The sequence below is a fragment of the Acinetobacter junii genome (genome assembly GCF_018336855.1).
In the GTDB taxonomy this organism is placed as follows: Bacteria; Pseudomonadota; Gammaproteobacteria; order Pseudomonadales; family Moraxellaceae; genus Acinetobacter; species Acinetobacter junii.
In genome coordinates, this window is sequence record NZ_CP059559.1 from 1 (window position 1) to 45,911 (window position 45,911).

Genomic DNA, 45,911 nt, shown 5'->3' on the forward strand with positions numbered 1-45,911 from the left:
ATGAATATTCAGGATTTCAAATTTACCGAAGATCAAAAGAAGTTTGTTAGTGAAGAAATTGATCGACTAAAAAAATTAGATACTAAAAATCAAACTGAAGAACTTATCTTAAATTTAGTTTCTAATATTGAATCAGGTACACCAACAAAACAGCAAATTAGTTCTTTTGAGCGCATTATGAAAAATGAGTTCAAAAAATATAAAGCTCGTTTAGAGTTAGAAAAAATCAAAGAGGATGAAAAAAAACTTCTTGCAGGTTTGAAAAAAGAAGCCCAAGTTGCACAAGCCAAAGATCGAAAAAAACGTGAACACAAGCTTATTACAATTGGCGCTCTTTTTGAAATGGTAGACTTCCCATCTGAAGATAAAGGCATTATCACTGGGATGCTTTTAAGTGCTATTGAAAATGCAAAAAATAACTCAAGTTATTTTGATAGTTTGAAAGCTTCAGGTGACAAATTTATTAATGATCGTGAACAAGCAAAAAAATCAAAAAGCACTTTAGTTGATAATTCAGGAAGTGTTACTACTGGATAACTAAAATTGAAATATATTATCTTTTGTCGCAACCCTGCGGGATTGCTTTGTAAGTCCCGCTTAGGGGCAAAGGGGAGTAGTTGCGGTTCTGCGGTCAGCTCGACAAAATCACAGATTTTGTCGGCTTCGCTTGAACCTTGCAACGGTAATCAGGGAGGGAAGAATTTTTATATTTCTTCAGTTCGCAAAGTAGACACTTTGCTCTATTTCTTATCTTTGAGTTCATCTTTATATATATATACAATACCCAATCCAAACAGTAATGATAATGAAAATTGAGATAGCGAAATAAAGTTTTTGTACTGTTCATAGGCTTCAAAATCTGTAATAAATAAGCTTAATATAAACCCTCCAATTTTATAGCCCGCCAACATTGATATTAGTGCTAATCCTAAAATTTTAACCCATACAAAAATAAACTTAATACTCATTTTTATCGTCCTCCAATATGCTTAAATTTCCGTAATATTCAACTTCAAACATATTCATTTCGATCAATATTGAATGAAAAAAGTTAAGTGGCAAATTTATTAGTTCTTTATGAACTTCCCATAAATCAACTTCAGCTTTAAACATTTTTGTATATCGTGGTTTATTTTTTTCGATTCTCTTTTTTTCGTCTGCAATAAGTTCACTTCTAATTTTATTTAGCATGTTTATCATTTCAATAGCTGTCTGATCTATGACATAGATACCCCATGATTTCCCATTCATCCATAGTTGAGCATCACGTTTATTGAACTTTGTATTTCCTTTATAAATCGTATTATAAAAGCCTATTACTTGTTCAGGACTATATAGACCATTCTTAAAACACTCTAGTTTAAAGTGTGCATTATTCATATTAGTGACCTCAATAAATTTATGTTAGCTCTTACCTGTTAAGATTATGCTTTTTACATAACCCTAAATTTGATTCGCAATGAACCGCAATTTTTTTGCTTCATTGGAATATCACCCGCAAAAAAATTGCGGGCGACTTTATCACCACTTTTTTGGTTTCTATATTTGATTTAAAACCAGTAATGTTGATTCTAAATCTTCAATATGTACGCCTAGTTTTTTGGCTAGTCTGTGCATGTTTTTATCATCAAGTATTCTTAGCGCTTTGTGTAATGATTCATAATTATTTAATGTAGAAAACTCCTCTATTTTATCATCAATGTAAACTTGATCTAACCCAGCATCTTTAAAACACTCGATCACCTTTAGCCCAACAAAAGATAATTTTTCAATCATTTTAACTTTTCCTTAAATTGCTTCATTGATTAGCAAAGAAAGCCCCGCAGGGCTTACTTTATTATAATTGATCTATAAGGCTTATTACTCGTTTAGATGCGTATATCCCATTTGCATTTAACTGGCGTACCCAAGCGCCCCGACTTGGTGACCATTTAAAACCATTACTCTTTAAAATTTGGCGTATTTCCTCCGTAGGTTTACCATCAAATATAAACATGCAACGATTTTCGATTTTGCATTCTGTATATTTATAAAGATCGTTCTCAACTTCATTTGAAGTTCTATTTTCAAGTGTTTGCAATTCTGCAATACGCTTTTTCAATCGGTTAATTTCTGCATTATTATTCTGAAGTGAATAGCTTGCAAAACCAATTGAGCCATATTTAGGATTTAATACGTCTATAGCTTTTTCTTTAGAAAAACCTAGCTCAATTAATCCCTCTAAACGTGCATTGTGTTCGGGAAATTTTTTAATTAACTTGTTAGCCTTTTTCATTAACTCTTGCGCCTGCTGTAACTTCTCAAGCTTACTTTTAAGTTTTTCTATTGCATTAGGGTCGTCACTTGAAATACCGCCCTTGCCTACGCTATCAGCTTTATTTTGATAGTATTCGGCTTTCTTCATTTCCTGAACTGATTTACCCATAATAGAGTGAATTTTAGAACGAAAGTTTCTATCTCGTTTTTCACTATGATGACCAACTAAAATTGGTTGTCCAAACGGTATACATTCAGCCATTTGATTTGAACGTGTCGCCAATACTGTGCTTTTTACTGTTGCTTTATCAGCTAAAGCTTCATAACGATCTAAGCGGTTTTGTTGGCGTTCTTCATAACGCTTTAAGCGTTCTGCTTTGATTGCATCATTGTTATTTTGGTCGTTCATAATTCAATACCTTTTTAATTTAAGTCGCCAATCGACTTAATAAAAACATTATACCTAAATTGATTCGTTAGTACAAAACAATATATGTAAACAAGTGTAATTTTTATTGTGTGCCTTGAATGCTTCAGATTTGCGCTGTAGCGGGTTGTTTTCCTTTCCTGTGGTTTTGGTCATTCCCGATCTGAACCAAGCCCGCAGGCATTAAAAAAGCCCCTTGCGGGGCTTCTTTTAATTTCGTTTCTCTACTTCGTCCAGAACTTCGTTAATTTGTTCTATAAAGTCTTTGGCTTGGTGTTCTGCTTCGTCCATGCTGTCATGTTTTAAAGCGGTTAAAAGTAACTCTGTGCGACCTTTAAAAAACACAGTGATTAATTTAACTTGTCCAATCGTGATGAATATTTCGGCTTTACCTTTCTTTAAATAAATACCCTGCATAACGATCATGGCATTTTTTTTTGTTCTCAAAACATTTTCTACTAGATTTAAAACTGTCTTGGGTGAAACTTGAGTTTTCATATTTAAGTACCTTTTGTATGAGGTCGCCAATCGACCTGATAAATACATTATACATAAATTGATTTGTGAGTACAAAACAATATATGTAAACAAGTGTAATTTTTATTGTGTGTCTTGAATGCTTCAGATTTGCGCTGTAGCGGGTTGTTTTCCTTTCCTGTGGTTTTGGTCACTCCCGATCTGAACCAAGCCCGCAGGCATTAAAAAAGCCCCTTGCGGGGCTTCTTCTCTTTTAATAAATCAATTTATAAATTGCTGTAGTATCTAAAACATTCCTATTTTTATGTATAACGTCTTTTATGTAATCACTAAAAAAAACGGCTCTGCGATTGATTGCAGGTTTTGAGCTGTATGTCATCATTGCAATTTTAGACAATGCAAATAAATTTACCACAATTGAAAATTCTAGGGCATTCAGGTTAAACGCTTCGTTCCATCCATTTTCCATATAAAAAATTGAATCAGATTGCAAAGTCCAAAAGCCGTTTTTAGTTTCCCATACTCCCCCGTCATAGCTTTCACATAATCGGCTTGCTTCTTGATATAAGATATTTTCCCATACATAAATTGTATGAGCCATTGCAACTGTATAGCGTGGAAATTCGCTTTCTTGCATTGACTGCATAGCAACTAGGTCGGTTTTATTAAAGCTGTCATAGCTCATGTCTGCGATTTCTTCATCAGTCAACAAAACTAAATCAGTCATTTTTTAATTCCTTTGTATGAGGTCGCCAATCGACCTGATAAATACATTATACATAAATTGATTTGTGAGTACAAAACAATATATGTAAACAAGTGTAATTATTATTGTGTATCTTGAATGCTTCAGATTTGCGCTGTAGCGGGTTGTTTCTCTTTCCTGTGGTTTTGGTCACTCCCGATCTGAACCAAGCCCGCAGGCATTAAAAAAGCCCCTTGCGGGGCTTCTTTTAATTATGCGTATGATGAAACATAACTGCGCTTATAAACCTTTGTGCCTGTTGCTAGTGTTTCGTATTCGTGCGGTGTCGCTCTGATATAGCTTGTGATCATGATATAGCCGTCTAAAATTTTCTTTTTAATTGGTTCGCCTATAAATTCGTTTTGCTTTGGTGATACTTCACTTTGCATAAAAGCCGTATCATGTGAGCGTTTAGCAATTTCCCGAACTTCACAAAATGCGCCTTTCTTAGATACCACTTGATAAAATTCTACGTTAGTTTGTTCATAGCCCCAGCATGTAGATAAAACATCGCCTACCTGTAGTTCTTCACGGAATTTTTTTAAACGCTCTGCGGTTTTTTCTTTGTTCTGTAATTTTTGCTCATATCTTGCATTACATGATTGGATACTTTCCCCAACGGCTTGTTTTAAACGCTCAATTGTTCTGTAGTGAGTATTGATAAATGGTTTTTTTGCTTTTGCTCGATACGCCTTACATACAAGCATTTCAGTTGATACAAAAAAAACCGAACCGTCTTTAGCAGTTAAAACCAAACTGCCCTCATAGAACATTTGACCTTTTTCATTTTGAGTAAATTTTTTCATTTTCGAGTACCTTTTGTATGAGGTCGCCAATCGACCTGATAAATACATTATACATAAATTGATTTGTGAGTACAAAACAATTTATGTAAACAAGTGTAATTTTTATTGTGTGTCTTGAATGCTTCAGATTTGCGCTGTAGCGGGTTGTTTTCCTTTCCTGTGGTTTTGGTCATTCCCGATCTGAACCAAGCCCGCAGGCATTAAAAAAGCCCCTTGCGGGGCTTCTTTATTAATTCGCTCTATGGGCGGTTTCGGTTGTTATATAATTATTTATATTGTGGTCATATTTTCCATCACGTTCAAATAATGAAACGATCGGTAAGCCTTTTACATTCGTACCGTTCACAACTTTATCGACCCCAAAACCAACAACAGTAAGTTTTTTATAACCCTGACCCGAAAAGACAAACACTTGATCATTGACTTTTAAATCACTGGTTAAAACTTCACTTGAATCTAAAAACTCTCCTAACTGGCTTTCTACTGGTTGTCGGCTATCAATGTCTTTTAGCATTGCATTCATTCTTTCCATATTATTAAATTCACGACCAATCACACGCCAGTTTTTAATAAAATATGTGCCGTTATCTTCGGTACTCTCATAATATTTGCTTATCCCTATTGAGTTTGTACCTCCGAAAAAGTTACCAATTACTTGGCATAATCTAGCCCATCCGTAACTATCGCTTTCAGGCGGTCTATGCCCCTGCAATTCACAATATTTTAAAAATGGTGCTACGCTTTCAATTCCACCATTCCAATGTAGATACACAGCTAAATCTTTTTTAGTTGTAGCAATCAAGCATCTATTACCCATTTCAGTACACCTTTTGTATGAGGTCGCCAATCGACCTGATAAATACATTATACATAAATTGATTTGTGAGTACAAAACAATATATGTAAACAAGTGTAACACTCTAGGCGGTCTTAATAGAGCAAAGTGTCTACTTTGCGAACTGAAGAAATATAAAAATTCTTCCCTCCCTGATTACCGTTGCAAGGTTCAAGCGAAGCCGACAAAATCTGTGATTTTGTCGAGCTGACCGCAGAACCGCAACTACTCCCCTTTGCCCCTAAGCGGGACTTACAAAGCAATCCCGCAGGGTTGCGACTAGGGCAGGGGGGTTAATAATCCCAACGGCTTGCAACTGATCTAAAGTAAATTGATTTTTCATAGCCTAGTTTTCTTTCTACTGAAAACTTCCAACGGTTTACCGATGGCTTATCTATTCCTGAAAAATAAATAGGGTTAAAATTTGGTACTCGATAAACCTTTCTTTTTTTACAGCTCGGAATGCAATTTAAAATTTCATCTGCAATCATTTCATTATCACATTCAAAAATTGCATCACTGCCCGCTTTAATCACTTTGCTTTTTTCTAGTACCCCATACCAATTAAGGAGAATATAAAAGCGGTATATATGGGAAATATCAACGCTATATAGCCCTTTCATATCTTTGTATGATTGAGCTGTTTCAACTATAGGCAACTCTAACGAAAGTTGTTCTTTACTGGTCATAACTCAAAGCCTTTTTTATTAGATCGCCAATCGACCTGACAAATATATTATACCTATATTGATTTGTGAGTACAAAACAATATAGGTAAATTAATGTAATAGCGTTATGCGCCCTGATTGCTCTTATTTTTCGCTGTAGTGGGTTGTTTCCCTTTCCTGTGGTTTTGGTCACTCCCGATCTGAACCAAGCCCGCAGGCATTAAAAAAGCCCCTTGCGGGGCTTACTTATGTTTGCTTTAGATAGGTAAAGTAAAAGTCTAAAATTTGTTTAAATAGATTAATTGCTTCGTGATGTGCTTCAGCAATATTGGAATGTTCATGGGTGAAATAAAACTCATGTGGTGCTTTATCTATGTAGATAGAGGCACTTGCAAAACTCCACAAACAGCCTGAATTAACATTTTTTGAAAAAAGTTGTAGATGTTAAAATGAGCTTCTAAACCAACACCCTAACATCTACAGCATGAATACTACATTAAGCCCTTTTCTCAAACAACGGTTTCAAGCCTTACAATACGAACTTATTCCTTTAGTCGCAGCCGATTTAGACGGCATCAGCTCAAAGCTCGAACGCATTATTCGTGTGCTCGAGTGGAGTGACATCGAATCCTTGGTATACCAATATCAAGGGTGTGCTGTGGGAAGACCTCCTGCTGACCGCTGCGCTTTGGCATGTGCCTTTATTGCAAAAGCTGAACTTGGTATCGTCACCACACGGGGCTTGATTGAACGCCTAGAAGTTGATCGTAGATTGCGGCGAATTTGCGGCTTCAATCTGTATAAAAAACTACCCAGCGAAGGGACATTTAGCCGTGTTTTTGCTGAATTTGCAGCGCGTAAACTAACCACTCGCGTTCATGAGCAGATGGTGAAGTCCAATCTTGCGGATACGTTAATCGGTCATATTAGCCGTGATGCAACCATGATTCCAGCACGCGAAGGTGTTGAGAAAATAGTTCTCCCTCCTGTTGTAAAACCGCCTGCCAAAAAACGAGGTCGCCCTGCATTCAACTCGCCTAAGACCTTGACCACTAAAATATTAACTGCCATTCAGATTCAACTCACACAGACACTTCCTGAAATGCTCCGAGATTTACCTACGGGCTGTTCTGTTGGCACAAAAACGAACTCAAAAGGGTATTCTGAGAGTACCAAAGGCTACAAGCTTCATTTAGATACAGCATGTTGTGGTGTAGTGATCAGTGCTTATCTGACGGGTGCGGTCGTTCATGATAGTCGTGTTGCCCTGCCGTTATCGTTGATGAGTGAACAGCGTGTTACGGCATGTTATGAGCTGATGGATGCAGGTTATTGTAGTACGGATATTCGAGAGTTTGTGAGATCAAGAGGTCGTGTTCCGTTGATTGATCACAACAAGCGTCAGGGTGAAAAAATAGAATTTTGCAAAGCGGAAGCACAGCGATATAAAACCCGTAGCAGTGCTGAACGCAGTAATGCCCGTTTAAAGGATGAGTTTGGCGGTCGGGTGATTTATTATCGAGGTCACGCTAAGGTGATGAGTCATTTGATGTTTGGTTTGATTGCTCAAACAGCCGATCAATTGATGCGACTTTTGAGGTGACGACAAGGCAATTGATTAAGTGCTTAATGATTGAATATTTGACACAGGTCAACGCATCAGCTTGTTTAAGATATGGAGAAACAAGATGATTGATCCCTAAAATCATAGCGCAACTCGGGTTTGATTAAAAAAAAGCCTCTTTTTTAAGAGGAGCTACAGCTGTGTCGGCTGGGACAATAATTTTGCAAGTTCTTCATTTTCACAAGGCTTTCCTTTAGAATAGGCGCATCTTATTTCTTAGCTTTGATTTCTCAATGATTCAGTTAGACCAGTTATCTATACGTCGCGGTGGACGTGTTTTATTTCAAAAAGCGTCGATGCAGTTACACCCAGGATGGAAAATTGGCCTAACCGGTGTCAATGGTGCCGGGAAATCGACCCTGTTTTCAGCTTTGCTCGGCGGCATGGAGTCAGACACCGGTTCGTTGACCCGTCCTGCGGTATGGACCGTGGCGCATATGGCACAGGAAATCAAAGCGCTGAATATGAAAGCCATTGATTTCGTCTTGTCCGGCGATGAAGAATACTGGGATATTCAGCAGAAACTGGAGCAGCCAGATCAACTGGATGATGCAGAACTGGCGCATTTATATGGCCGTTTTGATGAAATTTCAGGTTATTCTGCGCCGGCCAAAGCTTCGCAACTGATGGCCGGTCTGGGCTTTTTTGAACATCAATCCCAACTGGATGTTTCAAGTTTTTCTGGTGGCTGGCGCATGCGCCTGAATCTGGCGCGTACCCTGATGAGCCGTTCCGATTTACTCCTTCTTGATGAACCGACCAACCATTTAGACCTGGATGCCATTCTCTGGCTCGAAGACTGGCTGAAAGCCTATGAAGGTACGCTGGTGCTGATTTCGCATGACCGGGATTTTCTCGATGCGATTACCGACCATATTTTACATATTGAAAATCAGGAACTGATTTTATATACCGGTAACTACTCGACCTTCGAGCGTACCCGCAGTGAACGTCTGGCGCAGCAGCAACAGGCTTATGAAAAGCAGCTGGAAACCCGCGCACATCTGCAAAAATATATTGACCGTTTTAAAGCGAAAGCCACCAAAGCCAAGCAGGCACAGAGCCGGATCAAACAGCTGGAGCGTATGCAGGAACTGTCTGCTGCCCATGTTGATACACCATTTACCTTCAGTTTCCGTGAACCGACCAAAATGAGTTCGCCTTTATTGCAACTGGAACATGCCGATATTGGTTATGGTGACAAGCTGATTGTCACCAATGTCAATTTACAGATCACGCCAAGCAGCCGGATTGGTTTGCTCGGGATGAATGGTGCCGGTAAATCTACCCTAATTAAATCGCTGGTCGGTGATTTAAAATTGCTTCAGGGTCTGCGCAAAGACTCGGAACTGCTCAATATTGGCTACTTTGCCCAACACCAAATGGATGCACTGGATGGCAATGCTAGCCCGATGTTACAGCTGGCCCGTATTGCCGATAAAAAAATCAGTGAAGCCAGCTTACGTTCTTTCCTGGGCAGTTTTGGTTTTAGCGGCGAACGCATGGATACGCCAAGTGAAAGTTTCTCAGGCGGTGAACGTGCCCGTCTGGCTCTGGCATTGATTGTCTGGCAGCGTCCAAACGTGTTGATTCTGGATGAACCGACCAACCATTTAGATCTGGATATGCGTCATGCATTGACCATGGCCTTGCAGGATTTTGAAGGTGCTGTGGTGCTGGTATCGCATGAACGCCAGCTGATTGCCAGTGTCTGTGATGAATTGCTGCTGGTACATAATGGTCAATGCCGTGAATTTGACGGTGATCTGACCGCTTATGCCGACTGGTTACGTCAGGCCCGCATTGAGATGATCAAAAACGGGCAGAAGCCAGCCGAGCCGGTGAAATCTCAGGTCGAAGTCAAAGCAACCATTTCCAAACTGGACAAAGAAGCACAGCGTAAGGAAGCGGCACGCCAGCGGGAACTGAGCCGCCCGATTCGTAAAAATATCGAAAAATGCGAAGCACAGATTGCAAAGGTTACGCCGCGTCTGGCTGAAATTGAAACTTTACTGGGTGACAGTGCTTTATATGAAGCCTCACGTAAAAATGATTTGCTCAAACTGATGAATGAGCAAACCGAGCTGAAAGCCAAACTGGAAACAGCCAAGGAACAGATGCTGGAACTGATGATGGAACTGGAAAGTCTGGAGCAGTCCTTCTAACGCTATTTCAATACCCCCCATTATCTGAGAGATGAGTAACAAGCGTTATTCATCTCTTTTTTTTTATTAAAACCACCCATTTTTAATATTTTCCTCGATAGTAATAATGTTTGCATCTTGCATTTGACAGTTTCCAAAGGACACGCAAAATGTACCTTTTGGACTTTCAAGATAGGCTCTTGAGTAGTAATCGAAGTTTGCTTTTTCAAAAGCATTTAGTAGTTCAATAACTATTTTTTTAGTATCCAACTTTGTGAAAATATTGTTCATAATTAATCACCTATTATTTAAGTCGCCAATCGACTTAATAAATACATTATACATATAATGATTTGTGAGTACAAAACAATATATGTAAACTTTTGAAATTATTATTACTGCTATACTAATTAACATTAATACGCATAATATGATTTGTGAGTACAATACAACTTAGGTATAATATTAGCTCGAAAGTTTACGCACGTATTGGGAATGCTTCAGCATACCCAATGCTAAGTAAAGCTTTGAGCAATCAACCGACTGTAGGCAAGGGCTACCGTTCTCGCAGGCATAGAGGGCGATAGTAGAAACACTATATATAGTGGCTAGTAGGTATGAGATCCGCACTAGATATAGTGTTATAGAATTACTTAATTAAAAGCAGGGCAGGGCTTCATGGCGAACTTATCTAATGAATTTGCAATACCTTTAAAGGTCGTTACTGCACGTTGCCAACACTTGAAAGCAAGTTTTAAGGGTATCTTTAATAAGATTGAATCAAAGGCTATCAAGTATAAAAACGATGATAAAAAAATCAGTTCTTTGGTCACTTGGGATGATTGGATATATGCAGGCTTAGACTGCTATGCTCCAGACTGGCAAAAAGGTTTAAATGTTGGTGATGCAATTCCCGATCATCTAATCAATAATTTGCCTTGTCCTACTGGTGAACTGGTCACGCTCGGTTCTTGGATGCTGACAAAGAATATTTATAGATTTGAAAATGAGGTAGCAACTGAACTAACAAAAAGTAAATTTGAGGGCAATTTGCCAAACTTTTTGATCAATGTTCCTGAGCTGTGCATTTACGTTCAAACTGATAATTTTGATTTGCACTTTCAGCAATCTAAAATTTATGGAGTGATATTTACCTTAACTGAACTTTGCTATCAAAAAGTTTTAGTATCTACGATTTTTCTTGATACTGGTTTAACTCGAACGATCGTCTTATTAGTCAATGAAGAAAAAGCTATAGAAGATTGTTTATCAGATTTCATAGATGAATTTCATGATGACCGTTCAATATTAGATGAAAATGAAATAGATCAATACCAATCCCTACAAAAGCAACTTATCAATATTTTGCTTTGGTTCAGTTTATCTAAGCCTGATTATGTCCCATTGCTTCCTGACAACCATAAGGAAAGGGTAGGCGTTCAGACCGTAAAGCGTGTGCCTAGATTATTTGAAGCCCAAAAGTACAAGCCTTTTATTGCAGGCAAGGAAATGTCTAAGCAGATTAAAGCCGTAAATGATCAATTAACTGAATATTCTAAACAATCATCAAAAGTACACCGCAGACCACATTTAAGGCGGGCGCACTATCACTTGTATTGGTATGGGGCAAAAGGTAGTTATGAACGATACGATTTTAAATGGATACCTATAACTTTAGTTGGCGGTACTATAAAAAATATGGACTGACCTTTTTGACATTCCCCCCGCACTCATAACCCACTTAAATCATTCAATAAAGTAGATGCCTGGTCAAGACTGCATACTTGCAGTTTTGACCAAGCATCGGAATATGATTTTTCACAGTAAGAGTTTTGGCCAAGTATGGACCAAGCAATGAAATTGCAAGTCCATACGTGCTAAAACGGTTTTAATTAATAGGGTAGGGCGGTTTTAATGGCGGGAAAACATAGAAGATAGACTGGCATAAGTAATGCCCAAAAGTAGCAAAATTCCACGTATTCGCAAAATTAGAAAACAGAATACAAGCATACTTAACCAAAAAAACTTAGTCCCAGTTAAGCTAGGGAAAAAGAACATAATAATTGCAGGCATTAAAAAGCCAGTGATGATAAGTACCCTGATTATAATTTTCTGCATGTCAGTCCCTCCAAAGACAAATAAGCCCCACTTATTGGCGGGGCGGTATTTCTAGCAACTTAAAAATATTAGATAGATAGGGTCGCTTATTTTGGCTCTCCAATTCATTTATAGCGTACTCAATTGCAACCTGATCTACCTGTGTAATTAGGTAATCAAAGTTTTTTTGATCAATTTCATTATTTATGATCACCTTATTTTTTAGATCATTTAGGTTCATATCAAGCCCTTAATTTTCATCAAGCTTTAATAAGTTTTCATTGATAAGCCAAGCCGATAATGCCTGTCTAATTTGGTCACTTCGGTTGATACCATGAACAGCCTTAAAGCTGTTTATCTTCACATCATACAAGTGATTAATGGTGTAGATTAATTGCTTAGAATTACCCTTACTTAATTCTTCACTGTATGGCGCACTTGGATTGTTTAAATAGAAGTCCAAAGCCGATCTAGCAATATCTGCTAGTACGACTTTTCTTTTATCCGCTACTTTCTCGATCTTTTTGTATAGATCGGGATTGATCTTAATTTTTTGAATTTTGTCAAAGTTCAAAGAATTAACAATGTGAGCCTTTTCATTTGCAATATGGGCATTGCTACTGGTCACAGTAGCATTGCCTTTAGGTGCTTTCATTCAGTCATTCCCTCACGTTGTAAAATTTCATCAATTAAAGCATCGACTTCGGCAATTGCTTTCTTATCCTGTTTCCCATGATCATCTTTATATTCATAGATAGACAAGCCCTCGCCCAATGAACGTGAAAAAGCAGTTCGTAACGCAATCTTAGTGTCCAAAATTGGTAAAGGGTAACTTTCAGCTAACCACTCTTTAACCTCATTAAAGACCTTAGTTTGTGGGTTTACGCCACTCAATAAAAAGTAAGCTGAAAAATCACGATAGCCCTTAATTTCATTGATTGATTTTAAGGTTTCTTTAGTAGCCCAAGCATCCAATGGACTTGTCGTATTTGGAACGATCGCAACGTCACAAGCTACAATAGCAAGGCGTGTTAATTCTGACTGTCTGCCTGCGCTGTCAGTGATTACAAAGTCATATTTTGATTTAATTTTAGCAATCTCTTTGGCTAAGTTGGTTTTTGGTACACCAATAACAGTAAAGCCTAAATCAATATCTGCTTCTTCACGTACAGTAGCCCAGTCAAGTGAACTAGCTTGCGGGTCACCGTCAACTAACAGTACGTCATACCCACGTAGAGATAAGCCCATAGCTAAATTAATTGAAGTCGTTGTTTTAGATACACCGCCTTTCTGATTAACCAATGCGATTACTTTAGATAATTTTTCAGTGTTATTGCTCATGTTCTTTTCCTTTAAATTAAGTATTGTCTGTTGTTTTTACTGATCGTCTGCTTTCAGGAAGAATGCCTTTATCGACCATTGAATTAATTAAAAAATCTGTTTGGCTTAAATTGTTATCTTTGCAGAATTTAATAAGTTTCAACTTATCTTCATGGTTCATACGTGTTTGAAATCTATCTTCTTTGACAACTTCTTTAACACTGTTTTGATTACCAATCATTGTTGATCTTGTCTTACCTTTAGTAGATTTAATCATAGGTATATTCCCTAACTATTTATGCATATATTAATTTGTACTCACAAAACAATCAAGGGGTATTTTAGATACTTTTGTAATTGTTCTCTATTGTTCTAATAGTTTGTTATTTAAAGTCTTTATAAGTAAAACTGTATATAAGCAATACTTATATATGTACTGGGAATAGGCGCTATTACAATAAGGCGCTTATCTGCTTCAACCTCACAACCTTAGTCGTTTTCGCTTCGCTTCAACCGCCTTGCGGTTGGTGAGATTGAGCAGATTTCGGCAATATTCACCCTAGATAGCCTAAGCAAAAAAAATTGCTTAAAATGGCTATCTTGAATATTGCCGTTGTAGCATTGCTGTCGGAGCCGACATCGCTTTCAATCGACACTGTATGCCAATGTAAGGGCATAACAGCAAGTGAGTATTTAGAGCCTTACAGCTCCCCTGCACACGCATTAGCTCACTCACTAGGTCGGCAATCTCAAGGAGGGTTTCCCCAACGTCTTATTTATGCCAGTTCCTAGCGTATTCCCTGCGTCCCCGCCTATTGTGCGTTCATCAGCAAGCGGGCGTTTTACACTGGCTAGGTGCTTAACTCTTGCGTTGGTGATACTGCCGTCACTTGTATCCTCCTGCTACACCAACCGTCTTTAAAACTCTATGCCATTGTTGACCCATTTAAGGCAATGCACTTACAAACACAAACTTTATAAAACACAGGAGTAGACGAAGCTCGGCAAATAAACAATGCGCTTATTTGATACACGAATAGACACTAAATTAACGAAGTTTTTTCATTGTATGACTTGCAAAATCTAATATAAATGCAATAATAGAGTTCAGGTACAAGCCTTTCAGGTGAAATCATAACGGTCGCCAAACCTTATGATCTTCGTTAGATGATGTTTACCGCATCAAATAACTGTGTACCGAAGAATATAGAACAAAGCCCCGATAGTTGCAAGACTATCGGGGCTTTTTCTTTGTGCGCTATTTCACAATTTCCTTATAACAATCAAAACCTTTTTTTTGTTATCCATTGAAATATCATAGAGTTATAACTCTAAATAAGGGGTATCACCCCACGCTTAATTATTATTCATAAGATCAAAATAAATTAACTATCGCCCTCTGTGCCTGCGGGAACGGTAGCCCTTACCTACAGTCGGTTGATTGCTCAAAGCTTTACTTAGCATTGGGTATGCTGAAGCATTCCCAATACGTGCGTAAACTTTCGAGCCTTTATACTCAATAGTAAATAATTACAATTAAGTAATTGAATATTAATACTTAATAATAAGAATGTTATTTTTTTGTTTACCATTTGAAACAGTTGAAATAGTTAGATTTTAGTAAACTTGTTCTATTTTTAAACTTATAGAGTTATACTGTTATAACTCTATAACCGATAAGGCTAGAACTATGAAAAAAATCTTCGTCACAATGGGCATTTTGAGCCTAACAGCACTTACAGCCTGTGCCACAAATACATCATCACAAAAGGGATTAAAAAAATCACCATGCGCTTGCGTATATCAACCAATCCCAAGCGCTGAAAATCAAATCTCTGACCCATTCGCTCAAGTAATTAAAACGGTAAAAACTGGGGGTAATGTCGTATGAAAAAACTATTACTTCCGATCGCTACGGCTTTAGTTTTGACGGCTTGTTCTGACGAGCCTAAAGCGCCTGAAGTGAAAGGGGATGACTATGTAGGCGTTTGGATGAACCCAATAGGGCAACAATCGCAATCAGCAAATGACGTAATTATCAATGATCGAATCATTATTGATAAAAGCACAACTAAAGACGTTTACACCGTCACTATTTTAGCTAAAGGCGTTTTTACAGACATGAAGTTTAAACCTGATAACGGTTTGCTTTGTGCGCCTAACGATGCTTGTTTTCAGCTTGTAGATGGAAAGCTAAAGCTTGGTAGTGAAAGCGGTGTTCTAACTTATGAGAGAGAACAGCAAAATGGAAATCAATAAAATTAAACTCGGTCTAGCTTCTGCGGTTGTCGCTTTAGGTCTAACTGGCTGTTTCACTTCTAAGCCTGACATTTCAGGCGTATGGGTTCCCGAACACACTCCAAAATCTGAATTTTTTTATTCGTACTATGTGATTTCTGAAGCTGATAAACAGGGCAATTTCCCAGTAAAAAAAGTCAATTATCAAATCCAAAACATGAACCAATATAACCCTGCAAAGTTGCCTAAATTTACTGGTGAATCAAGCGGGGTTTTAACATTCGTTAAAGACGATACATATTGCTATGAGGGTTCTTTGACTACTGATTGTTTTGTCTATTCAGACGGAAAATTAAGAAAATCAGATACACAAAACTTTTTCTTAAAGACTTCAAAAAACCCGCCCGAAATTCCAGTAATTCGTTGAGGTCATTATGAAAAAGATTATCTATGCTTTCTTGCTTCTGTTTAGTTTTCTTAGCTTTAGCTCGGCTTATGCGGTCGATAACTTTACCAATCCACAAGACTTAGGCAATGGCGGTGTTACAACTAATTCTGACGGTTCTGTGACTATTCCGACTGGTAATTCTAGTTCTAAAGGTAATGAAATATCTAAAAACGTATCTGAAGTGACTAAAAACGGTATGTCTGAATTAGACAAAGTTGTTGATAGTCTGATTACTGGTGTTGATAAAAACATTAAAGACAATTTGCAAGGTTACTATCAGAAAGTCACAGCTCCAATCATTCCAGTTTTTGCAGGCTTTATCATTATTTGGATCTCGTTCCAAGCTATTAAAATGATGTTAGGCATGGCTGTAGAAATTCAGGGTGTGATAGCCACTTTCGTTATTATGCTGTTGATTTGGTCAATCGTATTTTCATGGGATGCTTTCTTTCCATACGTTGCTGAAGTATTCCTCGATGATGTACCGAACCTGATTACTGAAATGACAGGTACAGATTCAAAAACAACATTGCAGTCTTTTGTATCTATTATCTTTGAATCTATCGCATTAGCTTTTAATAACATTGATACAGGTATTACCAATGTCGTTTCGGGCTTCTTCTTCGTCCTGATCTATAGCTTGATTTTTGGTTTAGCCTGCGTTGTCTGCGGTTTATTCTTCTTAATTTGGATTATCTGTAAAGTCATTATTGGCATTCTAATCGCAGTTGCACCGATTTTTCTTGCATGTGCAATGTTCCCTGCAACTCGCAGATATGCCACAAACTGGCTACAAGCAATTTTAACCCCTCTTGTTGTTCTTCTTTTGCTGATTGTGAGCTGTGACTTAGTGCTTACTTCAGTTGTCGCAGGCATTCAAAACCTTAATGAAAACGGCAGTACGTTTACTGGGGCTTTCATCATGGTAATTGTTTTGATCGTTGTTATTGGGCTGTTTTGGCTTGTTCCAAAGATTGCAATTTCTTTGGTCGGCAGTGGCTTTGAAGCTTCAACCAGTGCGACTTCAAGTATCACCAGTTCAGGCACCAATATGGTTAAAAGTTTTGGTCGTGGAGGTAAACGCTAATGACACCACAAGAAAAAGCGCAGTTAGACGCTCAAATTAAAGAGATTCAAGACAATACTAAAAAGTCTGAAAATCGTAACGGTAAAATCACTATTTGGGTTCTTGGTTTAGCGACCGTTCTAGGTATAGGTAATGTTGCTCAAGGTATCGCAATTAAAGGATTAACACCTTTAAAACAACCAGTTCCTATGATTGCTGTAATTGATTCTGAAACTGGAATTATGACCAGTGTAGAAAAGTTTGATTCAACTACTGACCCTAAACTTATTGAAAAATTAGTGACCTCTTACTTTTGGGACACTATCAGCAATCGCTATGGCTATTACGGCAAAGTTGGTAAAGACCAACTTTCGGCACAGTACAGCAAAGCTTCTATTTTCTTAGATAGCCAAGATCGTACCGACTTTGAAAATGAAGTTAGCGGAATGAATCAAAACTCACCTTACAACCAACTAGGTGAAACTGGCTCAATCACTCCTAAAGTTATTGCTGTCAACTTTCTTGGCAACAATAAAGTTCAAGCCAACTTTAAAACAACCGTTATTAAAGGTGCTGAAATTCGCCAGTACAGCTACACAGTGACGGCTGACTATATCACTGACAACTTTGACGATCTCAACGTAAAAGATCGTTGGATTAACCCATTTGGCGTGAAGTTTAAGAACTGGAACTTAACGCAAAACTCATCAAATGATGCGTTAGTTACTCAAAACCCAGTTACTCAACCATTGCCTAAACCTGAAGCAAGCACTGCTTCTGAGCCTGTGGCACAGACTTCTAATAATTAATAAGGTAATCGGATATGAAAAAGACCCTTATAAGCATTTTACTTACAGCAACGTGCATTGCTTCAGCGCCAACTTTTGCTCGTCAAATTCCTGTTGGTTTGAAAACGGACAACCGCATTAAAGTTGTTCCGTATTCTGAAAGTCACGTTGTTGAACTATCAACGACTTTTGGTATTTCAACTACTGTCGAGTTTGGAAATGAAACTATCCAAACTGTTGCTTCAGGTGACACGATTGGATGGCAAATAATCCCACAAGGTAATCGTCTATTCATCAAGCCTGCGGAAAAACCACAAGCAGGCATGAACCGTACAAACTTAACCGTAATCACGGATAAGCGAAATTATTACTTCAATCTATTCAATAGTTCACAGCCAGTTTATGTACTGCGCTTTAACTATGCAGATGCCAATAGAACTAATCGTTTATTGGCACAACAAAATGCACCTCGTCCCGCTTTAGGTGAACTGCCTATGACAAGCCAAAAATGGGGAATGGATGCCACTAAAAGCAAATCTATTAAAGTTCTTGGCGTAAGTGATGATGACCAATTCACATTTATTCGTATTGCGAAAAATTCACCTCGTCCCGCAGTTTATGCGGTTAATGGTGAGGGATACGAAGAACTTACCAACTCAAGACAAGAGGGGGATGTAATCGTGATTGAGAAAGTAAACGATGCTTTCACTCTGCGACTTGGCAAAGAATACGTTTGTATTCTCCGTAAACCTGAAGTGATTGGAGGAAAATAAAATGACAAATGAAAATAAAAATTTGGGTAACGATGACTTTAAAACCCAAGATAACTTCAGCACTGAAAATCATGTTTTCCATGATGAAAAAAAAGAACATGGTAAAGATGATTTTGAACGTCAAGATGCTTTTGACAATAAGCCTAAAACGTCTGTTAAAAATATAGACATAGGCAAGTTGGTTAAGTTCGGTGGCTTACTAGCCCTCATTATTGGCTTGGTAATTTTTGGCGTTTATCTGAAATTGCAAAAGAACAAAGAAAGCCGTGTAGAAAGCGGTATAGAAAGTGCTGTTGCTAAACCAGTAGCAGGGATGGACGGCAGTAATTTTAATGGCATGGATAGATTCGGATTCGGAAATCCGCAACCAATCCCAACTGCGACTACCCCTGACCCTGTAAACCCTACTGAAAAAAGCCCTGAACAGCTCGAAATGGAACGTCAATTAGCTGAACAGCAACAACAACTAGCAATGCAACAAGAGCAGGCTAGACAAGATGCTATAGCTAAAGAACAAGCCCTTTTAAACGCCCGCTACAAGTCTGGAATCATGGTTAATGAGAATGGCGGTAACGGTGGCGGTGTTAGCCCTAATGGTGATGCTAGTGCAATGGCAGGCATACCGCCTGAACTTGCACCGTTATTTATGGGTATGCAAGCTTCACAACAATCTAATGCCAACGGCAACCAAGCGGGTGCAAGCAATGTAAATCCACGCATTGCAAATAGCACTGCGGGTTCTATGGGTGGTCGTTTTGATTCAAGCACTTCTAATCAAAAAGCGCCTATTGCTCATGCGAGTTATAACGCTGATCGTAGAATGCTTATACAACAAGGCAAGATCGTAGATGCAGTTTTAGAAACTGCTGTTAAAAGCGATTTACCAAGCAACATTATTGCTCGTGTAACTAATGATGTTTATAGCGAACAAGGACGTAATCGTTTACTGCCTGCGGGTACTCGTTTATTCGGTCAATACTCATCAATTGTTAATGACGGACAAGCAGAAATCGGGGCGGTTTGGAATCGTGCAATCACACCTAATGGCGTAGAAATTATGCTTGATAGCCCAAGCACTAACAGTCTTGGTATCGCAGGCTTAGGCGGTAAAGTGAACAACCATTATGGGCGCATATTCGGAACAGCTACTTTACTTAGCATTATTGGTGCGGGTGTAAGTAATGCAGGTGTTAGCAGTAGCGACCAAAACAATGCTTCACAGACTTATCGTACTGAAGTTGCAAACTCATTCGGCAACCAAGCTGACCGTGTTCTACAACGTAACTTGTCAATTCCTCCGACTATTACAGTCGCTCACGGCACACGCATTAAAGTTCTAGTTGCTAAAGACTTGGACTTTTCAACTATTTTAAACCAATAAGAAAGGCGCTTAATTATGTCAATCCTTGTACTTGAAGATTTGAAAAAAGCTTTTGGTGATGATCTTGATAATGATCAAATTACTGAAATTTCAGTTAATAAGCCTTTGGAATATTTCATTGCTATGAAAGGTACAAGGGACATGATTAAAAAAGAGAATCCTAACCTTACCTATGCGCTTTTGAAGCGATTAGCCGAAGGCATTGCAACTGAAACCAATCAAACAATTTCAGAAGCACAGCCTTTGCTTTCTGCTCAAATTGCATCACCGCAACATGAGGGTTTATTTTTCCGTATTCAATTTGTCCGTGACCCTGCCGTAACTGGCGGGTCGATCGGCTTATCTATTCGTAAACCAAGTATTTTAAGTCTGCCATTTTCAGCTTATGAGGAAGTTTTAAATTCTGTTGAACCATTTGCAAAAATCACTGCAAAAGATCAAGAGCTATTCGATTTATACGAAGCCCGAAACTTTCATGAGTTCATTCGTAAAGCGGTGGGTTATGAAAAAAATATCATTATTTCTGCGGGTACAGGTTCAGGAAAAACAACTTTTTTTAACTCCATTATTCATGACTGCATACCACTGGGCGAACGACTAATCACTATTGAAGATGCTAAGGAGTTACGCCCTCCGCATGAAAATACGTTGCAACTTTATTATTCAAGAGGTGGACAGGGTAAAGCTAAAGTCGATGCACAGTCATTAATGGAAGCTTGCCTGCGTTTGTATCCAAAACGCATTTTACTGGGTGAGATTCGAGGTGCTGAAGCATTCACTTATTTAAACCTAATTTCTTCAGGGCATGGCGGTTCAATTGCGACATTACATGCCAATGACCCACTTAATGCTATTGAGCGTTTAACGCTTATGGTTCTTATGGCAGGCACTACATTAACCAGTGACCAAGTTAAATCTTTTGTTAAACAAAGTGTAGACATTATTGTTCAACTTGGAAGAACAGAAACAGGCGGTTATGGCTGTTCAGCTATTTATTTTAAAGCTTATGAGGATTTCAAAAATGAAAAAACACATTTTTCTAGCGTTGCTTAGTTTAGCTAGTGTTGCCTGCTCATCTAAGGGCTTGGACGGACAATACAATCGTATTGATCAAACAGCATTTGAGAAAGAACAAGGCATGAGTAGCGGGCTTATCGTTGCCAATAAAGGTACTCAAGTTACCTTAAAAAACTCATGGGGTGATGTTGCATTATCGGCTGTAGAGAAAGATAAAAAAATGGTTGTTCAATATAACAATCAAGACGCTTTCTTAATGGAACAAAAGGGCGGTGTTATTACTCTGACCGATGTTGATAACCCAAGCCAAGCATACAAATTTAAAAAGGACTAAGCCATGAAAAAAACAACTATTGCTCTTTGCGCCTTAATTAGTTTGTCTGCTGAAGCACAGTTACCGCAGACATTTACCCAAGTTCTTCAGTCATTTGCTCAAAGCAATAAATTAACTTATGTGCCTGAAGCTCCCAATCAAGGGAACTATGTCACTTATAAATTTTCAAGTGATGCCAGTTGCCAAAACGAAGCATGTGCCGATCTTAAAGTTTATTACAGCATTGACCCTGCTTGTGTACCGCAAGAAGTGGGGTTATTTGGTGAATTGCCAGTAAGCATCCCTAACGCAAAAGCATTGTTTGTATCTCCGACCATTTCTGACAATACAAGCCAAGCTCACGACTTCATGCGAGTTCAAGCAAATGGCGGGTGCTATGAGTTATCAATGGGTGAACAAGGCTCACACTATAAAACCTTAGTTGATCTAGCTAACCGTTTGGCTGTGGCTAAGTGATGAAATAGCAACGGGCCAAGTTTAAACAGGTAACGTAGTTCCTGGTTAAACTGTCCTCGTTGCGGTAGAGGAATAATGAAAATGAAATTAAAAAAACTATCGCTACTGGTACTGGTAGGTTTAAGCGGGGCAACTATTGCTTCAAATTTACCTTACAACGATATTGTGACTTCAGCTTCAGCTAAATATGGATATGACCCGCTTTTAATTCATGCAGTAATTCAAAAAGAATCTTCGCATAACAATACTGCTAAGTCAGGCGTAGGCGCTCAAGGTTTAATGCAACTTATGCCCGCAACGGCTCGTTCTTTGGGCGTTACCAATCCCAATGACCCCACACAAAATGTTAATGCGGGTACTCGTTACCTGAAGCAATTAAATCAGCAATTCGGCAACATGCCCCATGCACTCTATGCCTATAACTGGGGTATGGGTAATTTACGTTCGTATCTGAAAGGTAATAAAAAAGTTATGCCTAAAGAAACGCAAGACTATGTGCCTAAGATCGCCCAGTTTTATAGAAATTATGGCGGTACTGGTTCATATTTTGGTGGCAACGTAATTAAAGGCGGGACTACTTCAGGTGGCAAGCCTGCAACGACTGGCATAGAAAACAGTAATCAGAAGAAGATACAAGCCAAGCTAGAAACACAAAGCGCATGTAAGCCTGTAAAGCTACCTGAAGCAGAACAAGTTGATATTGATTCACCTATCAACCTACCGCCTGTTCCCCCTGTAACTGGTGGCGTAGGTAAAACAGTTTTTGACCCGACAAAAAATGCCGATGCAGTTCTACAAGTTCAAGAATTAATGAAGCAGATTCAAGTCTTGAAAGGGCAATATGACAGTGTGACTAAAGGGCTTGCAGGGCTAGGACTTCTTACCAATGTGATGCAAATTGCAGGCTTTGAATTGCCTAATGGCTTTGATGCTCAACCGACTAATATTTTCAATACACCTAAAGAGCAAAACGCCTACAACGAATTGCAACGTCAAATTGCGACCAATACTGGTGTATATGCAAGCAAGGAATTGGCACAGATTCAAAACATAACTGCAAGCCGTGTAAACACAGCTTATGTAGACGCTGAAGTAGCTTGGACACAAGTAAATTGTAATATGCAAAACCTAAAGTCGTTGGCTCAAGTAAGTACCAATACGTTAAAGCAATCAAAAGACTTGGCGAATGCCCTTGCTATTGAAAACAGTATGTTGGTAGCCAATCAAGCGAAGCTTAAAGCTAACATGCTCATGATGCAGTCAAGCATGGATTCTTATAAGGTCGCTTCCCATCAAGCCGTTCAAAAATTCTTGGGGACAGTAAAATGAATGATCAATCGCAAAAAATCTTCGGTCACGCTGTTTTAGCTGTTGTAATCACTGTGATTACAACATGGGCTATTTTTTTACCGAAGTTTTTTATTATCCCAAAAGATCATAAAGTCCAAGCTATTCTTTATGCAATTCCATTGACGTTTAAAACGCCTTTATACGTTTTAATATTGCTGTTGGCTTTGGTTATTAGTAGTGCTTTGGCTTGGTTTTATTTTCAAAACAATAAAACACCTTTTGGGGGCGAAAGATACGTTCGTGTTCTTCGGGGCTTGCAATTAGTAAGCCCATTCAAATTAAGAAGAATGACCAAAGAAAAAGATTACCAAATCCGTTTTTGCGGTATGCCTGTTCCTAAAGATTTAAAATATAAACACTTCCTTTTAACTGGTGGTACTGGTCAAGGTAAGTCAGTTTCAATCAGTGATTTTTTAGATTCTTGTGTTGCTGATTCTCGCAGTAAAACCCGCTTAATTGTGGTTGACCCTAACGGAACTTACGCAAGTTTATTTGCTAAGAAAGGTGATGTTATTTTCAACCCTTTCGATGCTCGATCAGTCCATTGGTCAGTGATTAATGAAGTACAAAATTCTTATGACATTGAAACATATTCAATGACAATCATTCCTAAATCTTCAGACGCAAATCACGAAAATTTTAATACGATGGCTCGTACTATTGTTAAGTCTGCCATGACCAAAGTTTTAGAAATGGATGAACTTACTAGAGAACAGCAGACACAACAATTTTTAGAAATTTTATTAATTTCAAGTGACGATAAACTCAAAGAGTTTTTAGTAGGTACTCAAGCTTACAGCTTACTTGGCAACTCTGAATTAGTCGGTACTTTACGCAGTATTGTTACTACATATTTAAGCCCTCACACTCATTCTAAAATTGGTGATTTTTCGTTTAGGGATTATTTAAAGCATGGTACTGGCAATATTTTTATTACTTGGCGTGAAGATCAATTAACTGCATTGCAACCATTAGTTAGCTGTGCGACTGACGTTATTTGTAGTTCTTTATTATCTGACTTTGATAACTATTCTGATTTTATATTCTGCCTAGATGAACTCGGCTCTTTGAACCGTTTATCGTATCTCGAAGCAGTATTAACTAAAGGACGTAAACATAGACTTATTGCTTTAGCAGGCATTCAAAGTCTGGCTCAATTAATCACGATCTATGGAGAAAAATTCTCTATTACGCTACGTGGTTGTTTTTCTTCTTTTGGTGTCTGTGCTGTCAACTCTCAAGACACTTATACACCCCAAGAATATGAAAAAGCTTTCGGTGCAATTGAAGTATTAAGGAAAATGAAATCTGCAAATAAAGATTCAAGACCTGAACTTGTAAAAGAAAAAGAAAATGTAGTTAAAGCTGAAGAAATAAGCAGTCTTAAACCTCTGCACTTTTATATGAAGTTTTCAGGACATTACCCGCCAACTTTAGTAACGATGAAATACCGCACCTATGCTAAAGTTTCGGATTCTTTTTTGGCTGTATAGAAATTTTAGGGACAAGTTATGAAACGTGAACAACTTTATGTAAGTGATGAATTTTTCGCAGAAATGGACGAACACTTTTTGAGATATAAGCGTGGTGAATTAAAAGTTCCTGAAGAATTTAAGAACCGCAGACTTACCAAAAACTTAATTTATCTTATCGCTTTAGACCAGTTCTTTAAAGAGAAACATAAATTTTCAAATAGACCATTTATTGATTAAGCTAGTAGAGTTATACTGTTATAACTCTATAAGGAATAATGACAATGTTTAAAAAACTTATAATCGGTTTAGCTTGCAGTACGCCACTGTTTGTATATGCGTCACCTTATGATGATCTTATTCACAAACATTCTGTAGCCAATGGTTTAGACCCTAATTTAGTAACGGCAATTATGGCAAGAGAAAGCGCCTTTAAGCCAAATGCTCGATCACATAAAGATGCTAGGGGTTTGATGCAAGTCATTCCCTCTACAGCTCGTTTAATGGGTGTAGACCCTAGCCGATTATATGAACCTGAACAGTCTATTATTGCGGGTACTCGTTATCTCGCTTTCCTGAATAAAAGATTTAATGGTGATCTTACAAAAATGATTGCTGGATACAATGCAGGGCATGGGGCAGTTGAAAAGTTTGGAGGTATTCCCCCTTACCGTGAAACACAAAACTATGTACGCCTTGTATCCAGTAAATACCAAACACTAAATGGGGGTGGTTCATTTAAAACTTACACTGCAAATAATAACCCTACTGAAGCCAGTCGAAAAAGTGACATTCTAGTTCTCGCTTCATGGCAACAAAATCAGTACCCGCAATACTCCGCAAGTCAAAATCAAAGTACAGAAAACAATAGCTATTCAGCACAATCTGAACCTGTGCGCCTGCGTGTAAATAATCAACCAAGCAATCAACCAAACGTGCAACAAGCATCGTTTGTTCAAACTCTTAACAAAGGGCAATACGTCCAAGTATTTTAAGGAATAGATCATGAATCTTTTAAATAAACTCAATCCTAAGCAATACGCAATTGTCTTATTTGCTGTTTTTTATGCTCAATTGGCAAATGCTGCGTTTGGTCAAAAATTTGCTCAAAAGCTTAACCAATTTAATGATGAATTAGTCATTATCGCAGCAGTCGCTTTCGTGACTGGTGTTATTTGTTTGGCAATCACAATGCTTGGCGGTGGTAGTGAGAAAGTTAAGCGTTGGGGTATCGGCTTAATCGTTGCAGGTATCCTTGTTTTCGTTGCCCCTGATCTTGGTAATTTCTTCTTTAACTAAATAGGTGAGCCATGAGCAAAACCACTGAAAAAAACGAAGAAAAAGACTTGCTGTTTGCGGGTCTTGCCCGAACTGCAAGGGTGGCAAATATACCTGTAGATATTTTCACTTACTTTTTCCTAATTTGTGGTTTTGCTACGTGCTTTTTAGCACTAATTGGCAACCTAAAATTAGGATTAATAATATCGGGAATAATCTATTTATTGTTGGTTGTAGTGACCTACCAAGAAGATAGAGGGATTCAATATTTATGGTTTTCGATCAAACGTAGACTTCAGCGAACTAAAGTTTTTGGTGGCTATAGTTTTGATTCTCACGCAAAAGCTGACGATAAAAATATTGAATATAGTCAAAAGAAATTAGCGGGTGCTGAACAAATGGAAATCAATAATTTACCTTATCTAAGCCCAATCAATGAACATGATATTAAGCTAGTTAATGGTGATATTTTTACGGTTTTAAAAATTACTGGCTTTCCGTATGAAACTAAAAGCTATGCTCAATTAAAGACTTTAAAAAAATATCGTGCAGATATGTTTAAACAACTTGGCTCTCGTTTTGTTGTTAGCGTTTATTATGATCGTCACGAAGTTAAAACCGAAATACCGCCTGCAAATGGCAATGAATTTTCAGATAGTTTTAACCAAAAATATTATGAAAAACTATCTAATGAACGCATGTTTCAAAATGATATTTATGTGTCGTTGCTTGTCCGAAAATCTAACCCAAGTGACCCGCCTTTAACTCGTCTTAAAAATCTGTTTTTCAGAAGTGATAATGAAGAACAAATGATTGCCGAATTAAATAATGCAGTAAGTATGTTTAAAGAGTATCTGCAAGATGCGAACCCAAGACAGCTAGGCACTTATTCAAAAGATAGCGTTTTGTATTCTGAAACAGTGAATTTTCTCGGTTATTTATTAAACTTAGAAAAAGCAGAAATTCCACTTCATCCAACTGAAATCAGAAACTACTTAGGCTATACACGTAGAGTTTTTGCGCCTGATGGAACTATTAAATTCTATCACCCAAGCGGTGAATTAACGGCAGGGGCAATCTATAGTTTGCCTACTCCTAGCTATCCAGAGGGTAGCGATCACACCATGTTAGATGAATTTCTAAAAGTTGATCATCCTTTAATTATTTCTCAAACTTTCATGATGATGGACAGACGTAAATCTATCAGCATGAGTACAACTCGTCAGAACCAATTAAAAAATGCTCAAGACAAGTCAGAATCTCAAATTGAAGCGATTAATGTTGCCATTGATGACTTAGCTTCAGGGCGTATCTTAAACGGCATTTATTCATTAAATGTTTTAGTTACCTCTAAGACCCCATCTGAATTTAAAGAAGCAATGCAGAAAACTAGCGGGGCATTTCAGCGCAATCACATGATACCTAAAAAAGAAGATTTAATTTCTGAACCTACTTTTTACTCTATGTTGATTGGCAACTATCACTTACTCCAAAGACCCGCAACTATTAACACGACTAACTTTGCGGGCTTTGCCAGTATGCACAATAGTTCTACTGGCAAAAAAGATGGCAACCATTGGGGTGAGAATGTCATTCAGCTTAAAACGACAAGTAATACGCCTTACTACTTCAATTTCCATGAACATGATGTAGGTCATACTCGTATCACGACTGGTACTGGTGGCGGTAAGACTACTGTAATTAATACGCTTTTGACTGCTTCAGATAAGTTTAAGCCTTATATTTTTCATTTTGATTTTGAATATTCAGCTTCAGTTTGGATTAAAAGCATGGGCGGGCGACATACTGTTTTAAGTGAAATGGTTAAAACTGGTTGGAATCCATTGCAGTTAGATGACACGGAACAAAACCGTTTGTTTCTAAGAAATCTATTTTCTTTTATGGCTCAAGACTACAACGATAATGGTAATCCAAAGCCTTTAAGCACTGCTGAAGAAAACAAGATCAAAGACGTTGTAGATGCTGTTTATAGCTATGAAAAGCACCTTAGACGGCTTAGAAACTTTATTGGCTTGTTTGGTATGGCTGAAGATAACAACATGGCTGAACGCATGTCAAAATGGGTTAATGATGGGGTTTATGCCAATATTTTTGACAATGAAAGTGACAATTTCTCAATTGATGGCGCTCGAATTTTCGGCTATGAAATGAAAAATGTCATTGATAATGATGTGGTGTTAGGCGCTATGTCTATGTATATCTTCCATCAAATTGATATATCCATGTCTGAGGGCAAGCCCTTTATTGTTGTTGTCGAAGAAGGTCAAAGATATATCAGCAATCCGATTAACTTAGCATGGCTTAAAATCATGCTAACCACGTACCGTAGACGTAACGGTATGATGATCTTTGTTACGCCAACGCCTGAAGTCATTACAAGAGATGACGATCTGATCGGGCAGTTTAAAACATCAATTCTATTGCCGAATGATAAAGCGAATGTCGCTACATATATGGGTAATGAGAAAAATAATGGCTTAGGCTGTACTCAAGCAGAATTTGATTGGGTTGTGAATACACCGCCTTATTTACGCCAATTTATGATTAAAAACTCGCATGATTCAGTTATTAGCAAATTAGATTTAAGCAATATGTCTGAAATTATCCCAATACTTTCAGGCAATGAGTTAAGACACAATATTCTTGAGGAAATATTGAGTAAAGATGAAAACTTGACCTACTCCCAGTGGGTACACGAATTTAACGAAAGGGTGAAATCATGAAAATGAATAAAATAAAAATGTCGGCTGTAGCTTTTGCTTTAGCCTTTACTGCCAACACAGCAAACGCTTGGGACGTTGTATTCGACCCGACAGCCGTTGCAAATATGGTCAAGCAATTGGTTCAAATGCAACAGCAATACGAGATCATGAAGAAACAATATGAAAGTACGACTGGTAATACTGGTATCGGAACTTCAGGCGTTAAGAATGTGCAAGACGTTGTTTCAGGCTCTTGGCAAGACGTAGTAGCCAATCAAAAGACTGGCTCATTTGGTAATGCTCAAAAGGCTTATGACAAAGTGCTTACTACCATTGGTTCAGATGGTATGAATCAATTGCTAGGCAATGATCAATACAAGCGAAATTACAACACGGTTAAGACTGGCTTTGCTTTCAGTGATGCTTCCTATAATGCTTTAAATGAGCATGTAGCAAACTTAACCACACTGAAGAACAAAATTAACTCGACCCGCAATATTAAAGAAGCCCAAGACTTAGCAAATGCCATTGCTATTGAACAAGGTTATATCAACTCGATTGGTGCTAAATTGTCGGCTGTTCAAACTAACCTTGCATCTAACAATGCTTCAAGCGGTGTGACCAGTACGCAAAGCTTTAAATCGTGGTTTGGTAACTAATTTCATCACAAGCTAACAATTCAGGTTGTTAGCTTTTTTTTGTCTAAATTTTAGGATTATCTATGAAAAAAATCATAATCCCTGTATTAGCCTTAATCGCTTTCAATACATACGCTGAAACAGCACAGAATGGCACAGAAACGCCAGTTGCTATAGAGGCTAGTCATACATCACTGACCACTAAAAAAGGCGAAATAGAGGTTAAAAAAGACGGAAAAACTGTATCTGTTTCTAAAGTACCTGAAAGCCCTTTAATTAATACAGTCACAACTACACAAACAACTTCAAAAGCGCCTGAAGCTAAAAAAGTAGTAAAAGAGATCCAATCTGAATCAGTCAAAGAACCTGTAGTGATTTATCAAGCCAGTGAAATTATGCCTGAGCTTAGTCAAGCCGATCTTGACTATATCAAGGCTGTAAATTCAAACGATAAAATCAACTCAATTGAAAGCAAGATCGTTAATAACGAAGCGATTAGCAAAGAAGAATTGAAGATTTTACGCCAAAAGAATCCAAACTACTGATTGACCTTTTTGACAATTTCCTCGCACTCATAACCCACTTAAATCATTCAATAAAGTAGATGCCTGGTTAAGACTGCATACTTGCAGTTTTGACCAAGCATCGGGATATGATTTTTCACAGTAAGAGTTTTAGCACGTATGGACCAAGCAATGAAGTTGCAAGTCCATACGTGCTAAAACGGTTTTATGGTGAACCAAAATGAATAAGCTTTTTTGTATTACCCTTTTTTTGTTTTCAGCATACTGTCACGCTGATTATTACGGCAAAGTCACTTACGTTTTAGACGGTGATACTGTGAGTATCACAAAACCAAACAACACTAAATGGCGGGTTAGACTGTCATTCATAGATGCCCCTGAAGTTGCCAATAATGCTAAAAATTCGCCTACACAGCCTTATGGTCAACAATCGAAACAATATTTAATGTCTATGGTCTTAAACAAAACGGTACTCGTTAAAGAGCATGGAACTGATAACAATGGTAGGTTTCTTGGTGAGCTGTACTTGAATAAATTAAATGTGAATAAAGCAATGGTCGCCAGTGGCTACGCTTGGGCTTATCGCTACAATCTTCCTGATAGAACATACATAGATTTAGAGAATAATGCTCGATCAAAAAAAATCGGGTTATGGAAAAGTCCTAACCCGATTAACCCCTATGACTGGCGAAAGAAATATTAAAATTTCATGCCTGAAGTGGGCTTATCCTGCTTTGGGCTTGACTGGCTTAACTCCTGTACCCTTGAAGCAGATAAAGATTTAAATGTTGTTTGCTGTGCTATCACTCTCTGATCTACAGCCTGTTTTACTTCAGGATTGGTTTCATAGCGTTTCACATATTGATCACCATAGCGGGCTTCAACACTTCTGATTTTTAACTCTACATTTGAATTGTTATGAACGCCTGTTGCATAGGTTTCACCTTTTTTAGTTGTGTGACCTGTGATTTTAATTTCAGCGTCTTTAGGTAAATTAGTGGTTTTAAATAAACCATCTTTTTGACTGTATGCTTCATTGAGCTTGATATAGTCACCATGAGCAACGGATAGCCCATTAGCTGACTTAGCAAAATCAGCACCCAATTTCCCCTCTTGCTTTAGCTGTATTCGGACTTCTTTAATGATTTGGTGTTTATCTAGCTCTGGGGCTTTGCTTTGAAATTGAGATACTTCAGCCTTACTATCTCCTTTCACTTCAGGCGCTTTAGGTTTATTTGATAGCTGTTCATCTACTTTCATTAAAATTTTATTTTCAAGGTTATTTAACTTTTCTTTAACCTCCATATAAACCTGTAATGCCGTAGATTCAGGTTGTTTTGAATCATGATTACCGATCGGCTTATCGAGCATCATTTCATTTTTAGTAACATTGATTAACTCAAGATGATCTCGATTTTGACGGAACATAACTAAATTGTCCTCGCCATCAACTTTGATATTTTTAGATAAATAACCATCTTGTTTTTCAAAATCATCTTTGGCAACAAGTAAGTTGCTAGTTAAGTTACTGACTATTTTTACGTCCATTTTCTCACCTGTACTTTCATCAACTTGGGTCACTTCACTAACCAGTTTTTGATTATTCAATTTAAGTCTGTCACTTTCCTGAAGCCCCTTTACAATCTCAACCTCTGTATATGGGGCAAAGCGTGTTTGCATTGCTTCTATTACTTTGAACCATTTATATTCATGCTGTTGGCGCTCCTGATCTGAAAATGGTCTTTCCCTTTCAGCTTTAAAGTCCTTTTGTTCAATAGCGTTATAGTGACGGTCATAAACGGTTAGCTTGTCTACTATGGGTTCATCTTTTAACTGTTCTATTGTGTTTTCTAGCTTGTGATAAATTTCACTATGAATATCAATATTGACGAAACGCCCAGTTTCATACAGCGCCTTTTCCATTTCATAACGATGGTATATACCTTGTCGTGATGTAATTTCAGGCACAGCCATTATTTTTAATTCAACGTCTTTGTAGCCTTTATCTCTGAAATTTTGAACTGTATTTTTTAAGGTTTGAAAATCTGCACTTGTTTGGTCAAGAACAATATTTTTCTTATGGCTTATAGCTTCTTCAATTAATTCTAAACTCCACTTTTTAGCATCATGGTGGGTGAATCCTGAAGATGTTTTATCATCCAATTTTTGCAGTTCATTATACTTGGGGTGATAGGCTCTTAATTGATCGGGGTCAATAATTACACTCCCGCCTTTATCTTTGAACTGATCTATAGAATCTCTTGCCAACTTGCCTTTACCCGATGCAGGCTGACCGCCAGTAATGACGACTTTAGGGCTGACTATAGACAGTGAGTTATTCAGAAAATCAGCTTTAATTTTCTCAAATACAAGGCTATGTTCTTCGTCACTTAGTTTGTATTGGTTGTCCATTGATCACCCTTTCATTGTGCCTTAAAGAATGTTCCAACAAACTTATAAACTGTAGGTAGTAATATCAGTCCACAAAATCCAATAATGCCTACAGTGTTATCTGATAAGTTCTCTGAAACAAACACTACGCCCAAGCAACCATAAATCACGACTAGACTTATAATTAGCTTCAGCAAAAAATTTTCATTCCTGATTACTCTGCTCGCTTTTATAGGCTTCACTATGTTTCTTGATTGATTGTATCAACTGTTCTCTATCTTGCTCGTACAAGCCCTGAAGCTCCATTGAAAGAGCCTGTCTATCATCTTCAGGCAAATGTCCTGAAGTACGCAATCCTATACGGTTTGATATGCCAGTCTGTGCAATCCTTAATAATTCAGATTCGCTTAGATCATTAAAATTAATCATCGTTATTTTTCCTTATACCTGAAGATATATAACAATAGGGTATACCCTATTGTTATATAATAATACACCCTAAAAACCCTATAACAATAGGGTTGTTTTGTTAATCTAATGTGATATAACATTGAGGTTATCTAATTTTGTTATACTGGTTATGGAAAAAGAAAATTTAGATATTGAAGATCAAATTAAAAACACACCCTTTCAAAGAGTGGGGTATATCCGTGTATCCACTAAAGACCAAAACCCTGAAAGACAGCTCCATGATCTACCCTTTGAGCTAGATAAAACTTTTATTGATCATTTTAGCGGAAAGACTGCCAAACGCCCTGCACTTCAGGAAATGTTCGATTATGTCCGTAGTGGGGACATTGTGTACGCTCATGATGTTTTTAGATTGGCACGTAGCTTGATTGACCTTGTAACCATTGTTCAAAAGCTAAATAAAAAAGGAGTGTCTGTTCATATTGTCAAAAATAACCTGAACTTTACCCCCAATTCAGATGACAAGTTCGATAAGTTTCAACTCCATGTATTAGGCGCTGTAGCTGAACTTGAAAGGGGTATTATTAGTGAGAATCAAGCAGAGGGAATTAAATTAGCTAAAAAAAAGAAAGGTAAATACAAGGGAAGATCGCCTGCGATTACAGAAGAAAAACTAAAAGAGTTAATTCATACCCTTAAAAATAAGGACGATTCATACCCTTTCACTCAAATAGCTAAAGATTATGGTGTTAGTTATATGACTTTAATTCGATATAGGAAAAAGTATGCAAAACAAATTAACGCCCAGTCTGATTGACCTTTTTGACAATTTTCTCGCACTCATAACAAAAAATAAAGGAAAATTTTAAGATCAATTGGATTTAAGATATACAACAATTATGTTTAAACCTATATAAGAAAACACATTAAGCTTCTTTTATAAGGCATTTTTAAAATGATAATTCAACATAAAAGTCCCTCATCCTCGCCTTCTTTCAAAGTGAGAAGGCGATTTCAATAGCAATATGAATCACTCATTATAAACATTCATTCAGTTTAGAAATAATCTAGAGATATTATGATTAACAGCAGAATTATCGATAAAATCAAATAAGTATTGATATTATTAAAGCTCTTAAGATAATTTAACATTCGTCATTTCCCATAAGAATTTAATAAAATACTATATCCCTACGAACTCCCGGAGCTGCTCGCGGTCGAAGCCGCGTCCGGCCTGCCCGAATACCTGCAATGGCTGGCCGCCGAGAGCCGACCGGTAAACTGAGCCAATGACCGCATCCACGATCCGCCTGCGCCGCTGGCTGGCCGGGCTCGCCCTGCTGCTTGCGCTGCCCGCGACCTCGGCCGTCGCCCAGGACTTCGAACTGCCGCCGGTCGACGAGGTCTTCGTCCTGTCCGCGCAGGCCACCGCGCCGGACCGCATCGAGGTGCGCTGGCGGATCGCCGACGGCTATTACCTGTACCGGCACCGCACCTCGGTCAAGGCCGATGCCGCCTTCACCGGCGCGACCATGGCGCTGCCGAAGGGCAAGGCCTACCGCGACGAATTCTTCGGCGACGTCGAAACCTACCGCAAGGAATTGCTCGGCACCCTCACCGGCACGCCCGCGGCCGGCGCGAGCGCGACCACCCTGACCGTGAAGTACCAGGGCTGCGCCGATGCCGGCGTGTGCTACCCGCCGCAGACCCGCACCCTGAAGGTCGCGTTGCCGGGCGAAGCGGGCGCTGGCGGCTTCGGCTGTAAGGCGCGCGGGCTGCATGATTATGTCGTCAAGAACGGCTCTGCCGATCATCCCAACGCCGAGGTGAAATTCGCACTGGGTGATGTGGTCAACACCATGATCGGCTGCACTAATGGTGAAACGATCATGCTGTGCCACGACACCTCGCTGCCGCGCCCCTATTCTCTCGGCTTTCGGGTGCAAGGCACCGAGGGGCTGTGGATGGACGTCAACAAGTCGATCTATCTGGAGGGCAAGAGCCCACAGCCGCACCGCTGGGAGCCTGCCGAGGGCTGGTTTGCGAAATACGATCACCCGCTATGGAAACGCTACGCCGATCTGGCGGCAGGGGCCGGGCATGGCGGGATGGACTGGTTCGTGATCCACGCTTTTGTCGAGGCGCTGAAGGCCAAGGCCCCGATGCCAATCGACATTTACGACGCGCTGGCCTGGAGCGCGATCACGCCTCTGTCGGAACAATCGATTGCTGAGGGCAATCGCACGTTAGATTTTCCCGACTTCACCCGAGGGCAGTGGCGCACCCGCAAGCCGATCTTTGCGCTGAACGACGCCTATTGATCGACGCGATTTAGGCCAAGCGCACCGCAAAGGCGAAATTGGTAATCTTGTCGGTATCCTTGACGCCCGGCGCGCTTTCGACGCCGCTGGAGGTATCGACCAGCGGCGCTCCGGTGCGCGCAATCGCCTCGGCAACATTCGTCGGATTTAGCCCGCCTGCCAGCCCCCACGGCAAGGCACCGCGATATCCGGCCAGCAGCGACCAGTCGAACGCCAACCCCATGCCGCCGGGCAGCGCGCCTTTGGGGGTCTTGGCGTCGAACAAGATCAAGTCCGCCGCCCCGGCATAGGCTGCGGCGCGTGCGACATCGCTGGCGCTGGCGACGGGCAGCGCCTTCCACACCGGCTTGCCAAACCGCGCGCGCAACTGGGCCACGCGTTCGGGCGATTCCGAACCGTGCAGCTGCAGCGCGTTCAGCTTGGCTGCCACCAGTGCGTCGGCGATGACAGCATCATCCGCATCGACGAACAAACCGACCATGGCGATCTGGCCAGCTGCGCGCGATGTCAAAGCGCCCGCGACATTCGACGTAACCGCACGGGGCGACGCTGGATAGAACACCAACCCGGCATAGTCCGCCCGCGCCGCGATGGTCGCATCGAGCGCCTCGGGTGTGCTGATCCCGCAAATCTTGATTTTCGCGGGCATGCGGTCAGTCGGGGTTCTGGATCAGCCGCACCAGCGTGCAGTCGGGATCGATCAGGTAGCCGATCCTCAGGCCGCTCGCCTCCAGTTGCGGAGCTTTGAAGCGCGGCCAGCCGGTGCTTTTTTCCTCGGCTCCCGCCGCGTTCACCAATGCCACCATGGCATCGAGATCATCCAACCGCAGGCAACAGCCGAACGAGCTCGTAGCTGGGTCGAGGTCAGGATAGGGGAAGAATTCGAGCTGCAAACCGCCGCGCTGCAGGATCATCCAGCCGCGATCCTTCCAACTCGTCGCAAAGCCCAGCTTCGCATAAAACGCCTCTGTCACATCGAAATCGCGCGATGGCAGATTGGGGGTGACGTGGTCAGCCATGGCTCAGCGCAGCTTGTCGGCCATGCGGGCCGTATGAGTGATTGCGGCGCGGCTATCGGGGGCGGAATGGCTCATCACGATCATGCTGGCCTTGGGGAACGCCGCACCAAACGCGCGCGCTGACGCGGCGTAGTGCTCAGTGTCGGCATCACCGAGATTGCCGAGCGACTTGGCCTTGCTGTCCTTGATCAGGCAGCCACCAAAAGCGATGTCGGTGCCGTCGATCCCAACGGTGATATTGTCACTGGTGTGGCCGGGGCCGGGGTAAAATACCTTGAGCGGGCCAAAGTTGGGCGCGGTTGCTGGTTCGACCCAGCCATTGGCGGCGAAAGTCAGGCTGTGTTGCGCCGCAACCATCCCCTCTTGCGGGGCAAGCTGGTTCGACAACGCATTGGCATAAGTCGCAATCCCCGCCGCATGCAGCGCGTCCATACCGCCCATCTTGTCCTGATGCGCGTGAGTCACCACCGCCAGCGCGACCGGCAGGTTGATCTCCTGCTTGATCCAGTTGAGGATCTGGGCGGTCTGGTCATCGGTCCAGGCGGTATCGACCACCAGCACGCGGCCGCCATCCCTGACGATCAAACCGTTGGAAGCGACTGCCCCGAAACCCGGCATGTCGAGATAGGAAGTGTGCTGCCAGACATTCGGTGCGAGCTGGCGGAAAACCAGATCGCCAAACCGTTGGTCGCCAGTTTCCATTTGCTGGCCAATCGTCGGGCGGATTTCACCTGGCATGCACCCGCTCAGCATCAATGCAGCGGCTAATGCGGTGCTCAGCTTCGCGACCGGGTGCATAATATTGGGCAATTCCATCAAGTTTTCCTTTTATTCAGCATTAAAAACCCCGCAAATGCGAGGCCTAGTAAATAGATGATCTTAATTTGGTTCACTGTAGCAAAAATATGGGGCGAATTCAAACATGAGGTGCGACAGTTTCAAAAGCCATATGATAATCAACAAGCTGAGCAAATTTCTCTAATGGTGTAAGCCAATCTAACGCCTTTCTAGGACGAGTATTCAGTGACATGGCAACTTGATTTAAATAATGCTGATCTGCCTGATTTAAATCAATCCCTTTAGGTAAATATTGCCTAATTAAACCATTCATATTTTCGCATGTGCCTTTTTGCCAGGGTGAATGTGGGTCACAGAAATATACATCTATGCCTAAATCTTCTTCGAGTATTTTATGTTCTGACATCTCACGTCCACGGTCATAGGTCAACGTTTTACGCAGTTCTGCAGGTAAATATTTCAGAGCTTCAGTTAAAGCCTTGCGCACTGATTCTGCCTTTGCATCAGGTAATGTTGCCAAGATACAGAGCCGTGTATTTCGTTCAATAAGTGTTGCTATCGAACTTTTATTGTCTTTACCTTTAATTAAATCAGCTTCCCAATGACCCGGTATTTTTCTTTCTTGAACTTCGGCTGGGCGCTCATGAATAGTTTTAATATCCTGTAATATAGAATCTTTTTTAGGTTCACCGTTAGCTTTTCGCTTTTTATTTTCATGACGTAGACAGGATAATAAGTCTTTTTTCAACTCACCCTTTGGTAATGCTCGTATCGTTGAATAAATCGTTGTATGGCTTACATTCATTGTTTGATCCAAATCAGGAAATGTCTTTAAACGCTTTGCTATTTGCTGAGGAGACCATAAACAACGGATCGCTTCAACAATAAATTTCCAGAGGATTGAATCGATTTTGAGTTTTCTGTGACCACGTCTACGTCTAGCGAAGGTGTTATCAGAAGCATATCGAGCTTGATAAACGTCATTGATGCTATTTCTTTTAAGCTCACGATAGATCGTACTAGGATGTCTTTTAATGAGTTCAGCAAATTTTCTGGCTGAAAAGCCTTCTTTTCTTGACTCAAGCATTAATGCAGTACGATCTTCAAAGTTAAGATGATGGTATGACAATTTTATATACTCCATAAACCCTTTAAATTAATTAGGTGGTTTATGTCGCACTTCAAGTTTTACTCTGCCAACTTTAAATCAGTGGCTCCACTAACACTCTTCACTTATTTATTTAAAATTTAGCGACGTTAAAAGACAATTAAGTATTTTTAGATAATGCTTAGAATCAATTCAATTCATCAAGTTTTAAAAAATAATTCCTTTTGTCAGGTCTATCATTTTTTAAATGCTTTAAAAATATTTTAGCAGTTTCCTCCGAGGCATCCTCTCTTAGGCAACGTTCAACAAAGGATATATCTACAAATTCATCAGCTAACCCAGCACGGCCAAGATCTAAAAAGTAAATTTCATTGAATTTATCTATAAAAATATTACTATCCGTGATATCGCCATGAGAAAAAACCAATCTTTCTTCAACACGAGTCTCAGTTAACTCATTCCATAGACTTAGGTAAGTTCTATGGTCTCCCCATAATTCAGCGTCAAAATCATCTTGATCTATATCGTCAAGGAGTTGGTTATCAATAAAAAATTTTGACTCTTTTAACCGATGATCAATGTTTGAAATAAATGGACAATCAATAATAGCAACTGAATTTAACAGATTGAGTGCCTCCTTATAGATAGCAAGCAATTCTTGGTCTGTTAAAAAAAGCGCTGAAATTGGTTTTGCATTGATCGCTTTAGTGATCATTAATTCAAACTGCTCATCCTGAAAAGTCATGATGAGTTCAGGCACCTTTAATTTCTCAGAGAGCCAACTCAACATTTTCGCTTCGCGAGAGACACTGTATGTGGTCTCTGTATATAAAGTGCTAGATCGCTTAAGAAAAAAAGTTTCATTATTTCGATTAAAAGAATAAACATCCGATGGCGACTGACCAATTTTATTTGGCTCTAAAACGCTGTTTCCAATAAATTGTTGAATAATATTGGGCAATTCCATCAAGTTTTCCTTTTATTCAGCATTAAAAACCCCGCAAATGCGAGAGAGGTGGTCCCACTTGTTTGAACAACTAAAAGCGTATTTATAAGTGATATTCCGCTCTAGTTAAGCCACCTTGTTTTGTTGGGGTAGCTGATCATAGTAAAACTCATTTGGTGTCATTTTGTCTAGACTCGAATGAGGTCGTTTCAAATTATAAAACTCAAAATATGCACTTAATTGCTTTTTCGCATCTGTGACACTGCTATAAGCTTTGAGATACACCTCTTCATATTTAACGCTCCGCCATAATCGTTCAACCATCACATTATCTACCCATCGACCTTTACCATCCATACTGATTTGAATGCCATTTGATTTCAATACATCAATAAATGCATCACTGGTAAACTGGCTGCCTTGGTCTGTATTAAATATTTCAGGTCGACCATATTTTTCAATCGCTTCATTTAAAGCCGAAATACAAAAATCCACCTCCATACTAATCGATACTCTATGCGCAAGTACCTTGCGGCTATGCCAATCAATCACAGCACATAAATAAACAAAGCCTTTTGCCATAGGGATATACGTTATATCCGTAGACCACACTTGATTACTGCGCTGAATAGCCAATCCTTTGAGCAGATATGGATATTTACGGTGAGCTTGATTAGCCTGGCTTAAATTTGGTTTGCAATATAACGCCTGAATACCCATTTTCTTCATTAAAGTACGTGTATGACGTCGTCCTATATGATGTCCTTGACGATTCAACAAATCACGCATCATACGACTGCCTGCAAAAGGATATTGCATATGTAATTCATCAATACATCGCATCAGCTTCAGATCTGATGCACTCACAGGTTTTGGGCGATAGTAATAACAACCACGGGAGACTTTCAGCAGCTTAGCTTGCTTAGATACTGAAATCTGAAGTGAGTCGTCGATTAACTTTTGTGGTTGAAGCGGCCCAGTTTCTTCAACACACCTTCTAAAAAATCAATTTCTAATGCCTGCTCACCGATTTTTGCATGTAGTTTTTTTAGATCGATGGGTGGTTCTGTTGGAGCTTTTGATTGATCGAAAGCTTGCGAGGAAGCTGAGATCAATTGATTTTTCCAGTCAATAATTTGGTTTTGATGAACATCAAACTCAGCACTCAATTCAGCAAGTGTTTTTTCTGCTTTAATCGCAGCAAGTGCTACCTTAGCTTTAAAATCATTTGAATGATTTCTTCTTGGTCTACGTGCCATAAAATACTCCATATATTGATGTTTATAACATCATTTGAGGAGCAGAATATCACTTATAGGAGTTGTTCAAATTTACGGATCCATCTCTTCTAAACATACTGAAAATTTTGATTTTCGTTGTAGCTTTAGTTATTTTTATTAAATTCATTATAAGTGAATACTTAGGTGTAATTTTTAGCAAAGAAATTACAGTTTTTGCGGGGATGTTTTTAGCACTCGCAATTCTTGTTTATGAAATTATTTCAATTTGTATATCTAGACTAATTAATAAAATTCACTATGACGCAGATCAACGTGAAGCTATTGAAACATTTGAAAAGCATCAACTTAATGTTGGCTTTATCGTAGCTGACTTGCCAAAAGATCAAAAAAACAATGAGTTAAAAGATTGTGTTGAAGCTTATATCACTCTAGCGAAACAAAATTTACCATTTGTTTTGATTAATTCAGACAATGTATCTACTTCAGGAATATATTTTTCAGGGCAACGTGGAAAGCGTGACCATAATAAATACAAAATCATCATTAAAAGAAACTTAGACTAAAAACAACCTTTTAGAAAAATAAAAAAGCCAGTATAGAACTGGCTTTTTTTGCTTAGTACGCTTAAAAATAATTTTCTTCAGGATACCTAATTCTTTGTAGAACAACTCCAATTAAGCCCGCTACAAGCATGTAAACCGCTTTCATATACCACATGCCCCACATAACGGTAATTGTGGTCGCTGAAAATTCTTGTACTGGCTGACCAAGAAAATTAGTTGTTTGATTAAATGATTTTTCTGAAGCTTCAAGCGCATAATAATTTAATGCAGGGAATAAGCAGACAACCAATAAAACAGCTACCGTAGGGTAAAGCATAGCTTTAGGTATATCCCATTTGATAGCAAAGTACAGCGCCACTACCAAAGCAATTAAGCCAACACTAGACTTCATTCCAGTGGCAAAATCTAAACCTACGGCACTTGAGCCTTTCCATACTAGAAAGCAAAAAACAGCTATCAGAAAAGCGACAAAGCCCGCAAAAATTTTAAATTGTTCCTGTTCTTGGTAATCCATATATGAATCCTTAACTATTAACTGCGGTGTCAGTATGATTGTTATAGCCTAACAACGGTTTATTTTCAGGTGGTGGAATGTCTACAACGTCCCGATCGACATTGACCAGAATTGATGTGAACTCACTTGAAGCAATCAATTCCTTTGCTTCAGTAATATAAGAATCTTCAGTCTGATCATTGATTAAGTAAAATGCCGTTGGTGGGTTGGTGTCTGTAAGCAATACGTTTGCAATTGGACTTTTAGGGCTTAGATTATATCGCAAGCACTTAATGAATGACCTATTCTGCATTGTAAGCGTGTCTAAGAGTTCTTTTTCACCCAAGCTCTCAAATGGTAGCCAAGTTTGATTTAAAGGCACTAGAGCAATTTCTTCAATCTTTGCGATACCACTATCCGCAAATCCAAAAGTCCCAATTGCTAATAGGTTTACATCGTCTTGATAATGCGCCTGCTCAAGCTCGGCTTCAAAGCGTTTATTAACTCGGCTATACATTTTTGCATCCATAAATAAATGCAAGGTTGGGGCATGTTTTAGAATGATTCTGCCCCCATCAAAACGTGCATCTTCAATAGACTTAATCACACCAATAAATATTTTTAATGGGCGTTTATTGCCTTTAACTTTCAGGTCTGCCAACTCTGCTTTTCTTCGGGCTTCAATCTCATTGTGTTTGGTTTGGTCGTAATATTCAGGGATATAAACCAATCCACTTAAATCATCTTTTTTATTCTTTTTATCATTCAAAGCTACTTTTAATGCCTTGCGAAATTGAAACCAATTATGCTTCATGTTCGGTTGGTGGCGGTTTAACAAAGCTTCTTCAAGCAAGTAATCTAACGTCCCTTTTAAGGTCAATTTTGTTGTTTCAGCTTTTACAGTATCTTTAGGTGTATCACTTGGCGTAGGCGCTTGTTTGGATACATTGCTTTTTGACAAACTGAACTCAAACTTTAAAACACTTGCCCCTGTTTCATCTGTCTTGATAGCTTCCCCAATAACCTCGCCTAGTCCTGAAATTTCAGTAGGTGGCTCATAGCTTAGGCAACTAAAGTCGTGCTGATCTGCGCTGTTAGGCATACGCTTTAAAACAAAGTTTTCGCCAATTTTAGCGATATACATTTCAATGTTTTTTTGTGGCAGACAAGCGCAAATAGGTCTAATCCCTTTTTGATAACACTCTTGCAAAATTGCCTGTGTTAATACTTCATCATCAGGACTAACAATTTTTCCATTATGTATAAAATTATTCATAAAACCGCCCTCATTTAATATTTAGGTGTGTTTCGATTAGGCGTATTTGGGTTTTTAATACGCTGATTAGGTGCATTCAAATTGTCTTTTGGTGCATTCGCTTTTTGCTTTAAAAGCTGTTCTCTAAACTCTGTATAGACTTCAGTTTTATGCCGTGAATCGAATCTAGCTTTTGACTGGTCTTTAAACTCATTAAAGTATTTATCTGAATATTCAAGATTCAATTTATTGAAAGGAATCTCGTATTCTTCATTTTTAATTCGTGCTTTCATTACTGGCTTATCTTTAACTTTATAAGCATCAATAACTTTTAATTCAGTACCTTTTTCAAAAGTTACCTTTTTAAATAGTCCTGTTTTAATCTCAAGATCATTAGTAAGTTTTACAAGCTCACCTTTTGCTATATTCATATTGCCGTTAAACTTAACGATCTCGTCACCAAGTAAGGCTTTAGATTTCAAACTTGCTCTAACTTCAGAAACGATTTCTTCTTTAGTGAATGTTTTATTTTCACTGGTCAATGAATACAGCTTGCTATTTATTCCAAACAATTCACGCTTATTCTCTAAATGCAATCTATGATCATTTAAATAAGACTTCATTAAATTATCTTTAGATTCTACAAGTGTGAAGTCTGTAGAGAACTCTTTAGTTTCTGAACGTCCAAGTACCTTTTTGAAGTTTTCAAAAGCCGTTACTTCTCTTTCTACTGGTTTGTAATTATGGTCATAAGAAACTTTACCGTCAGGGGTCTTAACAGTTTCTTTTTCATTAGTTGCAAAAGTTAAAGCACTATAATTGATTTGAATATTTTGCTTATGTCGAGTTAAAGCAACATAAGTTAAATTAGCATTCATATTTTCACTAGCTACAATATAAGCACTATCTACAGTCATACCTTGTGATGAGTGAATAGTATTTGCATAGCCATGTTTGAACTGGTCATATTCCTTTAAATCAACTCTAACAATTCTGCTATCACTTTCCATTTGAACCATCATAGCTTTAGGATTATTGAATTTATCCTTTTCAAAACCTATTACTTTAGCCAGTTCACCATTACTAACTTTCATCTGTGAATTATTTTGTTTGAATACAATTTTCTCACCGATGGAAATATCTAAATCACCTTGATAGTTTTTCACAGAAACACTTTCAGGATTAAGCTTACCTTGTTTGATAAGCAATGCTCTAGCCATTCGATTTAGTTCATTCACATCACTATTTGAATGAGCAAGCATTAATTTACTTTCGCTAGAATCTTCACTCCATGACTTAACAGTTTTAGCTAAAGCTAGATCATGAGATTCGTATTCATTAACCATATTAATAGATTTATAAATATCTATTGCTTTACCTACTTCATGCTTAGAAAGATATTTAGATGCTTGAATCATCTTGTCAGATTCTTTGGCATGTTTCTGACGTTGAATATCCTCTAGTGAAGCAATATTTTTCTTATCTAAGTTTTCTTGAATATTTGCAAATACATGACCCGCACTTACTGCACTTAACTGGTAACTATCACCAACTAATTTTATTTGTGCATCGTGTTTTTCTACAAGCATAAGCAAGCGTTGCATATCTCTTGAACCGACCATGCCTGCTTCATCCAAGATCAATACAGTTTTATTATTTATTTCTAAATTACCGCTATCATACTTAGACAAGAAAGAAGCAATTGTACTACTTGGAATATCACAATCATTCGCTATAGCCTTAGCTGTAATTGCCTGTAATGCGATTCCATATACTTGATAATCAGATTCTTTATAGGCTTCAGAAACGGCACTTAGAACGTATGATTTACCTGTGCCCGCAGAACCATTCAACAATGTAATCCGATCGGTAGAAGTTAAGGTATAGAATGCTTTTTCTTGCTCACTATTAAATGTTCTTGTTTCAGCAACACGTACCGCATTTAAAGGTAATTTCTCAACTAGATTAAATGGTTTTTGAATACGGCTTTCCTCATTAGCATTATAGATAAATGTTGAGATTGATTCCTCAATACCTACAAGCTCTTTAGAAGAAAATACGACTTTATCTTTACCATATAAAGTAGCCATATCAGGGCAAGTTATTACCGATTCATAAGCTTTTAAATATTGTTCTTCACCATCTGTATGAGCCATTAAAAAACGCTCTAGCTCACGCACTGAAAAAACAGATTGATTAGAAGTTAATGCTTTAATTGCTTCGCTTGGGCGCTCAATTATTATTTCACCATTTTGATGACGTACTTGCTTAATATTTTCATTGATATGGTATTTGTGACTGCTAACGTAATCAGCTCTAAAGTTTTGGCTAGACAATTCAATACCTTGCTCTTTAAAACTTCTATGATCAATACGTGCATCAATACCTAAGTTTTCACAAAAATCATTTACATGGTTAGCCCATTCTAGGCGGGTATCAACCACAAACATTTTAGAAGAAAAATAACGATCTTTACCCGCACCGCCCTTTTCAGGGTTTACTGGATTATAACGCTTAAAATGCTTTACTTCGTCACGCTCTATACCGTCTAATTTTCTTTCAGAAAACATAAGGTGAACATGCGGGTTTTGCTGACCATCACTAGCTAGAGGACTATGAATTGCATAAGAATAAGTGAAGTTTTCACCTAAAGTTTTTTCAACAAATTTCTCTACTAATTCTTCTCTTTGTTCTTTATTAAGTTCTCTAGGTAATGAAATTTCTAATTCAGTATAAACACGCCCATTAATACGCTCATTCTTATCTGCTGACTTCCAAAAGTGTTTTGCATCAGTAGCCCATGACGGTAAATTTCCAGATTTAATATTTTCTAAATCATCTCTTTTATACTTTCCATCACGGTTAATGTAGGCGTAATGATTTGCGCCACGAGTTCCTGTAGAACCGTATTGCCTGCCTGTCTTAACTGATAAGTGATAGATCGCCATTTTATGCCTTTTTTGCTTTTGCTTTTTCTGTTTCTCGGAGAGAAACGCGGAAGCGTGCATTCCTACTGCTGTAGTCATGATAACCTCTCTATATATTCGCTACAAGTGACAAAACAAATGCTTGCATTTGTCCGATTTTAAAGCAATGCAAGGCATTGATTTTAAAAGCGGTTTTTTTGGCTGATTTTTGGCTTTTTTTGTAATTTTTCTTATATAGATATGGGGTTTCACCCCAAGCCCCACATAAGGGAATAATTCCCTTATGAATCCCTACACTTCGCCAGTGGGTCATCGGGGGTAGACACTTCGTTTACACCCCCTTTAGGATTAGTGTGTTTTTTTTGATTTTTGCTGATCAATATGTTTTCAGATGAGCCGTGAGCCTATGGCTTCCGTTCAGTCTGAAAAATATTGACAGTGTTTCTTTCTTTGCGAACTCATATACTTTTTGTTGCTTTGTATTTTTTTGGATTTTTTAGTTTTTCATTGTGATATTATTTGATCACCTTATTAAATTTTTGGATTGCGAAAA

The 45,911-nt window shown here is 38.8% G+C and carries 49 protein-coding genes and 2 pseudogenes; 27 read left to right on the forward strand and 24 right to left on the reverse strand.

The genetic code is table 11. The features are described 5' to 3' along the window. Positions 1-537 (forward strand): conjugal transfer protein TraD, encoded by a 537-nt coding sequence (locus H2677_RS15730; RefSeq protein ID WP_180001601.1) that lies wholly within the window; start codon positions 1-3, stop codon positions 535-537. A gap of 203 nt (positions 538-740) precedes the next feature. Here the strand turns inward: H2677_RS15730 and H2677_RS15735 are convergent, their stop codons facing one another. The 9 genes from H2677_RS15735 to H2677_RS15775 all read right to left on the reverse strand — a co-directional run bounded on the left by H2677_RS15735 (position 741) and on the right by H2677_RS15775 (position 6,235). Next, complete coding sequence (locus H2677_RS15735; RefSeq protein WP_180001600.1) at positions 741-968, reverse strand: hypothetical protein; 228 nt, start codon at positions 966-968, stop codon at positions 741-743. After that, positions 958-1,380 (reverse strand): hypothetical protein, encoded by a 423-nt coding sequence (locus H2677_RS15740; protein WP_180001599.1) that lies wholly within the window; start codon positions 1,378-1,380, stop codon positions 958-960. Before H2677_RS15740 ends, H2677_RS15735 begins: the two co-directional genes overlap by 11 nt. A gap of 159 nt (positions 1,381-1,539) precedes the next feature. Next, the gene (locus tag H2677_RS15745; protein ID WP_180001598.1) at positions 1,540-1,776 is read right to left on the reverse strand and encodes a hypothetical protein; all 237 of its coding nucleotides are present in this window, start codon (positions 1,774-1,776) and stop codon (positions 1,540-1,542) included. A gap of 61 nt (positions 1,777-1,837) precedes the next feature. Continuing rightward, a complete protein-coding gene (locus H2677_RS15750; RefSeq protein WP_180001597.1) occupies positions 1,838-2,665 on the reverse strand; it encodes a DUF3560 domain-containing protein in 828 nt (275 codons plus the stop codon). 228 nt (positions 2,666-2,893) lie between these two features. After that, a complete protein-coding gene (locus H2677_RS15755; protein ID WP_180001596.1) occupies positions 2,894-3,181 on the reverse strand; it encodes a hypothetical protein in 288 nt (95 codons plus the stop codon). Between the two features lie 232 nt (positions 3,182-3,413). Continuing rightward, a complete protein-coding gene (locus tag H2677_RS15760) occupies positions 3,414-3,887 on the reverse strand; it encodes a hypothetical protein (RefSeq protein ID WP_180001595.1) in 474 nt (157 codons plus the stop codon). Positions 3,888-4,117: 230 nt separating this feature from the next. Next, on the reverse strand, positions 4,118-4,711 hold the full coding sequence (locus H2677_RS15765) for a hypothetical protein (protein WP_180001594.1): 594 nt from the start codon (positions 4,709-4,711) through the stop codon (positions 4,118-4,120). Positions 4,712-4,940: 229 nt separating this feature from the next. Next, positions 4,941-5,528, reverse strand: a complete 588-nt coding sequence (locus H2677_RS15770; protein ID WP_180001593.1) for a hypothetical protein — start codon at positions 5,526-5,528, stop codon at positions 4,941-4,943. Between the two features lie 311 nt (positions 5,529-5,839). After that, positions 5,840-6,235, reverse strand: coding sequence for a hypothetical protein (locus tag H2677_RS15775; RefSeq protein WP_005000189.1), 396 nt, complete (start codon positions 6,233-6,235; stop codon positions 5,840-5,842). Between the two features lie 463 nt (positions 6,236-6,698). Here H2677_RS15775 and H2677_RS15780 point away from each other — a divergent pair, with 463 nt between their 5' ends. Both H2677_RS15780 and H2677_RS15785 read left to right on the forward strand, forming a co-directional pair. Continuing rightward, the gene (locus tag H2677_RS15780) at positions 6,699-7,817 is read left to right on the forward strand and encodes an IS1182 family transposase (protein WP_004907341.1); all 1,119 of its coding nucleotides are present in this window, start codon (positions 6,699-6,701) and stop codon (positions 7,815-7,817) included. A gap of 254 nt (positions 7,818-8,071) precedes the next feature. Next, positions 8,072-10,003, forward strand: coding sequence for an ATP-binding cassette domain-containing protein (locus H2677_RS15785; protein WP_208011817.1), 1,932 nt, complete (start codon positions 8,072-8,074; stop codon positions 10,001-10,003). 66 nt (positions 10,004-10,069) lie between these two features. Here H2677_RS15785 and H2677_RS15790 read toward each other — a convergent pair whose 3' ends face one another. Further along, positions 10,070-10,273 (reverse strand): hypothetical protein, encoded by a 204-nt coding sequence (locus H2677_RS15790; RefSeq protein ID WP_180001592.1) that lies wholly within the window; start codon positions 10,271-10,273, stop codon positions 10,070-10,072. A 387-nt stretch (positions 10,274-10,660) separates the two neighbouring features. Here H2677_RS15790 and H2677_RS15795 point away from each other — a divergent pair, with 387 nt between their 5' ends. After that, the gene (locus H2677_RS15795) at positions 10,661-11,689 is read left to right on the forward strand and encodes a hypothetical protein (RefSeq protein WP_005000195.1); all 1,029 of its coding nucleotides are present in this window, start codon (positions 10,661-10,663) and stop codon (positions 11,687-11,689) included. 640 nt (positions 11,690-12,329) lie between these two features. Here H2677_RS15795 and H2677_RS15800 read toward each other — a convergent pair. From H2677_RS15800 to H2677_RS15810, 3 genes are read right to left on the reverse strand one after another with little or no spacing between them, the layout of a single operon-like run. After that, the gene (locus H2677_RS15800; RefSeq protein WP_005000449.1) at positions 12,330-12,734 is read right to left on the reverse strand and encodes a hypothetical protein; all 405 of its coding nucleotides are present in this window, start codon (positions 12,732-12,734) and stop codon (positions 12,330-12,332) included. Continuing rightward, entirely contained in the window at positions 12,731-13,420 is a 690-nt protein-coding gene (gene parA / locus H2677_RS15805) for a ParA family partition ATPase (protein ID WP_005000446.1), read from the reverse strand. Before parA ends, H2677_RS15800 begins: the two co-directional genes overlap by 4 nt. A gap of 16 nt (positions 13,421-13,436) precedes the next feature. Next, entirely contained in the window at positions 13,437-13,676 is a 240-nt protein-coding gene (locus tag H2677_RS15810) for a hypothetical protein (protein WP_005000443.1), read from the reverse strand. A 1,610-nt stretch (positions 13,677-15,286) separates the two neighbouring features. Here H2677_RS15810 and H2677_RS15815 point away from each other — a divergent pair. The 18 genes from H2677_RS15815 to H2677_RS15900 all read left to right on the forward strand — a co-directional run bounded on the left by H2677_RS15815 (position 15,287) and on the right by H2677_RS15900 (position 30,588). Further along, a complete protein-coding gene (locus tag H2677_RS15815; RefSeq protein ID WP_005000442.1) occupies positions 15,287-15,658 on the forward strand; it encodes a hypothetical protein in 372 nt (123 codons plus the stop codon). Beyond that, a complete protein-coding gene (locus tag H2677_RS15820) occupies positions 15,645-16,064 on the forward strand; it encodes a hypothetical protein (RefSeq protein WP_180001617.1) in 420 nt (139 codons plus the stop codon). The genes H2677_RS15815 and H2677_RS15820 overlap by 14 nt, the downstream gene beginning before the upstream one ends. 7 nt (positions 16,065-16,071) lie before the next feature. Beyond that, positions 16,072-17,172, forward strand: coding sequence for a type IV secretion system protein (locus H2677_RS15825; RefSeq protein WP_180001616.1), 1,101 nt, complete (start codon positions 16,072-16,074; stop codon positions 17,170-17,172). Then, positions 17,172-17,960, forward strand: a complete 789-nt coding sequence (locus tag H2677_RS15830; protein WP_005000436.1) for a VirB8/TrbF family protein — start codon at positions 17,172-17,174, stop codon at positions 17,958-17,960. Before H2677_RS15825 ends, H2677_RS15830 begins: the two co-directional genes overlap by 1 nt. A 14-nt stretch (positions 17,961-17,974) precedes the next feature. Next, positions 17,975-18,712 carry a TrbG/VirB9 family P-type conjugative transfer protein gene (locus H2677_RS15835; protein ID WP_005000435.1) on the forward strand — a complete coding sequence of 246 codons (738 nt, stop codon included), beginning with the start codon at positions 17,975-17,977 and terminating at the stop codon, positions 18,710-18,712. Between the two features lies 1 nt (position 18,713). Further along, positions 18,714-20,093, forward strand: coding sequence for a TrbI/VirB10 family protein (locus tag H2677_RS15840; RefSeq protein ID WP_180001615.1), 1,380 nt, complete (start codon positions 18,714-18,716; stop codon positions 20,091-20,093). A gap of 15 nt (positions 20,094-20,108) precedes the next feature. Continuing rightward, a complete protein-coding gene (virB11, locus tag H2677_RS15845) occupies positions 20,109-21,146 on the forward strand; it encodes a P-type DNA transfer ATPase VirB11 (RefSeq protein ID WP_015060713.1) in 1,038 nt (345 codons plus the stop codon). Next, the gene (locus H2677_RS15850) at positions 21,115-21,444 is read left to right on the forward strand and encodes a hypothetical protein (RefSeq protein ID WP_004999338.1); all 330 of its coding nucleotides are present in this window, start codon (positions 21,115-21,117) and stop codon (positions 21,442-21,444) included. Before virB11 ends, H2677_RS15850 begins: the two co-directional genes overlap by 32 nt. 3 nt (positions 21,445-21,447) lie before the next feature. After that, the gene (locus H2677_RS15855) at positions 21,448-21,900 is read left to right on the forward strand and encodes a hypothetical protein (protein WP_004999340.1); all 453 of its coding nucleotides are present in this window, start codon (positions 21,448-21,450) and stop codon (positions 21,898-21,900) included. A gap of 81 nt (positions 21,901-21,981) precedes the next feature. Beyond that, the gene (locus tag H2677_RS15860; protein ID WP_017480463.1) at positions 21,982-23,229 is read left to right on the forward strand and encodes a lytic transglycosylase domain-containing protein; all 1,248 of its coding nucleotides are present in this window, start codon (positions 21,982-21,984) and stop codon (positions 23,227-23,229) included. Further along, on the forward strand, positions 23,226-24,743 hold the full coding sequence (locus H2677_RS15865; RefSeq protein ID WP_015060710.1) for a type IV secretion system DNA-binding domain-containing protein: 1,518 nt from the start codon (positions 23,226-23,228) through the stop codon (positions 24,741-24,743). Before H2677_RS15860 ends, H2677_RS15865 begins: the two co-directional genes overlap by 4 nt. A gap of 18 nt (positions 24,744-24,761) precedes the next feature. Continuing rightward, entirely contained in the window at positions 24,762-24,962 is a 201-nt protein-coding gene (locus tag H2677_RS15870; RefSeq protein ID WP_004999346.1) for a hypothetical protein, read from the forward strand. A gap of 44 nt (positions 24,963-25,006) precedes the next feature. Then, complete coding sequence (locus H2677_RS15875) at positions 25,007-25,717, forward strand: lytic transglycosylase domain-containing protein (RefSeq protein ID WP_017480462.1); 711 nt, start codon at positions 25,007-25,009, stop codon at positions 25,715-25,717. A 10-nt stretch (positions 25,718-25,727) separates the two neighbouring features. Beyond that, positions 25,728-26,021: a TrbC/VirB2 family protein gene (locus tag H2677_RS15880; protein ID WP_017480461.1), complete on the forward strand. Its 294-nt coding sequence runs from the start codon at positions 25,728-25,730 to the stop codon at positions 26,019-26,021. An 11-nt stretch (positions 26,022-26,032) separates the two neighbouring features. Continuing rightward, positions 26,033-28,744 carry a VirB4 family type IV secretion/conjugal transfer ATPase gene (locus H2677_RS15885; RefSeq protein WP_015060708.1) on the forward strand — a complete coding sequence of 904 codons (2,712 nt, stop codon included), beginning with the start codon at positions 26,033-26,035 and terminating at the stop codon, positions 28,742-28,744. Then, a complete protein-coding gene (locus H2677_RS15890; RefSeq protein WP_004999358.1) occupies positions 28,741-29,382 on the forward strand; it encodes a type IV secretion system protein in 642 nt (213 codons plus the stop codon). The genes H2677_RS15885 and H2677_RS15890 overlap by 4 nt, the downstream gene beginning before the upstream one ends. A gap of 62 nt (positions 29,383-29,444) precedes the next feature. After that, entirely contained in the window at positions 29,445-29,906 is a 462-nt protein-coding gene (locus tag H2677_RS15895) for a hypothetical protein (RefSeq protein WP_015060707.1), read from the forward strand. A 199-nt stretch (positions 29,907-30,105) separates the two neighbouring features. After that, positions 30,106-30,588: a thermonuclease family protein gene (locus tag H2677_RS15900; RefSeq protein WP_015060706.1), complete on the forward strand. Its 483-nt coding sequence runs from the start codon at positions 30,106-30,108 to the stop codon at positions 30,586-30,588. Here the strand turns inward: H2677_RS15900 and H2677_RS15905 are convergent. Further along, positions 30,585-32,297, reverse strand: coding sequence for a zeta toxin family protein (locus H2677_RS15905; RefSeq protein ID WP_015060705.1), 1,713 nt, complete (start codon positions 32,295-32,297; stop codon positions 30,585-30,587). The two genes, H2677_RS15900 and H2677_RS15905, sit on opposite strands and share 4 nt — an antisense overlap. 183 nt (positions 32,298-32,480) lie before the next feature. Then, positions 32,481-32,705 (reverse strand): hypothetical protein, encoded by a 225-nt coding sequence (locus H2677_RS15910; RefSeq protein WP_015056389.1) that lies wholly within the window; start codon positions 32,703-32,705, stop codon positions 32,481-32,483. A gap of 151 nt (positions 32,706-32,856) precedes the next feature. On the opposite strand from H2677_RS15910, the gene H2677_RS15915 reads away from it, so the two are divergent. The 4 genes and pseudogenes from H2677_RS15915 to H2677_RS16110 all read left to right on the forward strand — a co-directional run. After that, positions 32,857-33,504 carry a recombinase family protein gene (locus tag H2677_RS15915; protein ID WP_004993315.1) on the forward strand — a complete coding sequence of 216 codons (648 nt, stop codon included), beginning with the start codon at positions 32,857-32,859 and terminating at the stop codon, positions 33,502-33,504. Positions 33,505-33,894: 390 nt separating this feature from the next. Next, positions 33,895-33,972: a hypothetical protein gene (locus tag H2677_RS16175; RefSeq protein WP_233148753.1), complete on the forward strand. Its 78-nt coding sequence runs from the start codon at positions 33,895-33,897 to the stop codon at positions 33,970-33,972. Positions 33,973-33,976: 4 nt separating this feature from the next. Continuing rightward, positions 33,977-34,351: pseudogene (locus H2677_RS16105) on the forward strand (protein-disulfide reductase DsbD domain-containing protein); the annotation flags it as partial. 90 nt (positions 34,352-34,441) lie between these two features. Next, positions 34,442-35,008 (forward strand): annotated as a pseudogene (locus H2677_RS16110) (hypothetical protein); the annotation flags it as partial. A gap of 10 nt (positions 35,009-35,018) precedes the next feature. Here H2677_RS16110 and H2677_RS15925 read toward each other — a convergent pair. From H2677_RS15925 to H2677_RS15950, 6 genes are all read right to left on the reverse strand, one after another. Beyond that, positions 35,019-35,657, reverse strand: coding sequence for a phosphoribosylanthranilate isomerase (locus H2677_RS15925; protein WP_004201168.1), 639 nt, complete (start codon positions 35,655-35,657; stop codon positions 35,019-35,021). Between the two features lie 4 nt (positions 35,658-35,661). After that, a complete protein-coding gene (ble, locus tag H2677_RS15930; protein ID WP_004201167.1) occupies positions 35,662-36,027 on the reverse strand; it encodes a bleomycin binding protein Ble-MBL in 366 nt (121 codons plus the stop codon). A gap of 3 nt (positions 36,028-36,030) precedes the next feature. Further along, positions 36,031-36,843, reverse strand: a complete 813-nt coding sequence (locus H2677_RS15935; RefSeq protein ID WP_004201164.1) for a subclass B1 metallo-beta-lactamase NDM-1 — start codon at positions 36,841-36,843, stop codon at positions 36,031-36,033. A gap of 100 nt (positions 36,844-36,943) precedes the next feature. Beyond that, positions 36,944-37,969, reverse strand: coding sequence for an IS30-like element ISAba125 family transposase (locus H2677_RS15940; RefSeq protein ID WP_004994718.1), 1,026 nt, complete (start codon positions 37,967-37,969; stop codon positions 36,944-36,946). Between the two features lie 151 nt (positions 37,970-38,120). Beyond that, positions 38,121-38,900, reverse strand: coding sequence for an APH(3')-VI family aminoglycoside O-phosphotransferase (locus tag H2677_RS15945; RefSeq protein ID WP_014386410.1), 780 nt, complete (start codon positions 38,898-38,900; stop codon positions 38,121-38,123). A 105-nt stretch (positions 38,901-39,005) separates the two neighbouring features. Further along, positions 39,006-40,138 (reverse strand): IS3-like element ISAba14 family transposase gene (locus H2677_RS15950; RefSeq protein WP_223155595.1). Its coding sequence is split into 2 segments (ribosomal slippage): positions 39,006-39,886 and positions 39,886-40,138, totalling 1,134 coding nucleotides; the frame shifts between segments, so codons are not numbered across the junction. A gap of 62 nt (positions 40,139-40,200) precedes the next feature. Between H2677_RS15950 and H2677_RS15955 the strand changes: the two genes are divergently transcribed. Continuing rightward, a complete protein-coding gene (locus tag H2677_RS15955) occupies positions 40,201-40,683 on the forward strand; it encodes a hypothetical protein (RefSeq protein WP_019768104.1) in 483 nt (160 codons plus the stop codon). A 61-nt stretch (positions 40,684-40,744) separates the two neighbouring features. On the opposite strand, the gene H2677_RS15960 is transcribed toward H2677_RS15955, so the two are convergent. From H2677_RS15960 to H2677_RS15970, 3 genes are read right to left on the reverse strand one after another with little or no spacing between them, the layout of a single operon-like run. Continuing rightward, the gene (locus H2677_RS15960; RefSeq protein WP_004993232.1) at positions 40,745-41,197 is read right to left on the reverse strand and encodes a hypothetical protein; all 453 of its coding nucleotides are present in this window, start codon (positions 41,195-41,197) and stop codon (positions 40,745-40,747) included. A gap of 10 nt (positions 41,198-41,207) precedes the next feature. Then, a complete protein-coding gene (locus H2677_RS15965; RefSeq protein WP_015060702.1) occupies positions 41,208-42,452 on the reverse strand; it encodes a DUF1173 family protein in 1,245 nt (414 codons plus the stop codon). Between the two features lie 14 nt (positions 42,453-42,466). Further along, on the reverse strand, positions 42,467-45,379 hold the full coding sequence (locus H2677_RS15970) for an AAA family ATPase (protein WP_017480453.1): 2,913 nt from the start codon (positions 45,377-45,379) through the stop codon (positions 42,467-42,469). Positions 45,380-45,911: the final 532 nt, after the last annotated feature.

Excerpts from the sequence above, each read along its gene's own strand:
- H2677_RS15730 (WP_180001601.1), top strand. The coding sequence starts at position 1 with ATGAATATTCAGGATTTCAAATTTACCGAAGATCAAAAGAAGTTTGTT.
- H2677_RS15735 (WP_180001600.1), bottom strand. The coding sequence starts at position 968 with ATGAGTATTAAGTTTATTTTTGTATGGGTTAAAATTTTAGGATTAGCA.
- H2677_RS15740 (WP_180001599.1), bottom strand. The coding sequence starts at position 1,380 with ATGAATAATGCACACTTTAAACTAGAGTGTTTTAAGAATGGTCTATAT.
- H2677_RS15745 (WP_180001598.1), bottom strand. The coding sequence starts at position 1,776 with ATGATTGAAAAATTATCTTTTGTTGGGCTAAAGGTGATCGAGTGTTTT.
- H2677_RS15750 (WP_180001597.1), bottom strand. The coding sequence starts at position 2,665 with ATGAACGACCAAAATAACAATGATGCAATCAAAGCAGAACGCTTAAAG.
- H2677_RS15755 (WP_180001596.1), bottom strand. The coding sequence starts at position 3,181 with ATGAAAACTCAAGTTTCACCCAAGACAGTTTTAAATCTAGTAGAAAAT.
- H2677_RS15760 (WP_180001595.1), bottom strand. The coding sequence starts at position 3,887 with ATGACTGATTTAGTTTTGTTGACTGATGAAGAAATCGCAGACATGAGC.
- H2677_RS15765 (WP_180001594.1), bottom strand. The coding sequence starts at position 4,711 with ATGAAAAAATTTACTCAAAATGAAAAAGGTCAAATGTTCTATGAGGGC.
- H2677_RS15770 (WP_180001593.1), bottom strand. The coding sequence starts at position 5,528 with ATGGGTAATAGATGCTTGATTGCTACAACTAAAAAAGATTTAGCTGTG.
- H2677_RS15775 (WP_005000189.1), bottom strand. The coding sequence starts at position 6,235 with ATGACCAGTAAAGAACAACTTTCGTTAGAGTTGCCTATAGTTGAAACA.
- H2677_RS15780 (WP_004907341.1), top strand. The coding sequence starts at position 6,699 with ATGAATACTACATTAAGCCCTTTTCTCAAACAACGGTTTCAAGCCTTA.
- H2677_RS15785 (WP_208011817.1), top strand. The coding sequence starts at position 8,072 with ATGATTCAGTTAGACCAGTTATCTATACGTCGCGGTGGACGTGTTTTA.
- H2677_RS15790 (WP_180001592.1), bottom strand. The coding sequence starts at position 10,273 with ATGAACAATATTTTCACAAAGTTGGATACTAAAAAAATAGTTATTGAA.
- H2677_RS15795 (WP_005000195.1), top strand. The coding sequence starts at position 10,661 with ATGGCGAACTTATCTAATGAATTTGCAATACCTTTAAAGGTCGTTACT.
- H2677_RS15800 (WP_005000449.1), bottom strand. The coding sequence starts at position 12,734 with ATGAAAGCACCTAAAGGCAATGCTACTGTGACCAGTAGCAATGCCCAT.
- parA (WP_005000446.1), bottom strand. The coding sequence starts at position 13,420 with ATGAGCAATAACACTGAAAAATTATCTAAAGTAATCGCATTGGTTAAT.
- H2677_RS15810 (WP_005000443.1), bottom strand. The coding sequence starts at position 13,676 with ATGATTAAATCTACTAAAGGTAAGACAAGATCAACAATGATTGGTAAT.
- H2677_RS15815 (WP_005000442.1), top strand. The coding sequence starts at position 15,287 with ATGAAAAAACTATTACTTCCGATCGCTACGGCTTTAGTTTTGACGGCT.
- H2677_RS15820 (WP_180001617.1), top strand. The coding sequence starts at position 15,645 with ATGGAAATCAATAAAATTAAACTCGGTCTAGCTTCTGCGGTTGTCGCT.
- H2677_RS15825 (WP_180001616.1), top strand. The coding sequence starts at position 16,072 with ATGAAAAAGATTATCTATGCTTTCTTGCTTCTGTTTAGTTTTCTTAGC.
- H2677_RS15830 (WP_005000436.1), top strand. The coding sequence starts at position 17,172 with ATGACACCACAAGAAAAAGCGCAGTTAGACGCTCAAATTAAAGAGATT.
- H2677_RS15835 (WP_005000435.1), top strand. The coding sequence starts at position 17,975 with ATGAAAAAGACCCTTATAAGCATTTTACTTACAGCAACGTGCATTGCT.
- H2677_RS15840 (WP_180001615.1), top strand. The coding sequence starts at position 18,714 with ATGACAAATGAAAATAAAAATTTGGGTAACGATGACTTTAAAACCCAA.
- virB11 (WP_015060713.1), top strand. The coding sequence starts at position 20,109 with ATGTCAATCCTTGTACTTGAAGATTTGAAAAAAGCTTTTGGTGATGAT.
- H2677_RS15850 (WP_004999338.1), top strand. The coding sequence starts at position 21,115 with ATGAAAAAACACATTTTTCTAGCGTTGCTTAGTTTAGCTAGTGTTGCC.
- H2677_RS15855 (WP_004999340.1), top strand. The coding sequence starts at position 21,448 with ATGAAAAAAACAACTATTGCTCTTTGCGCCTTAATTAGTTTGTCTGCT.
- H2677_RS15860 (WP_017480463.1), top strand. The coding sequence starts at position 21,982 with ATGAAATTAAAAAAACTATCGCTACTGGTACTGGTAGGTTTAAGCGGG.
- H2677_RS15865 (WP_015060710.1), top strand. The coding sequence starts at position 23,226 with ATGAATGATCAATCGCAAAAAATCTTCGGTCACGCTGTTTTAGCTGTT.
- H2677_RS15870 (WP_004999346.1), top strand. The coding sequence starts at position 24,762 with ATGAAACGTGAACAACTTTATGTAAGTGATGAATTTTTCGCAGAAATG.
- H2677_RS15875 (WP_017480462.1), top strand. The coding sequence starts at position 25,007 with ATGTTTAAAAAACTTATAATCGGTTTAGCTTGCAGTACGCCACTGTTT.
- H2677_RS15880 (WP_017480461.1), top strand. The coding sequence starts at position 25,728 with ATGAATCTTTTAAATAAACTCAATCCTAAGCAATACGCAATTGTCTTA.
- H2677_RS15885 (WP_015060708.1), top strand. The coding sequence starts at position 26,033 with ATGAGCAAAACCACTGAAAAAAACGAAGAAAAAGACTTGCTGTTTGCG.
- H2677_RS15890 (WP_004999358.1), top strand. The coding sequence starts at position 28,741 with ATGAAAATGAATAAAATAAAAATGTCGGCTGTAGCTTTTGCTTTAGCC.
- H2677_RS15895 (WP_015060707.1), top strand. The coding sequence starts at position 29,445 with ATGAAAAAAATCATAATCCCTGTATTAGCCTTAATCGCTTTCAATACA.
- H2677_RS15900 (WP_015060706.1), top strand. The coding sequence starts at position 30,106 with ATGAATAAGCTTTTTTGTATTACCCTTTTTTTGTTTTCAGCATACTGT.
- H2677_RS15905 (WP_015060705.1), bottom strand. The coding sequence starts at position 32,297 with ATGGACAACCAATACAAACTAAGTGACGAAGAACATAGCCTTGTATTT.
- H2677_RS15910 (WP_015056389.1), bottom strand. The coding sequence starts at position 32,705 with ATGATTAATTTTAATGATCTAAGCGAATCTGAATTATTAAGGATTGCA.
- H2677_RS15915 (WP_004993315.1), top strand. The coding sequence starts at position 32,857 with ATGGAAAAAGAAAATTTAGATATTGAAGATCAAATTAAAAACACACCC.
- H2677_RS15925 (WP_004201168.1), bottom strand. The coding sequence starts at position 35,657 with ATGCCCGCGAAAATCAAGATTTGCGGGATCAGCACACCCGAGGCGCTC.
- ble (WP_004201167.1), bottom strand. The coding sequence starts at position 36,027 with ATGGCTGACCACGTCACCCCCAATCTGCCATCGCGCGATTTCGATGTG.
- H2677_RS15935 (WP_004201164.1), bottom strand. The coding sequence starts at position 36,843 with ATGGAATTGCCCAATATTATGCACCCGGTCGCGAAGCTGAGCACCGCA.
- H2677_RS15940 (WP_004994718.1), bottom strand. The coding sequence starts at position 37,969 with ATGGAGTATATAAAATTGTCATACCATCATCTTAACTTTGAAGATCGT.
- H2677_RS15945 (WP_014386410.1), bottom strand. The coding sequence starts at position 38,900 with ATGGAATTGCCCAATATTATTCAACAATTTATTGGAAACAGCGTTTTA.
- H2677_RS15960 (WP_004993232.1), bottom strand. The coding sequence starts at position 41,197 with ATGGATTACCAAGAACAGGAACAATTTAAAATTTTTGCGGGCTTTGTC.
- H2677_RS15965 (WP_015060702.1), bottom strand. The coding sequence starts at position 42,452 with ATGAATAATTTTATACATAATGGAAAAATTGTTAGTCCTGATGATGAA.
- H2677_RS15970 (WP_017480453.1), bottom strand. The coding sequence starts at position 45,379 with ATGGCGATCTATCACTTATCAGTTAAGACAGGCAGGCAATACGGTTCT.